Here is a 54880-nt window from a genome sequence, read left to right as displayed (position 1 = left end):
ATGTCTGTACTGCGCCTCATGCGCGCATTCACTGGCCGCGACAAGCTCATCAAATTCGAAGGCTGCTATCACGGCCACGCCGACATGTTTTTGGTGAAAGCTGGATCCGGGGTGGCAACTCTCGGTCTACCCGACTCACCAGGGGTGCCCCGCAGCACCACCAGTAACACCCTCACTGCGCCCTACAACGATCTCGAGGCAGTCAAAGAGCTGTTTGCCGAGAATCCTGACGCAATCAGCGGGGTGATCCTTGAGCCGGTCGTAGGAAATGCCGGATTCATTACTCCAGAGCCTGGTTTCCTGGAAGGTTTACGAGAACTCACCCGTGAACACGGAGCCTTGCTTGTGTTTGATGAAGTCATGAGCGGGTTCCGCATCAGCTACGGAGGTGCTCAGGCCCGCTTTGGCGTCACGCCTGATCTAACCACCATGGGGAAAGTGATCGGGGGTGGACTCCCCGTTGGTGCTTATGGCGGCAGAGCCGAGATCATGGAGATGGTGGCCCCCGCAGGCCCCATGTACCAAGCCGGCACGCTGAGTGGCAACCCGCTGGCCATGACTGCTGGCATCAAGACCCTTGGGCTACTCAAGCAAGAAGGCACCTATGAGCGCCTAGAAAGCACTACGGAGCGCTTAATTAACGGCATTCTCGAAGCAGCCAAAGCAGCAGAGGTTCCCATTACGGGCAACAGCATCGGTGCGATGTTCGGCTTCTTCCTTTGCGAAGGCCCAGTACGGAATTTCGAAGATGCCAAAGCAACCGATGCCGAACGCTTCGGCAAGCTGCATCGGGCCATGCTCGAAAGGGGCATCTACCTAGCCCCAAGTGCCTTCGAAGCAGGCTTCACGTCCCTTGCCCATTCCGAAGCAGACATCGAAACCACCCTGAAGGCATTCCGCGAGAGTTTTGCAGCAGTGGCGTAAACAGACAACGAGACTAGAGAGCTGTTCTTACAGCTCTCCTGCGCAAATACAAACGAGCCGAAGCCAAGGTGCTACATCTAGAACTAAAAGTTGAGAAGCGAGAGTTAATTCAATTCTCGTTTTTTAGCAAGCCCTAATTGTGCCTGTGTTCGCGGAGCAGAAGCCTCTCAAGAACAGGAAAAAGCTGGATAAGCAGAGCAGTTATTCACAAGCTTGGACAGACTGTTGATTTGCCTGAGCGAATTTTTGCGTTTGCTGCTCAAAAAACCTTTGGTAAGCAGCTGGCTCAATATTCTGACCATTAGCATCCTTTAGGAACTGCTTATAACTATGCCAACCAGCCTGAGTAATAAAGTAATTAATTCCTTGAACACAAATATCCTCGAAAGGAGAGTCATTATTACCTGCATTTAATTCAGGCAAAGGCCTGCCTGGAAGACCAGAAGAATAAGCCTGCGCAAGGCCGATTAGATCCCCCTCTCCATATTGAAAACCAATCAACTCAAAGCCGATCGGCATCGCTGGACTTGCCGATGTCCAACCAGCAATCAAAGCAATTGCCGGCAATCCGGAGTTTGACGCAACCGGCGATTCCGTTGTGGCTGTGCGATACATATCATCGTAATAGCTTGGGGGTTGCCAAGAACTAAGTGGCATTAGCAAAGCATCAATGCCATCTTCTCGCATCAATCCCTCTACATAGTTTCTATTCTTCTCAAAAGTCTTTAACGCAGAATCATATCGATCGCTGTACTTTGGCGCAATACTTTCCATATAGCCTATGCAGGCTTTCTCGCCTAGCCGTGTGCGACCAGACAAGCATATGTCCTGAAGGCTCCTTCTGGTCGACGCAAAAGAACCTAGGTATTGATCAATATCTTCCGCCTCGCCCGCCATATTATTGGCTCTGTTCGTGTCGAATAACGGCAGATTGATTTCAACAAGTGATGCACCCTTCCTCTCAAGCCTGGCTTTGACCTGATTGAATAGAGCCATTGAAGTCTTGTCGGTGGAGTCAAAGACCTCATTGCCTGCAACACTGCGAATCACGCCAATTCGCCTTCCATTAAGGGAAGCAGTTTTTAAATTATTTGCATAAGAATCTGTGCGCGGTACTTGTTTCGTAAAATGATCATCAGGATCAGATGTGCTTGCTATCGCAGCAAGGCCAAGAGCAAGATCAGGAATCGACCTTGCCATCACTCCTGCGACTCCATCCAGGTTGCCTCTCGGGAGAATTCCTGAATGACTAATCAGCCCCGTGCTTGGGCGAATGGCATAAACCCCGTTGAAGACTGCAGGCACTCTGACCGAGCCACTGTTGTCCGTGCCGATCCCCAACACAGCAAAGTTCGCACTCACCGCAACCGCAGAGCCTCCACTTGAGCCACCGGAATTTTGATTAGGGTCATAAGCATTGCCAATCCTTCCGCTACGACCACTAATTCCTTCCCCACCAGAAGCAAATTCATCCATAGCGGCTTTACCAATAATGATGCCGCCAGCGGCTCGTAATTGATTCACCAAAAAAGCATTACTGATTGGCTGAGAGCCAAGCAAAGCCAACGACCCAGAGGTAGAAGGAGTGTCAACGGTATCAATGTTATCTTTAACAGCAATCGGGATGCAATGCAAAGGGCCAATCAATTTATTGCTTTGTTTAAAATGCCTATCCAGAGCCTTTGCCTGCCTGACTGCATTCGGATTAAGTGCAACAAATGCATTAAGCGGAGCTCCTCTTTCGAGGCTAAAATTATACTTCTTGATTCGATATAGATACCTCTGAATTAATTGCTCACAATCAATCAATCTCTCTTTAAAAGCATCATGAATTGATTCAATTGTAGACTCCTTAATCCCAAATTTCTGACTGCCAAACTGGTTGGCCATAGACTTCTCAGCTATAAGACAAGTCATGCTAATAGCAAGCGCAAGACTTACGCCTTGGTTAAATATCTTCGGCCCCTTCGAATGATTCATGTCTAATACTTAAACAAAGAATTTTACTGCCACTACTATACACACAGCAACATTCACAAGAGCATTCCGTTATCGATAATTTTCAAACTGAAGCGGCACATCTAAATCATCTTCCTTGCTTTTGACTAACTGAATCGCTGCTTGCAGATCATCCTTATTTTTGCCGGTAATCCGCAAACTCTCTCCTTGAATCGCCACGGTCACCTTCTTGAGCTCATCGCGCACGGACTTACTCAACTTCTTGGCGATCTCCTGGCTTAAACCCTTGCGCAGCTTCACCGCCTGCTTCACCCGGCTGCCACCAACCGCCTCCGGCGTCTGAAAATCGAAGATTTTGAGCGAGAGGTTTCGTTTGGTGGCCTTAGCTCGCAGCACGTCCTCCACCGCCTTCAAAGTCATATCGCTGGCAGTGGTGATCAACACTTCGCTCTCTGTTAACTCGATCTCAGTATTTGAATCCTTAAGGTCGTAGCGCTGTCCAACATCCCGACGGACCTGATCCAACGCATTCACCAACTCCTGGCGATCAAAGTCCGAGACAACATCAAAGGAATAGGTCGCCATATCTAGAAACGGTTCTGAGCTCAACCTACCCAACATCTCAGCAAGAGCAGGTCCAACTCGGCCTGATCTTGCTCGTATGAGCGAAAGACTCAGGATTCTTTGCGGTTTGCCCCGATAGCGAAGCCTGCAACCAAGCCAATTCCAGCGCCACCCATCCCAGTCATCAACGCAAAACGATGCTGCGCGGTCATCTGGCCAACGAAGTGAACACCAGCTGCAATCACTCCAAGTCCGCATGCAATCACAAGAACCACATCCAAATTCGCGGGCTTCTTGATCACAGATGAGCCTCCTTCGCTGACCTTGCGGACCTTGGCCTGCGCTTCATCAATCTCCTGCTGGAATTTTTCCAGGTCTCTCTTTGGGTCGTCCATCTCAAATCAAGCGAAGGAGGCGTTGGCGGTGCGGAATTCCGATCGCCCCAGGGATTGCAAGAAGTGGATCAATCCCTTCACCACTGCCTGATACACGGTCCGCTTCTAAACAGAGAGGTCTCTACCATCAACCCACTAACGGTATTGACACAGCCTCGAGAACCTTTGTGTTGAGGAACTCAGCATTTTCAGGCCCCTACTTAGGGCAACTCCCTCCTCACCTTTCACCCGGTCGTTCTCGGTTCCTTGGCCAACATCCAGGCGAAGCGAATTACTGCTGAGAGCGATGTTTAAAACATCTGCCAGAGATAAGAAAACCTGAGAACTAAGCCCAACAAAACAGCTTTGCATCCTTCAGCCAACTCAATTGAAGCGCTAGAGAATCCCCCAGTGATCAGCCTGAGGTTTCCATTCCCATGGAACCGATTGATCCCCATCACCCGGCCACGCAAAGACAGTAGTGACTATTTAGGGATCTGTCATGCGCAAAAACACTGCTCATGGGGCTTCTTTTGCCACTAAGACGGGTAACAACTACTACATATGGAGATGGTGGGAACTCTCGAAAAGGGAGGCTTGAATGGCCCCTCACGATCCAATAAGGAGAAAAAGTCCCATCCCCAAGGCCCGGCTTCATCAGCAAGGTTTTTTTGTTGCTTCTCATGATTTAGATCCTGCAGCAAGGGATGGCTGCTCTGCTTAAAACTCAAGGCAACCAGCAAGCACGCTCACAAAAAACAACCCTGACCTAGCCGAGTGCTTGAGAGCTAAACCAGCTAGCTAACAGCCATCCCAAACTCAGCTATCTGATTTCTGAAAAGCCTTGAGTGCCGAAAGCAAAGCAGCTGGGCTTTGAGGATCAACCATCAAGACACTTCCTGCTGGTGCAGCCGCCATCTGCTCGCCCATAGCCATCCATTCTTTAGCCAATAAAAGCCTCAAAGCCTCCTCCGCTCTGGGGCTGGCCTCCAAAGCCCGAGCAATCTCCAGGGCGGCTTCCGCCTTGGCGCGAGCAAGGGTTGACTGCTGCTTTGCCTGGGCGTCAGCTTCTAGTAACAGGGCTTCCTGCTGGGCGCGAGCATCTAATACCAAGGCTTCAGCCTGACCACGAGCCTCATTGAGCTGAGCCTCTTTCTCGCCCTCGGAACGAAGGATGGCAGCACGTTTTTCCCGCTCTGCTGTCATCTGCTGTTCCATCGCTTGCTGCACCCCTCGCGATGGAACAATGTCTCGCATTTCCACTCGCGTGACTTTGACCCCCCAGGGATCTGTGGCCTCATCCAACTCCTTAAGAAGGCATTCGTTCACTTCTGAACGGGTGGTAAATGTCTGGTCAAGGTCAAGCTTGCCCATCTCGGCTCGGATCTGAGTGAGAACGAGATTCACCATCGCCGCCTGCAGATTATCCACCGAGTAATAAGCACGAGAGTGTTCAAGTAGCTGCCAATACACCACCGCATCCACCTCGATCGACACGTTGTCACGAGTGATGCATTGCTGAGGAGGAATATCCAAAACTCTCTCCTTCAACGACTCGTAACTGACCACCTTTTCAACCATGGGGAGAACAAAAGAAAGGCCAGGCTGCAGTTCACGATCGAACTTGCCGAGCCGCTCCACCAAGCGCGAGCGTCCACCACTCGTAATTTTGACACTGCCACTTCCCAACAAGGCAACGAGCAAAAGAGCTGGCAAACCAAGAAACGCTTCCACAATGTTCTTCCTATGTAGGCAAAACCTAGGTCCGTAAACGAACCACGGCAAAGCCCTTCCAAACAGCTTTCTCTTCTCCAAAGTAGATAGAGAAAGCCCTGCGCCCTATCCCTTGCCTTCTCCCACCTGGATTCCTCTGATCTGGCTCGCCGTAGCTGGCCTACTCCTAGCCATTGAGCTGGCTCAACCGAGCTTCGATGGCTTGATGTTCGCAGCGCTTGGGGCCTTAGTGGTATCGATTTTGACTGCAATCACTCCCATGCCACTGATTGTGCAGATGATCTTCTTCCTGCTGATCACGGTTTTAGGGACTCTCTGGCTAACTCGTTGGTCAGCCCGCCGCAACCCCAGTCCAGGTGGGCTTCGCCAACGCGAGGATATCGCCGAAGTTCTAACGCCAATCCAAGCTGGAGGAGATGGGCGTGTGCGTTGGCATGGGCAAAGCTGGGCCGCCAGTTCGATCGACCTGGAGACTCCCATAAACGCCGGCGATCAGGTCGTAGTGATGGGCCGTGAAGGCACACAACTACAGGTTCTGCCACTGCCGCGTCGCTGAACTCAATCAAAGAACAAAAGACTCACAACCTTGCCCATATCCTCAGCACTGCGACAACTGGTCAATAACGTCTCACTGTCATGGAAAGCAAAGCAGATCAATTGATCACAACGACTGATGATCTCCTGATTGCAAAGACTGCTAGCCATCGGTAACGACAGCTCATCGTGCTCAGGTTTTTCGATGAGATGAAGCACAGAGTCAAGCTGATCGCGAATCTCAGGGGCCTGACGATCAAGGCTCTGGGGAAGCAACACAGTGAGGCAAGAGGCATCCGCCTCCAATACCCCACGGATCACCGCGGCATTCACCCCCTGTGAACCGGAGGTGATCAGAGAATGACCCTCTTGAGCAAGGGAGCGCGCCATCAATTCAACAAGATGAATCGCTACCACCGGCACATGGCGACTGCCGAGCATGGCAATGCGGCGCTTGCCCTTGTCCTGCAAGAGGGCCAGCTCTTGGGCAAGGGTATCGACCCGATCAAGGTCAGGGAGATCCAGAGACTGACTCAAGGACATCCCCATGACGATGGATCGAAGCTAGCAGTGGTCATCGACCCTGCATAGCCAACCCCAGAACATCAAACAAACGGTCCAAGTCACAGTGTTCTTCCACCAATCGGAAGGAATAGGTTGCTTTAACGGCCTCATGCAGTCGCACATGACCAAAGGCCTGCTCAATCACTTCCACGGTAGACAGTGTGTCGTGATCCACCTTGAGTAAAGGAACCTCAAGTTCTTCTGCCCTACTAATCAACTGCGGCAAAGGTTGCCCTGCACCGGTGAGGATCAAGCACTGAGTCGAAGCCTCGAGGGCCGCCAACTGAATATCAGTGCGGTCAGCACCAGTCACCACAGCCATGTTGCGACGACGACGGAAAAATTCCATGGCGGAATTCACATTCATGGCGCCAATACTGAGAGTCTCAACCAGAAGCTCAAGTCGCTCAGAGCAACAGATCACCCGGGCTCCTAGGCGCCTAACCAACTCACCCACAGTCACGCTGCGCAAGAGTGGCGAATGGGGCATCACTCCGAACACCGCCAGTCCAAGTGCCTCCAGGGCAGGCACCACATTGGTTTGTAGATCATCAATTTCATCTGGTTTGACCGCATTCAAAACGATGCCCAGCAGATGATCTCCAAGCTGTTCCTTCGCCGCTAACAAAGCATCGACGCTGCGGCTGTCCTGCCAGAGATGCACCAGCACCACGCGGGCATCCAAGCCATGGGCCAGCTGACCAAGACTGAGACCGTAAAGAAGGCCTTCATGCAAGCTACCCGCTGCTTCAAGAATGGTGAGGCCCTGAGCATGAAGATCGAGCTGCTTGCATAGGTCCTCGAATCCTTTGCCAGCATCCATTTGAGACATAGCCAAACGGTGTTCAGCCGTTGCCTTTGCCAGGAGATGCAAAGAGGGAATCAGCTGATGCTCAGACAAACCCAGGGTTGCACCAACAAAACGAACATCATCATCAATTAAAGGTTCGGGCAGAGGGGCAACTGCGGGATCCCATTCCACACTCGTGGCAAGAGGCTTCCCAAAGCGAATTGGCTGACTCGCCGCTATCAACTGGCGAGCGAGACCAAGAACCAATGCCGATTTACCACTGAATGGCTCACAAGATCCAATCAGCAAGGTCTTGCCCATCAGTGGACTCCGTGTTCCTATAGCTGAGCAATTTAGGCGTCACCCACAGACTCTTCAGAACCCAACAGCAGCCACTTCCAGAATCGATTGGGCAGGTCTCCCTGACCACCAAACTCAGGCCAGTCCATCAACCAATCCACAAGTTGATGCGTAGACACATCAAAGGTGTAGGTCAAAGCTTGGATGTCTGGGAAACACAACTGACAAGAACACAGCTCCAGTGGCGACCTAGCTCCCTGCCAACGAAGAGTGAAGCGATGAACACGACCACCTTGAAGAGGTCGCTCTCCTTTCAATGACCTCTGAGCCAAGAGCCGCAGGGCTCGCTGCAAATCAGCCTGCCTGGAAAGACCACCGCAATAGGGTGCAAACAAGGCCAACTGGGCCGCTTCGGAGGGAATTGGCAACGTCAGTCAACTTGAAGCTCACACCAAAGGATGCCCCAAGCTGAAGAAATGGGACAGATCACAACTCTCAACAACCGCTGGTCAAACTGCCGCATCGGCATCACTGGAGCGAGTGGAAGTCTTGGCAGGGCCCTAACCCAAAAGCTGCGCTCCCGGGGGGCTGTTGTGATCGGATTGACCCATGGACCGATTCCCTCCGCAGAGCCATCAGACGATGCACCCCAGGAATGGGTGCAATGGAAATGCAGCCAAGAAGCATCCCTCAAAAGCACCCTTATGAGCCTTGACGTGCTCGTGATCAATCACGGCATCAACCCGCAGGGACGTCAGACACCGAAAGACATCAAAGCGGCCTTAGAGGTGAATGCTCTGAGCAGCTGGCGCTTAATGGAACTCTTTGAAAGCCTCGCCCTCAACGCAGAACCATCCATACGCCCCCGCGAGCTATGGGTGAACACATCAGAAGCTGAAATCCAACCAGCCCTCAGCCCCACCTATGAAATCAGCAAGCGGTTGATCGGTCAGCTGGTCAGCCTGCGCTGGAACAACCTCACCTCGAATCAACGCAAAGTCTTCAAAATCCGCAAGCTTGTACTTGGCCCCTTTCGCTCAGAGCTCAATCCAATCGGATTAATGTCTGCTGATCTAGTAGCCAGCCAAATTGTTAAACAAGCCGACCTTGGCCTCAATCTGATCATCGTCACCCCCAACCCTCTCACGTATCTGCTGATGCCCCTGACCGAACTAGGGCGAATGATTTACTCCCGATTGTTAGGTAGTGGATCCACAGACAATCAATAACAAGTCAACTCCAGCATTAGTCGCCGCGATCAGTGAGGATGTCGCAGCCATCAGAGGTGACCACGATGGTGTGCTCCCACTGAGCCGAAAGGCTGCCGTCTTGAGTCACAACAGTCCAGCGATCTTTAAGTGTGCGGCAGGCCTTACTACCAGCATTGAGTATCGGCTCCACGGCCAGAGTCATCCCTGAACGCAAAGTGATGTTGGGCAGGTCATCCGTGCGGAAGTTAAAAACGGAAGGCTCTTCATGCAAGTTGCGGCCCACACCGTGGCCGGTGTAATCCTCCACCACGCTGTAGCCATGAGCCTTGACATGATCCTCAACGGCTCCTGCGATATCAAGAAGAGTGTTGCCGGCTCGAATTTTAGAGAGCCCTGCCATCAAGGATTCTTGGGCCACGCGACTAAGTTTCCGCCCAGATTCAGGCACCTCCCCAACGCAGATGGTGATGCAACTGTCACCGTGATATCCCTCGTAGTAAGCCCCGGTGTCGACTTTGAGAAGATCACCGGACTTGATCACTCGCTTAGGACCTGGAATGCCATGCACAACTTCATTGTTGATGCTCGCGCAGATCGAGGCAGGGAAGCCGTGATAGCCCTTGAAACTAGGAGTTGCGCCCATCTCACGAATCCTGCGCTCGGCATAAACGTCAAGATCAGTAGTCGTCTGGCCAGGCTCGGCCATCTCCATGATCTCGCGCAGAACAGTGGCCACGATGTTGCTTGCCTTGCGCATGATCGCCAGCTCCCTTGAAGACTTGATTTCCACCCCTCGACGCTGTTGAATTCGAGGCCCTGTAGCCGTTGCGCGCGCCTCTGAAGTTGAGGCCAGCAGATCAGCGAAGAGGTTCATAGGGCTGAAGAAAAACTGATATGAAAAATCAAATGAACGGTTATCGGCTCTGCCCGACTTCCATCTTTCCATTAGTCACGCTATCAATCTTTGTACGAGGAACGGCGCGTATGAACCGCTTCAAGCAACCCTGCTAGCCGCATCGCTGGCTTGCTGGGTCCATGAGTGGTGATTTCTTTGCTGATCTCAAGATGACTTCATGAGGCAAATATCCCCTGTTGCGTCACTGGCAAGAGATGTCCGATAAACAAAGTCATTGGCTAAGAATGACCAGCTTGCACGAAGGTGAATGGCCTGCTCCCACGCTGAGCTAAAGGAGGTTCTACGCCATGCCCTTTGACTGCTATAGATGCTGATCACAGGCGCAAGAATGCTGCTGAAGGCTTCCTGACTAAGTGAAATTCCCAAAAAGATTGTGAGCCGTCGCAATGGCCAAGCATCGACTGAGGAGCTTTCAGCGCAAAGCAATGGCAAAACTACTCAAGGCAAGAATGATCAGCAGGTAGAGTTGTCGTTTGGCTAGTTAACCCGGAGCTGGGATGACGGCGGATTCGAAAGACACCTCCATGAGCGAAGACAACACTGAAACGGCAACAGCAATTGAGAACAGCTCAGCCATGGTGACTGATGTAACAAGCAAAAGTGCCACAAAAGTCAGGCTCAGCGCTGACGCCCTGATCCAAGAGTTCGAGGCCACACAGCAGAAAAGTGATTTAAATGACATCTACGTGGGAGACACCGTCCGAGTAGGAGTACGCATCAGTGAAGGCAATAAGGAACGGATCCAGCCCTATGAGGGTGTTGTTATTGCAAAGCGCCACGGCGGAATTCATGCAACCATCACCGTGCGCAGGATCTTCCAAGGCATCGGTGTCGAGCGTGTTTTCATGCTGCATAGCCCTCAGGTGGCCTCCATCAAGGTGGAGCGGCGAGGTAAAGTGAGAAGAGCGAAGCTTTTCTATCTGCGGGAACGGGTGGGTAAGGCCACCCGCGTGAAGCAGCGCTTCGACCGCTGAGGTTTCGGCCTCGTTCAATCCAAATGCCATCACCTCTGTGATGGCCGACGGGTCCATCGCCTTGCGCCGTTAGTTCAGTTGGTAGAACGCAGGTCTCCAAAACCTGATGTCGGGGGTTCAAGTCCTCCACGGCGCGTCCGATGGCCCATCCTGCAGTTTCCTCGTTCCGAGAATGGAGTTAGATCTTCAACCTGGTGATGTCGTCAAAGTGCTCGAGTCAGCCGCTCTTGGTTGGGTTCGTGCACGCGTCATTCGAGTCAAATCTGGTGGTCGTGTGGTCGTGCAAAGCGATCAGGGACGCGAATTCACAGCCCGCGGGAACCAAGTACGCCTAATCGAACCCGCAGGATTCCGTCCCTAATCAGAGGGACAGTGATTCCAACCTTTCGATTTGCTCTCTATCTGAGTTCCTTACCTTCAACGCCACTAGGGATGTCTTTATTTCGACATCGAAAACAAGCGTCCCAAAAAGCAGATCCGAAGTCTTCAATTTCATTCGAATCGATCCATCCTCAAATGGATCACAAGACAAACGCCAGCGAGTTGACGGCAGGCAGGGCAGAGGTTGATACTTTCTTGGTCGCATAAGCGACACAGGTCAGCTTCCATGCGGCGAGCTCCCGACTGGACCTGAACTCATCTGGGACCGTAGTTCAATTGGTTAGAGCACCGCCCTGTCACGGCGGAAGTTGCGGGTTCGAACCCCGTCGGTCCCGTTCTTATTCCTAATCCTGAGAGTCATTGTGAAGGTGCGCGTTCGGCTGGCCCCGAGTCCAACAGGCACACTTCACATCGGCACGGCAAGAACGGCAGTTTTCAACTGGCTCTTTGCACGTCATCAGGGGGGAGAATTCCTCTTGCGCATCGAGGACACCGACAAAGAACGATCCAAGCCTGAATTCACGACCAACATCCTCGAAGGTCTGAAGTGGCTTGGCCTCAACTGGGATGAACAGCCCATCATTCAAAGCCAGCATGTGGATGACCATCGCGCAGCAATCCAAAAGCTGCTCGATCTTGACTTGGCCTACCGCTGCTACGCCAGCGAGACTGAACTGGAGGCCATGCGAGAAACACAAAAGGCCCAGGGCCAGGCCCCTCGCTACGACAACCGTCACCGAGATCTCAATCCCGAGCAAGAAGCCGCCTTCCAATCTGAAGGTAGAAGTGCCGTGGTGCGCTTCCGTATCGATGATGATGCGGCCATCAGTTGGAAGGATCTGGTGCGCGGTCCAATGCACTGGAGGGGATCAGATTTGGGCGGCGATATGGTGATCTCACGTCGGGCTCCAGCCAAGGAAATTGGCGACCCGCTCTATAACCTTGTGGTGGTGGTTGATGACGCCGCCATGAGTATCTCGCATGTGATCCGCGGCGAAGATCACATCGCAAACACGGCCAAACAACTGCTGATCTATGAGGCCCTTGGATTACCAATACCTCAATTCGCCCATACCCCGCTCATTCTCAATTCTGAAGGACGAAAACTCTCCAAGCGGGATGGAGTGACCTCGATCAGTGACTTCCAAGCCATGGGATACACAGCCGAAGCTATGGCCAACTACATGACCCTGTTGGGCTGGTCAGTCCCCGAAGGGACTGACGAAAGGTTCACTCTTCAGCAAGCTGCAACCGTCTTCAGTTTTGACCGAGTCAATAAAGCAGGAGCAAAGTTTGACTGGGACAAACTCAACTGGCTCAACTCTCAAGTGCTACATGACTTGCCTAAAGATCAACTGTTGCATGAACTCAAACCCTTGTGGTCTGAGGCTGGCTGGGCTCTGCCAGAAGAAAACTGGTGTTTGGATCTAGCCGAGCTGCTTGGTCCATCGCTGACACTGCTCAAGGATGGTGTCGATCAAGCCCGCCCTTTTTTCGAAGAACCAACGCTGCAAGCTGATGGCCTGGAACAACTTGCCATGGAAGGAGCCAAGGCAGGCCTTAGCAATCTTCTCGATCAACTGGATAGCACTTCCTGGGACGGTTTTGATGTCAAGCAAGCACAACAACTGCTAACGAATGCTGCTCAGGCTGCCAACGTCAAAAAAGGTGTGATCATGAAAAGCCTCAGGGCTGCGCTTCTAGGCCGCCTGCAAGGGCCAGACCTAATCACAACATGGGGATTACTGGCCAGGATCGGGCAAGACTTGAACAGGCTGCGTCGTTGTCTCTGAGCAGTCGTCTTCGTTTGAATCTTCAGGAGCGATTAAACCCAGGGCCTTGGCCAGCGGCTGGGCCGTGAGGCCTTGAATGCCAACCGTCATCAGGATGGTGAGAAAGACCAAACCTTGCAACCGACCAGCTCCTAAAATCCCAGCCTGCTCAAGGCGAATCGCAAACAAAGAGGCCACTGCGGCCGTAACAATCCCACGTGGTGCAAGCCAACCAAGAAACAATCGCTGCCTGAAATCAAGAGGCAAGGCAATCGTCGCCAGGCTGACAGCAACAGGACGCACAACCAACATCAGTACGAGCACACAACTGACCCCCCCCCAGCCAAGCGGACTTAGCTCACCCCAAGAGACATCAGCAGCCAAAAGGGGAAATAACATTGTGATGGCAAGACGGGCCAGCTCCCGGATCAACTCATCGAGCTGATCGGATTGAGTAACAGGCCTGCGACCGACCACCACCCCCGCTGCTACAGAAGCCGGCAAGCCCGACTCCGGCAACAACCATTCACAAACTGCGTACAAGAGGAACAACACACCCAAGGTGAGCTGCAACCTCAGCCCTACCGAAGGGTCCGGTTTTAAACGTCGCAATCCCTCTGACAGAAGCCAACCAGCAGCAGCCCCCATCAACACTCCTCCACCCAGGCGGGCCAGCAGCCCGAAGGCAACCTCCCGCCAACCATGCAAATCGCCCAGCAATAACTCCAGCAAAAGCAAGGCCAGCACAGCACCCACTGGCTCAAGCACCAATCCCTCTGCCTCAAGGACATCCCCCAGAGGAGAAGCTAAACGGATCTGCTGCACCAACGGGGTCACAACAGTCGGACCAGTAGCCAGCACGATGGCGCTGTAAACCGCTGCCACTGACCAACCCAAACCAGCCAGCCAATGCGCCGCCAACAGACCCGCGGCCAGTGAAATCACTAGTCGGATCAGCAAGATTCGCAGCACAGTTGACTTGATGGTGTCGCCAGGGAGGCGCAGATTGAGACCCCCGTCAAAGAGCACAAGGCTCACCAGCAGACCAACGATCGTCTCAAGTCCTTGACCAAGATCCAGCGGTTCAACCAAACCAAGGCCCGATCGACCAATCAGCAGGCCAGATAGCAACAACAGCACCACACCAGGAAGGCCAGAGAGAGCAGACAAAAGCCGAGCTCCGGCACCTGCAAAGACGGTGATCCCCCAAAGCAGGCCTAACCGCTCAGGTGTCATCGAGGGCTGCGAACTGAGGTTCCACTCTCACACCGATCACAGCCTCTGGACGCACCACCAGATACTCGCCATCGAGCTCGCTAAGCGGTACGTTCACGAACCCCCCACTGCCTGAAGCGTTGACGATTCCCTGATACCACTGCTGAAACGTCTCAAGAGTAGGAAAATGAACCTCTTCGGTCTGCCCCCCGGAGAGATGGAGATACACCGCATAGCGGCGTGGGGTGCGTGTCATCAGTGAACCGTAATGCCAAGGTCCATCGACTCAGGATGGCCGATAGTTGCCCCAATTGCCCAATTGAATGGTCGAAGGACCTCTTTGCCAGGCATGTAAAGGGGATGGCAGGGTTGCCCCTCACGCGTCAAACCAAGCGAGAGAGGGCCGCGAGCATCAGGAATGTTCCTGATGCGGTTCTGGCGATGAGGCTCCAACAAAGCCTGGACGGCAAGATCACGTCGACGCCAAGCTCCACCGCACCCCCAACCAAACCAAAGGTCCCAATTAGGGCTCTCAGACCACTGGCATGCCCGAGTCAAAAGCTGATCATCATTTACATCACCAATCGGATCAGCACAGTGCCTAAGCAGCGCTGGGGATTGACTGATCCGCGCAAATAGATTCACAACAAGAAGGTGTCCATAACCCCAGGAGCGGCAAAACCCCAGCAACCGCCGCAAGGTTGGATCATCCTCTGACGCTGTAGCCGTGGAGGGATTCAAGCCAATGAAAAGCAACGTGCGCTCGCATTGCCCAAGGCTGCGCTTCAACCACCAGCGGTAGTGACCGCAAGAACTAAAGGCAGCCTCAGACGCCCAGGAATGCACAACTTGCCTCAAGAATGCGACCGCTGGCCTTGCCGTCGCCGAAGGGATTGACAGCACGTGCCATCGCCTCGTAGGCGCTTGAATCATCAAGCAAGGAAGCTGTCTCAGTCACGATCATCTCCGGATCGGTACCAACCAGCTTGGCCGTACCCGCTTCAACGGCCTCTGGTCGTTCGGTGGTCCGTCTCAAAACCAAAACTGGCTTACCCAGCGCAGGAGCTTCTTCTTGGAGCCCACCAGAATCTGTGAGCAGAAGCGTGCAGGCCCTCATCGCAGCAACCAAACTGTCGTAATCGAGAGGCTCGGTGAGTACCACCCTCGGATGGTTCCCCAAAAGTACCTGCATTGGTTCTCGCACGGTTGGATTGCGATGCAAAGGCAGAAGTAAAGCCGTGTCGGGATGAAGGTCAAGAACCCTTCTCATGCCCTCGGCAATGTCTTGAAGCCGATCTCCCCAATTCTCCCGTCGATGCACGGTGGCCAAAATGACGCGCTGATGCGCCCAATCGAGACCATCAAATTCGATAGGCGGCGCCTGCTCAGCCATCAACAAAAGAGCATCAATCACTGTGTTGCCCGTAACAAAGATCTGACCAACAACCCCTGAACTGGTCAAATTGGCCTGAGAGCGAGGCGTTGGAGCGAAGTGAAGCTGGGAGATCTGAGAAATCAGGCGCCGGTTTGCCTCTTCAGGGAACGGATCCAACAAGTTGTCTGTGCGCAAACCAGCCTCAACATGACCAACCGGAATCTGCTCATAAAAAGCAGCAAGGGCAGCTGCAAATGCTGTGGTGGTATCTCCCTGGACAAGCACCAGCTGGGGAGGGTAGGCCTTGAATTCATCCTTGAGGCCTTGCAATGCTGCACAGGTGACGTGAGTGAGGGTCTGCAGAGGGGCCATCAGATCGAGATCATGATTGGCTGAAAGACCAAATAGATCCATGACCTGAGCAACCATCTCGCGGTGCTGGCCAGTAAGCACAACTCGAGTCGTCAAAGCGTCACAGGCCTGAAACGCCTGGATAACCGGTGCCAACTTGATCGCCTCTGGACGGGTGCCCAGCACGATCGTGACGCGGGGCAAGCCAGCCATAACAGAAGCAATCTTGAACGGATCCTAAGAGTGCTTGCTGATCACCAAAAGTGCGCACGGACTTGCCAAGAGCTTCGCCGCGACGAAGCTGAAGAGAGCGGCCACCATCCCCCCTCGTGAGTCAACCGGTCTTTCCGCCCAACTTCCCCCCTCAAGCACCAAAGTCAGCCTCTCAGTCGGCGGCACCGATACCAACATCATCTACAAAGGGATTAACTCCATTCGCTGAAGCCAATCCTGGGGTCTCTCCCAACTTGGAGGAGATCGTACGGATCGCCTATCAAAAAGGTCATTCCGATGTACACCTAGGCGTTGGAGAAGTGCCTCGTTTCCGAGACCGCGGCGAAATGCAAAGCACAGATTGGCCTGTAACCGATCCAGAAAGATTTCAGGGTTGGTTGCAAGAGATCCTCTGCGCAAATCAGATCGATGAGTTCTTTAGAAGCAAAGAATTCGACGGCTCCCATGCCTTTCCCTTCGCAAGAGTCCGGATCAACCTGCTGGATTCCCTCACAGGGCCAGCGATGGTGCTTCGCATCATTCCCCAAACAATTCTCACCCTTGAGCAACTGCAACTCCCTGATGTCCTGAAGGGTCTCTCATCCAAGCCGAAAGGACTTGTCTTGGTGACCGGCTCAACCGGGTCAGGGAAAAGCACCACCCTGGCGGCCATGATCGACTGGATCAATAGAAATCAACCCCGCCACATCCTCACCATCGAGGATCCTGTGGAGTTTGTACACAAGAGCAAGCAATCCCTCGTCAAACATCGAGAACTGGGGAAACACACCCTGAAGTTCCACAACGCCCTGAAAGCAGCCCTACGAGAAGACCCAGATGTGATCCTGATCGGTGAGATCCGTAATCAAGAAACTCTGGCCACTGCGATTGAGGCCTCCCAAACGGGGCACCTGGTGTTCGGCACTCTGCATACCAACTCGGCAGTCAAGACAATTGAGCGAGTCCTGGGCATGTATGCCCCAGAAGATCAAGAGAGCATGCGTCGCTCCCTTTCAGAATCACTGCTGGGGGTTATTGCCCAAGGATTGATCCGCACCACCGACAACAAGCGAGCTGCCTACCACGACATCCTGATTAATACCGATGCTTGCAAGGACTACATCCAAAGAGGAGCACTTGAGGATGTTGAGGAGATCATGGAACGCAGCAGCTTTGATGGCATGATCACAGCCAATCAATCATTGCTGAAGCTTGTGGATACTGGCCGAGTAGAGCCTGAGATGGCAGTCGCCGCAAGCTTTAAGCCCAACGAACTAGCCCAAAGCATTCGTGGGCGGAATTGAACAACACCTAATTCAGCCAGGCTCTGCAGTCAGCAGGTATCACTAAACGGAACAACAACAACACGCTGATCCCAATAATCAATCCCGCCATTGCCATACGACCATTCCAGATCTCGGCCTGGGGCGTGAAGCCTCGTCGCCAAGCGTTTAGCTCTTCACTACTGACAGGTTCCGCAGAGGTGTTGGAATCAAGTGGAGATTCAGAAGCCATCGCTGCATAGCAGACAAGGTCAAGATAATTCGCTTCTTCAAAATGGGGGAGGTGAAAGGTACAAATCCTCGGTTTTGTCCAATGGCCATCGAGCTGCCACTCCCAACTCAAGAGAGCTGCCACTAACCCCAGACACCAAGCGCTGCAGGGCCGCTGCTCCAATCATCGCGGCATTATCCGTGCAGTATCGAAGCGGTGCCGAGTGCACTTCAATCCCCTGTTCTTGTCCACATTTCCTCATCAGTTCTCTTAGGCGGCGGTTAGCAGCGACTCCTCCAACCATCACCACAGTTTTTAGGCCCTGATCATTGGCGCAGAGCAAGCTGCGCTCGACCAAAACATCTGCAACCACTTGCTCAAAACTTGCAGCAAGATCTGCGCGGGGCAGATCTTCACCAGCCTCTGAAAGATCCTGAACCAGGCGCAGCATGGCGGTCTTCAATCCGCTGAACGAGAAATCGTAGGGATGAAATCCACCACCAGGCTTAGAGACCCGTCCTTTTGGCAAAGAAAATCTGCCAGAGTCGCCAGTCGCCGCAAGCGCCTGAATAGCGGGGCCACCTGGATAGGCCAAGCCAAGCAGACGACCAACTTTATCAAAGGCCTCTCCAGCAGCATCATCATGGCTACGTCCAAGACGCACCATCTCACTCTCTGCCCCAACCCGAATCAACTCAGTGTGTCCCCCGCTCACAAGCAGCACCAGATAAGGAGGGCGTGGAGGATGCTCCGCCAAGCGCACTGAAGCCAAATGCCCCTCCAGGTGATGAATGCCAAAAAAAGGCAGCGCATGGAGAGCAGCCAAAGATCGACCTGTCACCGATCCCACCATCAGTGCTCCTGCCAACCCAGGGGTCACCGTTGCCGCCACAGCATCAAAGCGAGCCATCGACTGTCCCGCCTCCTGCAAAACCTCCTCCACAAGATGAGGCAGAGCCTCCACATGCAAACGAGAGGCCACTTCCGGCACCACGCCTCCCCACTGGGCATGTTTCTCAACCTGAGAAGCAATTCGGCTAGCGATAACCTGCAAACACCCGTTAGTTAGATGTAGGACTGCGGCAGCCGACTCGTCACAACTTGTTTCGAGGGCAAGCACCGTCGGCATGGTTGTGGGAAGCCTCATTTACATTTTACTTGTGACATCCTGCCGTTCCGGAGCAGGTCTTACAGGAATCGAAACCGATGCGTCGTCTCTTCGCCGTTGTGCTCTCGGCTCTGCTGGTTCTCGGCTTTGCACCCGTTGCTAAAGCTGACATAGCTGGCCTAACCCCTTGCGCTGAGAATGCCCGTTTTCAGCAGCGAGCCAGTGCTGCAGACACTCCACAGGCCATTGCCCGCTTTGACCGCTACAGCAAATCCTTGTGCGGTGATGACGGACTCCCACACGCTCTAATCCCAGCGCCAGTTGAGCCGTTTGCGATGTCCTTTATTCGCGGCCATGAAGGCGAAATCATGATCCCAGGGGTGATTTTCATCTACATCGCTGGAATCATCGGTTGGGCTGGTCGTTCTTATCTCCAGGCCATCAAAGCCAAAGGCCACAAAGCAGCCTTAGACAATGAGATCCATCTTGATATAACCCTGGCTTTCAATTGCATGCTGAGAGCTTCCGCCTGGCCGTGGCTCGCTCATATTGAAGGCCAAAATGGCAGCCTCCGTGAGAGCGACGACAAGATCACAGTTTCACCACGCTGAGCAATATTCTCCTCTTAACAACCACCCCATCTCCCCTTTATCAAGATGAGAAAATTCTTCGAAAGCTGGCCAATGGCTGCCGTTCTCTGGGTATGGCTCACAGCGGGAATCATCGTTGAATTCAACCGCTTCTACCCAGATCTTCTCTTCCACCCAATGGGTCTTTGAAGAGCTGAAGAGCATCAACAACTACAGCCAAGGAACAAATTAGCTTCTTGGCTAAACCCCTTCAAAAAGCCCTCTAAAGGGGCTTTTTTTATTGGCCTATGTTGTCAAATAACGCTTTAAGGTCAGGGAAAAGTCTTCGCATCAACAGCTCAGACCCATCAAAGACTCCAGCTCATTCACAGCAACCTGCAGGTTGTCATTAATCACCACTGCATCAAACTCCTGCTGAGCCATCAGTTCCTCCCTCGCCCTAGCTAAACGTCGCTGAATTGCCTCTTCAGGATCAGTGGCGCGTCCGCGAATGCGTCGTTCAAGCTCCTCAAAACTGGGCGGTGCCAAAAAAATCTGAAAAGCTTCAGGGAAACTGCTCCGCACCTGTCGGGCCCCTTCCAGTTCAATCTCAAGCAAAACCGGACGGCCTAATGAAAGCTGCTGCTCAACAGGTTGGCGTGGGGTGCCATAGAGATTGCCTGCAAATTCAGCCCATTCAAGACAACCGCCAGCTTGAACCAGTTCTGCAAAGCGATCACGGTTCAAGAAGAAGTAATGATCACCCTCAATCTCGCCTTGCCTCGCTTCACGCGTTGTCGCCGAAATAGACAGCCAGATCTCTGGATGGAGCTCTAGGAGTTGCTTCACCAACGAACCCTTACCAACGCCACTGGGCCCAGTAATCACCGTGAGCTTTCCTTCAGCGGCGGATGGAGCCATTGATTGCATTGCATTGAATCGGATCGCAGAGTAGGAAGGCTGCGTGCAATCCAGGTCCCGACTGAATCGATGGCCCCTGCTGCCCTCCAGGTCATGGACCTCTCAAGCTTGCGCGCTGTACTTAGCGAGCTCCGCAAGGAGGTGCTGCCAAGCCGCTTCGAAAAGGTCCAACAACCAGAACCTCATACCCTCCAACTCGGGCTGCGCACACTCAAAGGTCTTGTGTGGCTTGAACTCAGCTGGCGTGCTGATTGTCCCCGATTGGTCAAGATCACCCCTCCCCCCCGCCTAGGCAGCGGCAGCACTTTGTCCCAGCAGATTCAACATGGCCTTCGACAGATGGCGCTCATTGAACTGAAACAGAAAGGATTTGATCGCGTGGTGGAGTGCGGCCTCGCCCACCGCCCTGGCGAACCTATCGAGCGCACTCTGGTGCTGGAACTGATGGGACGCCACAGCAACCTGCTTCTGCTTGATCGTCAACGCCAGGTGATCACCCTTGGACGCCAGGTACGCAACCATCAATCAAGAGTGAGACCAATCGGAACTGCAGACATCTATGTCGCTCCACCGCCGATGCAAGGCAGAGAACCAAGCTCAAAGGAATCCCTAAAACGCTGGAAAGACATTCTCTGCCTTGTGCCAACCAAGCTGCGTAGCGCTCTGCAGCAGTGTTACCAAGGCATCAGTCCTGCACTCGCTTTGCAGCTGGTTGACGACGATGCAAAAAAAGCACATGCCCTGCTGGAGCTTTCAGTACTTGAGATCACCGACGAGCAATGGCAACACCTTTACCACCGCTGGAGTCGATGGCTGGACTGCCTTGAGAAAGAGCGCTTCACGATGAGGTTTGACGGTCCAAGCAGTTACCGCGTCTGGGCCTGTGACAACTCAACCTCCTCCTCCTCCTTCACCGATGGGCTCAGCCTCACTCTCGGGAGTTATTACCGAAGGCATCTTGAAACCCAGTCACTCAATCAACTAGCCGAAGACCTCCAGAAAAGACTGTGTCAGTGGCGACAACGAGAGGAGCAGGCCCTTGGCGAACAACAGGGTCGACTCAACGAAACCAGTCAAAGCAATTCTCTTCAACAACAAGCCGACGCCATGCTTTGCCTGCCTTCGCCGAGCAAGGATCTGATCAACCAAACCCAAAAGCTCTACCGAAAAGCTCAAAAATTCCGCCGCTCAGTGCCCGTGCTGAAAACACGCATTGAACATCACCAGCAAAGGCTGCAGCTGATCCAAGGCAGTGAAATGTTTCTGGAAGATCTGCTTGGAACCAGCTGGGAAGGACGGCGAGAACGGTCGATAAGGCTGCAGGAGTTGCGGCAGGAGCTGGACGAGTTGCTGATCTCTCAATCCCGCAATCGCCAGAAGCGGGGCCGTCGCAATCAACAACCCCCAAGCCCCCTCGAACTGACCAGTCCTGGTGGACTCGTCGTTCAGGTTGGTCGCAACCACCGCCAAAACGATTGGATCAGCCTTCGCCAAGCTCGCCCTGGTGATCTTTGGTTTCATGCCCAGGAATGTCCAGGCAGCCATGTCGTTCTCAAGGCCTCCAATGGCCAGGCTGAGGAGGCCGACCTGCAACTAGCTGCAGACCTGGCCGCTCACTTCAGTCGTGCAAGAGGCAATCAACGTGTACCCGTGGTGATGGTGCCCACAAGCAGCCTGCAGCGAATCCCAGGAGCAGGCCCAGGGACCGTGCGCTACCGGGACGGAAACCTTTGCTGGGCTGAACCAGATCGAGGGCTTCAACACCTCTCTGCCTCAGAACTCTTAGTCTGATGAAAACCAAGCGGCGCCTGTTCTGACCAGTCCCGATCAGCCCACAGGTTCGGTTCTTCCACCCCCTGCCCCGATTCACGTCGAGCAGGGAATCAAGCACACCGAACCACCCCACGACGTGGAAATGCCTCTGGTTGATCACCTGGAGGAATTACGGCAACGGGTGCTGCGCAGTCTGCTTGCTGTTGTTTTAGCGGCAGGTGCCTGCCTGCTCATGGTGAAGCCGCTCGTACGGCTGTTGGAAGCTCCGGCTGGATCCATTCACTTTCTTCAGCTGGCCCCAGGAGAGTTTCTATTCGTCTCAATCAAGGTGGCAGGCTACGCAGGCTTAACACTTGCACTGCCCTATGTGCTCTATCAAGGGCTTGGATTTGTATTGCCTGGCCTCACTCAACGGGAACGACGTCTGATCGCTCCAGCAGTCGCTGGATCAGCGATCTTGTTTCTAGCCGGCCTTGCCTTCGCCTGGTGGGCCCTAGCACCAGCAGCTCTGAAGTTTCTGGTGAGTTATGGCGCCGATGTAGTCGAACCACTGTGGTCAATTGAGAGGTATCTCGATTTTGTGCTTCTGCTGATGCTGGCTACCGGCCTAGCCTTTCAGCTACCTGTGCTCCAGTTGATATTAGGAATTCTGGGGTTATTGCACTGGCAACCAATGTTGAGTGCCTGGCGATGGGTCGTGCTTGGTGCCGCCTTGGCTGGAGCTGTATTGACCCCATCCACTGATCCAATCACCATGCTGCTGCTGGCTGGAGCCATTACAGCCCTTTTCCTGATTGGAGTAGGCCTAGTGGCGCTAACTGATCAATTCAGGCCAGACATGCCTGCAAGCGAAAGCGACCAGCCTCCTACAGCCACAAATTGAGAAGCTTGATCTTTCGGTTGTGCGAGCCAGCAATTCCCAGACGACATCTACCAAGCCCAGTCGAATGACCGCCTAAAGCGCCTCGCCGAGATGATTGCGATAAGCCTGTTGATCCAGAACATAAAGATTGCTGCTCAAATACGCCCAGATCACCTGCAAGTACAGACTCTGGCGGCACACCAGCAAGTGCATGGATTAGGAAGCTTGCCGACAATTCCTTAAGCAAGCAATTCCCTATCCGAGCTCTAGAGGCAACAGAGCATCGTCAAGGATTAGCCAAAGCACAGAATGATGCGACGATTGCACTGAAAAGCCCAGTCTTTGCAAAGCGTGACGGGCCCTTCACAGTCCATAATGGTCTCCATTCTGCGCAGATCGAACATCCGTCATGACACAAATGACCTCGAGTGATGTGCCCGGGATGGGTCGTCGGCAGTTCATGAACCTGCTCACTTTCGGGTCAGTGACTGGCGTTGCGCTTGGATCCCTCTATCCAGTTGTGAAGTACTTCATTCCACCTCGTGCCTCCGGGAGCGGAGGTGGCACGAGCGCCAAGGATGAACTTGGCAATTCGGTCACAGCAAGCGGCTGGCTTGCGAACCATTCAGATGGTGACCGCAGCCTTGTCCAAGGGCTGAAAGGTGATCCCACCTACCTGATTGTTGAAGGCGATGATGCCATTGGCAGTTACGGAATCAACGCGATCTGCACCCACCTCGGCTGCGTGGTGCCTTGGAACAGCGGGGTCAATAAATTCGTCTGCCCGTGTCACGGCAGCCAATACAACTCCACTGGAAAGGTCGTAAGGGGGCCGGCACCCCTCTCTCTCGCATTGGCCAACATCGCTGTCGAGAACGACAACGTCTTTGTAAGCCAATGGACCGAGACAGACTTCCGCACGGGCGAGAAGCCCTGGTGGACCTGAATCTGACAACCAAACGCACCATCGTCGTTCCAGCTCTCCTATCCCCTCGCATCATGCGTCGCCTCATCCCCATCCTTCTCGGCTCACTGGTTCTTAGTTTGTCGATTCTTGTTGCTCCAGCTGCTAGCTGGGCCTATCCCTTCTGGGCTCAACAGAACTACGACAACCCCCGAGAAGCTACTGGCAAGATCGTCTGTGCGAACTGTCATCTGGCCCAAAAAACCACTCAGGCAGAAGTACCTCAATCAGTACTACCCGACAGCGTCTTCAAAGCAGTGGTGAAAATCCCCTACAAGAAAGACACAACAGAGATCAGCTCCGATGGCAGTGATGTGCCCCTCCAGGTGGGTGCCGTTGTCATGCTTCCTGATGGATTCAAGCTGGCCCCACAGGATCGCTGGAGCGAAGAGATAAAAGAAGAAACCAAAGGAGTCTTCTTCACTCAATACAGCGAAGAGAAGGAGAACATCCTCCTTGTTGGCCCGCTTCCTGGTGACAACAACAAAGAGATTGTTTTCCCAATACTTTCACCTGATCCTGCGACTGACAGCAGTATTCAATTCGGCAAATACTCCATCCACGTTGGAGGCAACCGTGGGCGAGGCCAAATATTGCCTACTGGTGAAAAAACCAATAACAACGCTTTCACAGCAACTGAAGCTGGCACGATTACATCTATTAAGGCTGGTAAAAATGGGGAAAGCGACATCAAGCTCAAAACTGACAGCGGAAAAGTCATCAGTGAAACCATTCCAGCTGGTCCAAGCCTGCTAGTAAAAGTAGATGACAAAGTAGAGGCTGGTGCCCCCTTAACTAGCGACCCAAATAGTGGTGGCTTCGGACAACTCGATACCGAGGTTGTGCTCCAGAATCCAGTGCGAATCTATGGACTCTTGGCATTCTTTGTAGCAGTTTCTCTCGCTCAAATCTTACTTGTATTGAAGAAGAAGCAAGTCGAAAAAGTTCAGGCAGCTGAGGGGATCTGATCCCCATTCATCTCAACTCAATGGACGCATTCATCGCGACCTTTACCTCTCCAGGGCCCGAGCTCTTTCAGCTCGGGCCCTTTGCCTTGCGGTGGTATGGATTGCTGATTGCCATCGCCGTACTGATCGGCCTCAATCTGTCCAGCAGCCTGGCCCGTAAACGAGGCCTTGAACAGGGCTTGATCAGTGATCTGCTGCCCATTCTCGTATTAACTTCCGTTGTTGGAGCACGCATCTACTACGTCGCATTTGAGTGGAGGAACTACAGCGGAGACAATTTTTGGAGCTCGATCAATATCTTTGGACTCGCCATACCAATCCCAAGTGCCGTGGAAATTTGGGGTGGAGGAATCGCTATTCATGGGGCACTGCTTGCTGGCACCCTTGCAGTGTTGATCTTCTGCCGTTGGCGTCGCCAAGCCTTCTGGGATGTTCTTGATGTGCTTGTCCCATCCATTGCCCTTGGCCAGGCAATTGGACGCTGGGGAAATTTTTTCAATAACGAAGCTTTCGGTGTTCCAATCAAGGGCGACCTTGCTTGGAAATTGTTCATCCCATTCGTGAATCGTCCACTTAATTATGCCAATAACGAGTTTTTCCATCCCACATTCCTCTACGAATCAATTTGGAATCTTCTAGTCTTCACACTGCTAATTGTTCTTTTTCAACGCAGCAACAAAGGGCTACTTAAACTCCCCGCCGGTGCGTTGAGCTGCATCTACCTGATCACTTACAGCCTAGGCAGAGTTTGGATCGAAGCACTTCGAACTGATCCCCTCTGCCTAGGCGCTTTACCACCTTCCTGTGAAGGAGGCCTGCGTATTGCCCAGCTGATGAGTTTGGCGATGATGGCAGTTGGAGGTTTTGGCCTCTGGTGGCTCTATGGTCGCAAACGAAAGCTACCGGACCCTGGTAGGCCTAGGTCATTCGCTTGATGAGCAGAATCTCCATCGTTGGTGCAGGTCCAGGCGCGACTGATCTGCTAACCCTGCGTGCCGCAGAACATCTCAAGCAGGCTGAGGTCCTTGTATGGACCGATTCACTGGTTTCACCAGATATTGCAGCATTGGCACCTGAGTCCTGTGAACGAATCCGCACCAGCTCAATGACCCTCGAGGAAGTTCTTCCGCTGCTGGTGAACAGGGCGCAAGCAGGCAAGCGGGTGGTCCGTCTTCACGACGGAGACCCCTGCCTTTATGGAGCCCTTTCGGAACAGATCTGTGGCCTTGCTGACGCAGGCATTGAAGTAGAAGTTGTGCCGGGTCTGAGTGCTTACCAAGCGACGGCCGCAGCCCTAAAAGCTGAACTCACCATCCCAGGCCTTGTCCAAACCATTGTTCTCAGCAGAGCAGGGGGACGCACCGGTGTTCCCGAGCGCGAAAACCTCCAACACCTGGCATCAATTGGAGCCTCTTTATGCCTCTACCTCAGTGCACGCCATGTGGAGGAAGTACAAGCCACACTGCTGCAGCACTATTCAGCTGAAACACCAGTAGCTATCGGCTACAGGGTGAGCTGGCCCGATCAATGGTTAAGCGTGGTGCCTTTGAAGCAAATGGCTACGACCTCCCGTGAACACGAGCTGATTCGCACCACCCTTTATGTCGTCAGTCCGGCCCTAGCTGCAGGACGCCAACGTTCGAAGCTGTATTCTCCAGACCACAAGCATCTCTTTCGCCAAAAGGGCTAAAGAGAGTGTTTTAAAATCCAGTAGTGCGGGCGATTAGCACAGTGGTAGCGCACTTCCTTCACACGGAAGGGGTCGTGGGTTCGAATCCCGCATCGCCCATAAGTTTTAATGCCAAGCATTTGCTTGATCTGCTCATCATCAAAACCAGGTGATCCCATATACATGGGAACAAATGATGCCTGACAAGCTCAGTGCTTCCAACTAAGGTCAAATGCATGCAGGTCAACACTCCTCTTCCTTAATGCCGGAGCACCCTCAGGACTTCTTGAGTGACCAATCCCACTCAGAGCAACTCTCCACACCATTGATTCAAGTTGGCGCGTTGCTTAGAGAAGCCCGCGAAAAACGGGGGTTTTCAATAGCAGAAATTGCGGGAAGTCTTCGAATAGGCAAAGAGCAACTAATAGCCCTGGAGAATGGAAACAAAGACCTACTACCTGAGCCGGTTTTTATTAGAGCCATGGTGCGCCGGGTCGCCGAGCGACTCAACCTCGATGCGACTGCCCTTGTGCAGCAAATTCAGGTCATCATTCCATCAAGCTCCGAAGCCCTACGCCAATCAAAGAGCAAAGCTTCTCGTCCAAACCTAAAAGTGATACCTGCATTGGCCTTTTTGGGAGGGTTGATTGGATTGACTGCAGCAGGACTAGCCATCACCTATTACAGCAATCCCAACACCTTTAGCCACATCCAAAGAAGCATCAACAACGCAATCATTTCAATCAACAACACTGCTGAAGGCATGATCTTTGGGTCTTCAACTCGTTCAAATGATGTGAAGGAAGATGAGCCTAAGGACACGGAGCCAACCTCTCTGCCTGCATATGCAACACCTACCCAAAATCTGCCATCAACATCTCCATCAGGGCTAAAAAAACCAAATAATAATAATCAACCAGCTTCAACTGAACAGCAAAAGACGCAGCCAGGTCCCAACCCCAACCCCCAACAGTGAAACTGAGATTATTTTTGGAGGCACCCTTTGCGAGCCCTTATCTATCCACTAGAGGAAGACCTAGAAATCTATACAGGGCATCCTGATCTGATTCATGTAACTCATAATCGAAAACCACCTACTGCTCTGGGCACAATAGAAAGATCCGCTGGCATCAATTAACCAACAACAACCTAATGCTGAACCAAGTTCATTCCTCAACGACAACTTTCATGGTTACGCCACTTGCTTCTTTCACAACCGAAGCACAGCTCTTCAAGCTCCATTGTTCAAGGCTGAGGTTCTGATTCAATCCTTCCGGCACGAGTTCAAAGACGACCTGATCATCTTCAGCGGACTCCACTCTGATTGCAGCCACCACTGGCTCAGGACGGCGATCAATGGCTGCTGCTAATCGCAGCAACAAAGCCATCTCGGCAACGAGACGACGATGCTCCCGGGTGGCTAAAGCCTGCCATTCCAGATGACGCTTCTTGGGAAGACTGCGGCGGTGATAGCGCGCAATAGCCGCAACCATCAAATGCTCCGCTTCCGAATAGCCGAGCAACTCGCCATGACGAATCAGATACCAGGAATGCTTGTGATAAGCACTGAGATTGATGTGCTGACCACAGGCATGCAACATTGCCGATGCCCAAAGCAGATCCCGTCCACCTCCATCATCGTGATGAAGAACACCATGTGTGTGGTCGTAAAGGCTGAGTGCATGGCTGGCTACACGCTCTGCACGGCGGTGATTCACTGCAAAACGCTGCACCTGATGAATCACGGTGCGCTGACGAATACTGCTCTGAAAACTAAAGCGATCCTCCAGTAGGCCATGTCGCAGCATCCAGTCAACGATCAAACCCTCCCTCAGAGCCCTTTCACTCAGCACCAGTTCATCAGCAGCGAGCATCTGCATGGCGGTTTGAAGAATCAGCGCACCCGGAACGATGATTTCGGAACGGCGATCATTAATCGGCGTCTGGATGCGACGCTGCTCAGGCGTCATCGCTATCAGCTTCTCAACCAGGCCATCAAGCCGCTGCCGTGAGAATCGATAGCCATGCAATCTCAACGGAGGGCGATCGTCTTCGCTAGCCAACAAAGCACCGATGGCCATGGCGGTTCCACTGGTGGCAACCATCACAGGGCTCTCCCCAGGCTTGATGCGACGGCAGACCTTATCAACAGCTGGCTCTAAAGAACCCTGGATAAATGTCTGCAAAAAGGAACGCCGTTGAGGGGGGATTGGTTCATGCTTAACAAAATCCCTCTGTAGCCGCACTGCACCAACCCGCGTGCTTGTCAGAGCCCGAGCATCGCGACCATCCGCGAGGATGAGCTCTGTGGAACCGCCACCGATATCGAGCAAAAGATGGGGACACTCCCCAAAAGGCATGCCAGACAAAACACCCAAATAGATCAGTCGTGCTTCCTCAGCACCGCTCAACAGATCCACCTCAAGGCCGAGCTGATCCTGAATCCGTTGCAAAAAATCCCGCCCATTTGAAGCTTCACGTACTGCGCTAGTCGCCGACGCAACCACCTGCTCCACCTGATGGCTGGCGGCTAGCTCCTTAAAACGTTTGAGTGTTTCAAATACCCGCTCCATAGCAGGCCCCGTGAGCTCTCCAGAGTCAGGGTCTCGCTCACCCAGTCTTGTGGTTGATTTCTCTGCAAGATCAACGCTGAAGGTGTGCAGAAAAGGATCAACCGACGCCACCAAGAGATGGGTGGAATTGGTTCCAATATCAATCGCGGCAACGTTGCGGAGCTCTCGCTCAGAACGGAGCTGACCAGCACTGGAGTACCTGGCCTCCTCCTGCTCGACATCAACCACACCGAAAGGCAATGGCTCGACACCTGGCATGAAGTACAGGAGCCTGGAACGAGACCACTTTGCCATCAGCCAACGATGTCTGGAGGTCCCTCCCTAGGGTTCTTCAAACCCAGAAACCCGTGACCAGCAGATCCGTCTCCAATGGCTTAAGGCAATGGCTAGAGCTGCTGCGATGGCACAAACCCAGTGGTCGGCTCATCCTTCTCGTGCCAGCAGGTTGGAGCCTTTGGCTCACTCCGGATGCACCTCCTTTCGCAGGGCTTGTGAGTCTGATCGTCGTTGGAGGTCTGATGGTGAGCGGCGCCGGTTGCATTGCCAATGATCTCTGGGATCGACGCATTGATCGCCAGGTGGAGCGCACGAGGGAACGGCCACTAGCGCGGGGCAGCATTCGAATTTCCACTGCTGTGGGCTTATTGATTGTGTTGTTGCTGCTCAGTCTTTTGGTCGTGGTCTCCCTGCCAACGCCAAGCCAGGGCCTATGCCTTGCTCTAGCCATCCTGGCCTTGCCACCAATCCTGCTCTACCCCTCGGCCAAGCGCTGGTTTGCCTATCCACAAGCGGTGCTTGCCCTCTGCTGGGGGTTTGCCGTACTGATCCCCTGGGCAGCAAGCCAGGCCAATCTCAACGGAGGCTGGCCACTGCTGGGCTGCTGGTTGGCCACTCTGATGTGGACGTTCGGCTTTGACACGGTTTACGCCATGGCGGATCGTCGTGACGACGCCAACCTGGCCTTAAAAAGCAGTGCTTTGAGCTTGGGGAGCCATGCACTTAAAACTGTCGCGTTTAGTTATGCACTGGCCTGCACCTTTCTGGCTAGTGCAGCAATGAGCGCAGGAGTGGGCTGGGCCTTTTGGCCCTTCTGGCTCATCGCCAGCATCGGCATGCAAAAGGAAACGTGGGCCCTGCGAGGTTCCAATCAACCAATGACGACCTACGGGCAACACTTTCAACATCAAGTTCTACTAGGCGCGATGTTGCTGCTCGGCTTGATCCTGGGACGTATCAGCTGAATCATGGTGCAGCTCCGATCTGACCTACTCACACCAGCGCTTCAACGTGGCGACGAGGTGATCACAGTGGCTACGAGTTCAGCGCTGGAGGATGAGCAATCACTGCTCGAAGGCCTCAAAGTCCTTGAAGAGTGGGGATTAGTCTGCCGGTCTCAGCAAGTGAGTGAACGCCGCTGGGGCTACCTAGCGGGAAATGATGCCAGCCGCCAGCGCGATCTAAATCCTGAGTCCCCTGCTGCTCTGCTGGCTTGTGCTCGTGGCGGCTGGGGAGCTGCACGTTTACTGGAACACAAGCAAACCTGGCAACCAGGCTGGCTCATGGGGTTTTCAGATGTCACCGCCCTGCTCTGGGCACGCTTGGCGGCCGGGTTCGACGGCTGCGTGCATGGCCCCTTACTCACCACACTTGCCAAGGAACCAGCCTGGAGCCAAGCCCGGCTGCATGATCTTCTCTTCGGCGAACACATCCCAGACCTTGAAGGGCAGCCCTGGATGGGTGGAGTGGCAAGCGGGCCATTGTTGGTCGCCAATCTCACTGTGGCCTCCCATTTGCTAGGGAGTAGCCATGTCCCCGATCTCAATGGTGCAATCTTGATTCTGGAAGATGTTGAAGAAGCGCCCTATCGCATCGACCGCATGCTGACCCACTGGCGCCTCGCAGGCCTACTACAAAGACTGGCCGGCCTCGGATTCGGCAGCTTTGAGGGGTGTGAAGCACCAGAACAGAAGCCTGGGCATCAAACCTTCCATCTTGAGGAAGTATTAAAAGAACGCAGTGTTGACCTCGGAATTCCTGTGGTCGGCCAACTCCCAGTTGGTCATTGCTGCGGCAATGCTGCATTACCGCTTGGACGACAAGCCCAGCTTGACGGCAGCCATGGCCGGCTCAGTTTGCTGAGCTAAACAAAGCTATTTCAGCGAAATAATCAAGACAATAAACATCTGCAATTAGTCGAATGCCATTAATACTCAAGCCTAAAAAATAAGAACATCGGCATTAAACTTTTAATTAAAAGAAGAGGAGGCCTAACGGATATCACCAACCAAATTATCAACCGCTAATCATAAAGCGCTATCCCAATTGAGCTTTCAATGAATCACACAAGGGCATCATTCTCTACTCCCCAAATTGCCTGAAGAGCAGCAATATCGGTATCAGAAAACCAGTAGTCCCACCCATCAGGGCTAATGTTGTATGACATCACGGTGTCATCTGTATTCCAGTTCCCATTAAATGGATCGTTATTAGGATGAGAAAGACCAAGGGCATGCCCAATCTCATGAACTATAGTATTTGCATCCATCTCACTCAATGAAGAGAGCCCATCGGTATCCCTCCAGAGAACATCCCACCACGCTCCACCACCACCGGCCAATCTTCCACCCCTAGGGACAACCTGCCCTAACATCGGCTGATCTCCCCAAGCGCTAACGTAGTTAACTGAATAAAAATCTATCTCTGTACCGTAATTTGTATATCGCCTTCTAAAGTCTAGATCGATTAGAGGGTCAAGCCTATTGAAGACATACTGAATGAAAGCTATATCTGTAGTCGAATGACCAACACTGTGAATTGCAGTATCAATCCAACCATCAGCATTCCCTAGATAGTCCCAGCCGAATGACTTATCTATATAGTAATCTAGGGTTTCATCACCATCATTTAAAAGTGCATCAATTGTGTGATCATATAAATGAAATCCAGGCAGTCCAGGGATTTCAGACAGAAGCCCATCAGCAGAAAGCCTCCTTGCTAGAGGCATGCAAGTAGTGCAACTACAACTTCCCTCGGGAAGTCCATCCACCTCAGCCAGAAGCGAATCTACTAGAAGAGTCATTTTTTCTTTCCAACAACTTAGGTCATTGGCTAACCCTAGACATTAGCTCATTTCTTATAATGATATCGCCAGCAGCAGGCCAGCCCCGAAGCTACATGAATGTGCACAATCTCTTTCGCCTGGTAATTATTACCTACAGGAATATCTCGAGAGGGTTGGCCAGATCAAACTATAAAAGGAATTAATTCCCCTAGAGCGGTGGCGACTTTTGCTTTCATCCTTCACCGCTATCCAGAGATTCACTCAACCTCTTTAAAAACGCAGTGACCTTTTTCAATGCCAGCAATGAGTTTGAGCACAAGAATCAAGAACATATCCATTTTCTCTGCAAGTAGAACAAACAACTGTCACAAAGAAGGACACCCGCGTTGGATATCCTCAAGTCCAGGACAGATTTTCAGGGTTGCAACCTCCTCGAACTCCTGATCTAGATCTAACCAAACAAAAACAAGGCCTCAACAAACAAAATCAATGTTCCTTTTGTTCACGCAGCTCCTAAGAGAACCAACCTCTTGCCTATGCTGCTGGAAGGTTCATCCTACGCAGTTTTTGCTTTTTCTTTGTTTGACCCAAACTAATGGCCCCCTGCTCCCACCACTAGCCCGCCCCCCACGATTTTTACTAATTCGACAAGTGTCAATTATTCGTTTGTCATTGGATTGAAGTGTCTTTGTACGACAAAAAACCCTTCTCTCGAATCAATGGCTAATGCGATGACCTCTTTCAGGCGCCTCAGTGAGGTTGATCACTCCGAAATAACAGTGCTTTCAGACGGATCTCCATCACACCGAGATCTGCTGCACTTGAATTGAATGCTTACAAGGCCACTCATGTTCTGGGATATTTTGGTTGCATCCACTAGGTCGAATCAACTACAAATATTGATCTCTCCAGGCCAACAAAAACTTCCTTGGGATTAGGATGTAAGACTCAATCAAATACCAGAAGAGTGGCATAAAGTTGCCATCAAATCCCTTAGAGCCAATGGCGTTAGAAATGGTAATCTTCAGTTCAGATTTTGTTGGTTAACGAAAGAGATATAGACATTTGTTAGAGGTGAGAAATTGATTGCTTTTACAATGACAAGGAGCTTAGATCAAGTGATAAACCAACCCATTGAACAGCTAGCTGAGCAATTAAAAGTTTTTGCAGTTTTAATCTGTCTCAAGGCAATAAAAGCAAAATCATTGACAGCAAATCCAATATTGCAGCCATCGGCTATTGATCACAAACAGATTCCTATTTTGCTCTTAGTGCAATCACTGCCTCGGCCACCGTGAGGTCAAACGGTGTAGTCACCTTGATATTGGCAGGGCTGGCCTCCAACACCTGCACCGGCCATCCCAGACGTTCATAAAGCGAGGCATCGTCAGTCACTGTCCAACCCTTGGCCTGAGCCTCAGCATGACCTTGCTTGAGCTGCTCCACAGCAAAGCCCTGCGGAGTCTGGGCTGCCCAAAGTTCCGCACGATCCGGTGTGCCCGTAATGATCCCTTGACCATCAACGCGCTTGATCGTGTCTGTAACAGGAGTTGCCGCAATCACAGCTTCGCCAGCCACCACCGCCTCAGCGCAGCGATTGATCAAAGCCGCTTCAGCTAAACATCGAGCCCCATCATGAATAAGAACATGCTGCGCAACTGAAGGCAACGCCTGTAATCCACGCTCTACGGATTCCTGCCTTGTGCTGCCCCCCTCAATCCAAACAACGGGTTTGGCTGCCTCAGCCAACAACTCCATGATCATTGCTCGGTCCACAGGTTGGCCAACAATGCCAACCCAAGTGATCGAATCGGCTTCCATCACCGCATCAATCGTCCAGGCAAGAACAGGGCGTCCTGCCAGAGGCAAAAGCAATTTGTTGCGATCCGCTCCCATACGGCTTCCGCTTCCTGCAGCGACAATCAACAGATGCATATGCGCCTCCTGCCGCAAGCAGGCTGAAACCTCCTCCATACAATCAGCTCGCAACGCCTCTGCCTCTGGATCGATGCGTGTTCTCGCCCTCAGTCCGGGTCCTTTAATCCAACAGCTTCAGAGGCTTCCAGCCCTAGCAGCCGCAGCCAACCAGCTGCAAGGCAAACTGCAGCTGGCCTGCGATCCCACCCATCAAGCTTTGTGGAGTCTGTTGCCAGCGATAGAAAAGGTAATCCCAATCGCCTTTGACTCCAGCCCATCCCTCGCCGACTGGACCAATCTGCTCGGATCTGTAAGAGAAGGCGATTTTCAAGTTTGCTTCAACTTCGCCCAAGGGCAACAAGTGAATTTGATGCTCTCAATGAGCCACATCCCCATCAGGATTGCGGAACAAGGCTTTGCACGCACAGCCCTCGTTGAGCCCAGCAAAGGTTGGCCTGCCCAACAATTGGACTGCTACCTCCAAGCGATTGGCCTCACTCTTGACGCCGACAGCTTCCGGCTGTTCCTGCCAGACGACAGCCTTCAGAAGGTTCGTGATCAACACCCCACTGGAGAGGGCCCCCTCCTACTGCTGGCTCCAAATGGCAACGATGAAGACTGGCCAACACAGCAATGGTTAGCCCTTCCAAATGCAATCAAAGGCAAATTACCCAATCTCAGAAGCATCACGCTGCCTTTAAAAGCACCCCTAATCCATCGCGCTGCCGAAGTGGCCTGCGCTGATGTCGTACTCAGCAGCTGTCCAATCACCCAACTGCTTGCCGTTTATACAGGCGTTCCTTTGGTTGCCCTAGGCACTCCAGCCAACGCCTTACCGAAACGAGATGAAATCCGTTGCCTGGGTGCCAGTCATGCAGACATCAACTCAATCAACCAGCAGAAGGTTCTCAACGCACTGGGCTTCCAATGAAAAGTTGGTGGTACCCATTCAGACGAGGTCCGCTTGCAAGCCTGCCGTTGCGAGTGCTCGCCAAACCCTGGCTAGGGCCAATCCTGGCCCTGGCCGTGGTGATCTTGGTAGGAGCCTTGGGCTATCGCCTCACCGAAGGATGGGACTGGGGAGATTGTCTCTGGATGGTGCTCATCACCATCAGCACCATCGGTTATGGAGAGGTGGAGCCGCTCTCGCAAGCTGGGCGACTGGTCACTGTGCTGATCATTGCCGGAGGGGTGGTCGTGGTTCAGCTCACGATTCAACGGGCACTACGGCTGACAGAATCCGGCTACTTCCGCCAGCTGCGGGAGCTGAGGTTTCGCAGGGTCTTGCGGCGTATGCGTGATCACGTCATCGTCTGCGGTTACGGCCGCATCGGCCAAGAAATCGCCTCAAAACTGCAACTCGAGCAGGTCCCAGTGCTTGTCGTGGAAATAGATCCAGCCAACAAACAAGCAGCAGAAGAACAAGGCCTAAACGTTTTACAAGCTGATGCCACCTTGGATGAAACGTTGCTTGAAGCTGGCTTAGACCATTGCCGCAGCCTGGTAGCTGCTTTACCCAGCAATGCAGCAAACCTCTATGTGGTCTTAAGTGCCAAAAGCATGCGACCCCACTGTCGACTGATCTCACGGGCCGATAGTGAAGAAGCTGCCGTCAAGCTGAAACTGGCAGGTGCCAGCGTGGTGGTGAGCCCCTATGTCGCCGCAGGCCGCACCATGGCTGCCACAGCTCTGCGCCCCCTAGCTGTGGACTTCATGGATCTGTTGGCTGGATCGGATTATGAAATCGAAGAATTCCAACTCAGCCAAGACCCACTCAAGTTCAACAAACTGAGCCAGCGCAGCCTGGCAAAACTTCAACTGGGCCGACGCAGTGGCGCAATGGTGCTGGCCATCCGAGACGGCTCATCCTTGATGGCCAACCCCAGTAGCGAAGTCGAACTGGCCCCAGGTCAATTACTTGTCGTCCTAGGCAGCAAAGCTCAACTCATCCGCTTACGTGAATTACTCGGCGAAGCATTGGACACCATCGAAAGAATGGCTAGTTGAGAAGAACTGCAATGGGTCCGTACGATCCTGCGAGAACGAATCACGCCATGACCTCTAATCTTCCCCTAACTGGCCAAACTGCCCTGATCACAGGAGCCAGTCGCGGGATCGGGCGTGCTGTAGCCCTTGCCCTCGCAGAGGCAGGCGCAGAAGTGGTCGTGAACTACTCAAGCTCAGCTGATGCAGCAGAAGAAGTGGTTAAAGCGATCACCAGCAACGGTGGCTCTGCCTATGCCATCAAAGCCAACGTGGCAGAAGAAGACGCCGTAGACCAACTGATCAAAACCGTGCTTGAGCGCAGCAGCAGCCTGGATATTTTGATCAACAATGCAGGCATAACTCTCGATGGCCTGTTGATGCGAATGAAAACAGAAGACTGGCAAGCCGTGGTCAATCTCAACCTCACAGGAGTTTTTCTATGCACGCGGGCTGTTGCTCGCACGATGCTTAAGCAAAAAAGCGGCAGAATTATCAATATCACCTCCGTGGTGGGCCTGATGGGCAATGCAGGCCAAGCCAATTACGCAGCAGCCAAAGCTGGAGTGGTGGGCCTCACGAAAAGTACAGCCAAAGAATTTGCCAGCCGAGGAATCACTGTCAATGCAGTAGCCCCAGGTTTCATCACAACAGACATGACAAAAGAGTTGGATTCAGAACCGATTCTTGCCGCTATCCCCTTGGGATCCTTTGGCACCCCAGAGCAAGTCGCTGGAGCTGTGCGCTTCTTGGCAGCCGACCCTGCAGCGGCTTACATCACTGGACAAGTGCTGCAAGTTGATGGCGGCATGCTGATGGGCTGAACAGCTACTGCTGGTTCAGACGTTCAGGATTCCAGCGGTTGTCCCAGTTCATCTCGCAAGCGCCGGATGCGCTGAAGAAGTCTTAAACGTCTGCTCCTTGCAGTGGCTGTCAGGAAGAGACGCAAGGGCACATACACCAAAGCCATGATTCCGGCCAGGCCGGCCATGATCACGAAAAACAGCGCCCCAGTGTCATTCATAGCTGGACCATACCCAGCCAATCCCCTGCAAGCACACCCATAACCGCAAGGATTCGGCTTTCCCCACTTATGCCCCCTCGCCCGCAGTGAACGTCCTATGGGACATTGACGGACGGGTACCAGCAGACCATGGCCAAACTCCTCAGTTTTTCGGATGACTCCCGCAGTGCGCTTGAGCGCGGTGTCAATTCCCTAGCCGATGCCGTGCGAGTCACCATCGGCCCCCGTGGCCGCAACGTGGTGCTTGAGAAAAAATTTGGCGCCCCAGACATCGTTAATGACGGCGTCACCATCGCCAAAGAGATCGAACTTGACGATCCATTTGAAAACCTTGGTGCCAAGCTGATTCGACAGGTCGCATCCAAGACAAAAGACAAGGCAGGGGATGGCACCACAACCGCCACCGTGCTTGCCCAAGCGATGGTGCATGAAGGCTTACGCAATGTGGCCGCTGGCGCGAGTCCAATCGAACTGCGTCGTGGCATGGAAAAGGCCGTGGCCCAATTGGTAGAAGAGCTTGCCCAGCTCAGTCAAGCTGTTGGAGATAATGCCATCCATCAGGTCGCCACTGTTAGCTCAGGGGGAGACCAGGAAGTGGGCCGGATGGTGTCTGAAGCCATGGACAAAGTAAGCGCCGATGGTGTGATCACCGTTGAGGAATCCAAATCTCTCGCCACTGAACTAGAAGTCACTGAAGGCATGGCCTTCGACCGCGGTTACAGCTCCCCTTACTTTGTTACCGATGCAGACCGTCAGATCTGCGAATTTGAGAATGCCCTGCTGTTGCTCACAGACCGCAAGATCAGTTCAGTTTCCGATCTTGTGCCCATCTTGGAAAGCCTGCAGAAAAGTGGCTCCCCTCTCGTCATCATTGCTGAGGAGGTAGAGGGTGAAGCCCTTGCCACCCTGGTCGTCAACAAAAACCGAGGTGTCTTGCAGGTAGCAGCTGTTCGTGCACCATCCTTCGGAGATCGCCGCAAAGCTGCCCTGGCCGACATCGCAGTTCTAACTGGGGGAACTGTCATTAGTGAAGACCGCGCCATGACCCTTGAGAAAGTCAGCCAAGACGATCTAGGGAAGGTCCGACGAATCACAATCAGCAAAGACAACACAACCATTGTCGCCAAGGATGAGAACCGCGATGCCGTCAACGCCCGCGTGGCCTCTATCAAAAGAGAATTAGATGAAACTGACTCCGAATACGACCGCGAGAAACTCAATGAACGCATTGCCAAGCTGGCCGGTGGTGTAGCCGTCATCAAGGTTGGGGCCCCTACCGAAACGGAACTCAAAAACCGCAAGCTGCGAATTGAGGATGCGCTCAACGCCACCCGTGCTGCAGTTGAAGAGGGGATTGTGGCAGGTGGTGGCACCACTCTCCTGCGATTAAGCAAAGGGCTGAGCAAACTGGCCGAACAGCTCCACGGCGATCAACGCACCGGCGTAGAAATTGTGCAGCGAGCACTCTCCGCACCTGCACGCCAGATTGCCATCAATGCTGGCGAGAATGGTGATGTAGTGATCTCTGAGATGCAACGCCTTAACAAGGGCTTTAACGCCATCTCCAGCACCTACGAAGACCTTTTGGAAGCAGGCATTCTCGATGCCACCAAGGTGGTGCGCCTGGCACTTCAGGACGCAGTCTCAATCGCTTCGATGATGGTGACCACAGAGCTCGTGATTGCAGACAAACCCGAGCCCCCTGCTCCCGCCGGCGATGGCGGTGGAGACCCGATGGGTGGAATGGGTGGAATGGGTGGAATGGGTGGAATGGGTGGAATGGGTGGAATGGGTGGAATGGGTGGAATGGGTGGAATGGGTGGAATGGGTGGAATGGGAATGCCAGGCATGATGTAATCCGGCCCCAAAGCTTTCCCTAGGGCTAGAAAAAGAACGCCGCCACAACGCATGGACAAGTCTCATGCGTTGTGCATCTGCATCTGCCTGGACAAGTCACGACCCAAATCAAGTCCCATAGTTCGGTTGATACCAAAAAGCTTTGGAAGTTAAGTCGCCAATGTTCGGCAATAGTTTTCCACCTGCAGGTCGACACCGGTAATCGCTGTACCGACTACCACCATGTCTGCACCTGAAGAAAGTGCTTCTAGTGCTATCTGAGGAGAATCAAGCCCCCCTTCGCAGATGAGCTTGACATCTGAATCAAGCTGCTGCCGCAACGGCCCCAACAAACACAAACCTGGAGGCCGCTTAACAGCAGTTACTTCGGTATAGCCATAAAGAGTGGTGCCCACAAAGCTGCAACCAAGCTCTGCTGCACGTAAACCATTCTCGATCGTATCGACATCTGCCATCAGAGGGGCTCCCAAATCTTCCCGAACCCGACTCACAAGCTGCTCAAGAGTGATCCCCCCTGGCCGATGACGCTGCGTAGCATCGAGAGCCACGACATCTGCTCCCGCCGACCAGACAGCCTGAACCTCCTCCCATCCTGGCGTGATGTAGACAGCACTATCAGGGAAGGAACGCTTCCAAAGCCCAATAATCAAGGCATCCGGACAACGGCGTCGAACGGCACCAATGTGTTCCGGACTTTCCAAACGCACCCCAACCGCGCCATTGCAAAGACTGGCTTCAGCCATGGCCGCAATCACCTGAGGGTGACGCATCGGTGAACCCTCGGGCGCCTGAACAGAGACAATCAACCCCCCTCTGAGAGTTTCAAAAGCAGGCAAAGACATGCTCAGGAGGCCTTCGACAGCTCTGCCTTCGTGATTGGCGAGCAATGATGCGGCAAATGGTTTAGAGCAAAAGCAGGGGAAGGTAGGACTGACAAAGAGTTCAGGACCGTCGGGACTTGCTCCGAAAGAGGCTCCTGCCCTTGAACGAAAACCTCTAAACAGTCCTGAAAATCAAAGAACCCTTGCATCTGCAAAAGGCTCAGCAATGTCGTGACGCAATAGCCATACACCTGCTGGACGTCAAGCATGGCAAGCAGTGGAGTGGTGCACTAAATCAGGCGAGTTTACGGTTCAACAAAGGACGAATCATCAGGAACAAGCCAACGGTGACCACCATCAACACGGTCAAACATCCATAACCACTCACAGTCCCGTAAGGAGCATCAAGCAGAACGGCACCAAGATCAAGCGGACCGGCATAGGCAGCTCGTATGGGCTCAATCGCAAAAGTAAGAGGATTTAGGGCCGCAAGCCAGCCAAGCCAATCAGGCATAAAAGAAAGCGGCGCCAGAGCCGTGCTCGCAAACAACAAAGGCAAATTGGCCACAAAGATCACCGCAATCAATTCAATGTGACCTGGCAGAGCAAAAGCCAGGCCAAGGCTCAAGGCAGTGAACGCAAAAACCAGCAACAACAAGGTGAACAACACCAAGACCAGTCCAGAAACACCTGGCCAGCCGTAACCCAGCAAGGCAGCCGTTGCCATGATCGCCAGACTCTGCAGAAGACTTAGAGATGTGATGTAGATCACAGAAGCAAGCACGATCGAGCTGCGACTTCGCAGCGGAGCCACCAGAAGACGGTTTAAAAAACCAAATTCACGATCAAACATCACTGGCAATCCAGCATTGAGTGCACCACTGAACGCGGTGAACACAATCACACCAGCCCCTAAGAACCTCCCGTAGCTCATGCCTCCTGGCAACAAACCATCCGGAGCATTAGAGAACAAAGCACCAAACAACACCAACCAGATCAAGGGCTGAAGGATGCCAGCAATCAAGGTCGAAGGGCGTCGCAACAGCTGCAAAAAAAGTCTGCGAGTGAGGGCCAAAGTTTCCTGCACAAGATCAACCAATGGCCCCTGCTCTGCAACACGGGTAGTAACAGCGGCAACAGGGCTAGTCATGGAGTGACTGTCAACAGAAGGAATGAGAAAAGGGTGGATTAAGGCAGATCCAACTCAATAAAACGAACGAAAGGGATCAACGCATCGCTTTTTTGCGCTCCAGCTTTGAGTCTCGTTGACCAGCTACAGCTAATTCTGCGTCCATCAGGGTTCGGCCAGTGGCCTGCAAATAAACATCATCCAAGCTCGGGCGACTGTGAGCGAGGGCAAAGACAGGCAACTGAGCCCCATCCAGTTGTTCACGCAAACGAGGCACAACCTCTTCATTCTCCACAACAAGGTTGAGGGAAAAACCCTGTACCCGATTGACCACCACCTGGCGCACACCATCCACACCTTGGAGAAGCTGCCTGACCTGCTCGGCCTCACGATCATCGCTGAATTCCTTCACACGCAGAGTCACCCGATCACCTCCAAGTTGCTGCTTGAGCTGGTCAGGAGTTCCCTCTGCGATCACTCGCCCGTCATCAATGATCGCCATCCGATCAGCAAGGGCCTCAACCTCCTCAAGGTAATGACTACTAAGGAGCACGGTGGTGCCTTGGGCCCTCAACTCACGCAACAATTGCCAAATCGCTGAACGACTCTCGATGTCCAAACCAACGGTGGGCTCATCCAACACCAGCAACTTTGGTTGATGCAACAAACCTGAGGCCAGATCTATCCGGCGACGCATGCCGCCCGAATAGGTGCCGCAGCGTCGATCAATCCAATCCTGCATGCCAAGGCAATCAATCAATTCAGCAATGCGTCCATCCCTATCGCTAGAGCGCAAGTGATACAAATCCCCCTGCAACTGCAACAACTCCCGACCTGTGAGGATCTTGTCGATAGCAACCTCCTGTGCCACATAGCCCAATTCGAGCCGCACAGCACGAGGGTCACTTAAAGCATTGAGGCCAGCCACGCTGACCGTGCCTGAATCAGGAGCCAGAAGGGTGCAAAGAATCCTGAGAGTGGTTGTTTTGCCTGCACCATTTGGACCAAGCAAACCATAAAGACATCCCCGAGGCACCTTGAGGCTGAGACCTTTTAGGGCTTGAACCGTTCCATAGGACTTCTCAAGCTGCTTCAGTTCAATCATCGGCATCAAGAGGGAACGTAGTACAAGTCGTAAAAATCTAGGCAGCTCTATAGAGCTACCAGACCCTCCTGGGGGTCTCTAGTGACTTCTGTTTAGATGAACTGCCCGCCGCTCGCCATCTGCTGAAGCAAAGACCAGCCCTGAAGATCAAAATTAGCCGCCATGGGCAAACGACTAACCACCAGAAGAAGGCAGATACCAAACATATAGAAGATCGACCAACGGAAAAGCCCCTTGGCTCGATCAACATTCTCCGGAGCAGCACCTAGCTGATGAACCATTTGCAGCAGACGAGCATTGAAAGGGATCAACAAAAGTCCGTAAAGCAAGCCACCCTCCGGCAAGGCCCAGACACCAAAACCGCTGAGTAGAACCGTGGCCCAGCCATAACGAGAGATGGCTCTGACGGTGACCACAGGGCCCTTAACAACAGGAAGCATGGGTATCCCAACAGCCCTGTAGTCGTCTCGCAACAACAAGGCCAGTGCCCAAAAATGCGCTGGGGTCCAAAGCATGACCAGGGCGAACAACCACCATCCACTAAGGCCCACATGCCCGCTGGCCGCAGCCGCACCCACGAGAGGGGGGATCGCTCCAGCAACCCCTCCGATGACAATGTTTTGGGGCGTGCGGGGCTTCAAGATTGCCGTGTAAAGCAGCACGTAACTGCACAGACCGAGCAAAGACAGGCCCGCCGCAAGACAGTTCACACCACTCACCAACAGAGCCGCTGCCGCCAAGGTGCAAGAGATGGCACCGATGAACGCCGCAGTTGGAGACAAGCGTCCTGAAGGCAAAGCCCTACCACTTGTGCGTTGCATGCGCCCATCAAGATCCTGTTCCCAAATGCAGTTGAGAACACCAGCAGCAGCAGCAGCCAGAGCCCCTCCTCCTAGGGTGCAGGCCAGCCTGAGAGAAGGTAAGGGCCAACCTTCGGATAGCGCCATCCCACCAAGGGTTGTTGCCAAAAGCAGTGGAATTAAACGTGGCTTGGCAATCTCCAACCAAGCTGGCAGCTTGATCCGCTTGCGAGAAGGCACGATCTGCTCCCGGGTCACCCCCCCATGGAGCATCTCTGGCGTTGAACTAACCATGACAATGGTCTATCGAGGATGAATCACCAACGGCAGACACCGCCAAAGGTGATCCTTCCGGATTACGGAAGGTAAGGGCGGCAAGCAAGGCCACAAGCAGAGTTGCAACCAGCTGATGGCAAACCGTCACTGCAGGCTGGGATAGTCCAAGCTGCAAGGTAAGAAATCCCAGGCCTACCTGGGTCACAACAAGTCCTAAAGCAGATATCAAAAAAGGCCACTGGCGTCGAGGCCAGCCACCGACCAAGAGAGCAGTGCCAACAAAGATCACTACGCATGCTGCAACGGGTGTGGCAGAAATACGGTGCCAATCCAGCCATTGACAGGCCTGTCCGCCATTCAGGCAACGCTGGGCCGCCCAGGCCGTGGCCATACGACCACCAAGAAGACACTGACCTGTCACTGCCAACAAGGAGGCTCCACCCATCAGGCGCCACCACAAAGGCGGTGACTCAACAGAAGAAGACAACAAGCCCTGAGCTAGAGCACTCACCGCCGCCACAAGTGTGAGAGCAAATGCCAGATGCGCCGTCACCACACCAGAAGGCAAAAGCTGCAAGACAGTCAGGGCTCCAAGAGCTCCCTGGACTAAAACTAAAACCACCAAGCCGCCGCAGACCCAGGGAAGCCAAGCGGGCAACTGAGAACGCCAAAAAATAGCAGCCCCTAATTGCGCTAACAGGGCAAGGCCCACCACAAAGGCATCAAGGCGATGAAACCACTCAAGAAAAACCTGGACATTCATCTGACGCCCAGGCAGAAGAGAGCCATAACAGAGAGGCCAATCCGGACAAGCCAACCCTGCCTCCATCACACGCGTTGCGCCTCCGATCACAACCAACGCAATCAGGGCAACAACAAGATGAACAGCCAACTGCGCAAGACGCCAGCGAACCCGAGGCAGAGACGACATCATGCTACTATGCTACAATGAAATGCTGTAAGTCGATGGAGAGCTTTAGTCCCAAAGATCAAGCTTGTTAGCTCTGAGAATGCAGTGATTGAATCATTAGATTCACCTTGTCTAGACGACTGCAACATCACCACTGGTCGCCAAATCACCCATCCCTGACAGAAGCGCTCAGGCAAAAAAAACTAACCTCATCAGACACCTTGCAAAATAAGGATTTCTTGCAAAATTTGCGACGACTTAATAATCACTGCATGTTGCTTTGGAGCGATCTCCATAGCCTTAAAAGATCCAAATAGATTCTGTGCGGACTCCCTTTGCCATCCTGACGCTGGCGTTGGTCATTGCCCTTGTACTTGGAGGTCTATGGATTGGCCAGAACGTCAATCTGCTCCCTGTTGATGCAAGTGCGAATGCACCCGTATACGACGAACTCTTCCGAGTCCTTTTCAGCATCGGAGCAATCCTTTTTCTTGGCATTGTCGGGTTGGTTGTATTCAGCCTGATTAAGTTCCGCAGACGTCCTGGTCAATTGGAGGACGGCCTCGCCATTGAAGGCAATCTCCCTCTTGAAATCTTTTGGACAGCTGTACCTGCTGTGGTCGTGCTGTTTGTTGGGCTTTACAGCTTCGACATCTACGACCGCATGGGCGGAATGGTTCCATTAGCCCATGACGCCCATGACCATCAGATGATGGACATGAAGGAACAAATCTGGGGAGGGATCGGTTCTGTCGCCGATGCCTCCAGTGCTGACAACAGCCTTGCCGCATTAGCGGTTGAAGTCACCGCAATGCAGTATGCCTTCCTGTTCCACTATCCCCAAGGCGACATCATTTCAGGCGAGTTGCACGTGCCTCTAGGCCAACCTGTGACACTGCGCATGGAATCCAAGGATGTCATCCATGCCTTCTGGGTTCCCGAATTCCGCATCAAGCAAGACATCATTCCTGGTCAGCCCACTCTCTTGAACTTCACAGCAACCAAGCCAGGCCGGTATCCAATCATCTGCGCCGAACTCTGCGGTCCTTACCACGGGAACATGCATACGAAAGTGATTGTCGAAGCGCCCGGTGACTACGACACCTGGTTCAACAACAACTCCAAAACAACGGTTTCAGAAGCATGACGGTTGCTATCTCTCCTCCTAGCAAAAAGCAATCAGATGGTCTTCAACCAACTGGCTGGTTGCGTTACTTCAGCTTCAGCCTTGACCACAAGGTCATCGGTCTGCAGTACTTGGTTTGCGGATTCATCTTCTACCTAATCGGTGGAGTGCTTGGTGGCGCCATCCGCATCGAACTAGCCAGCCCCATCGCCGACTTCATGGCCAGGGATGTCTACAACCAGGTGCTAACTCTGCACGGCACAGTGATGATCTTCCTGTGGATCGTGCCGGTCGTGAACGGTGCCTTCGGCAACTATCTCATTCCGTTTTATGTGGGAGCCCGTGATATGGCCTTCCCTCGACTCAATGCCGTGGCGTTCTGGATGATCCCTCCAGCTGGCCTGCTGCTGATCAGTAGCTACTTCATTACCGGTGCTGCTCAATCCGGCTGGACGGCCTATCCACCGCTAAGTATCACCACCCCCGCCGCAGGACAGATCTTATGGATTCTCAGTGTTCTCTTGCTTGGCGGTAGCTCAATCTTTGGTGGCATCAACTTCATCGCCACCATCCTCAAGCTGCGGCAGCCCAGGCTCAAGCTGATGCAACTACCCATGTACTGCTGGGCGATGCTCGGCACAAGCATCCTGGTGGTGCTCTCCACGCCAGTACTGGCTGGAACACTGGTTCTTTTAAGTTTCGACATCGTTGCCCATACAGGATTCTTCAACCCCAGCCTGGGCGGAAACGCAGTCGTCTACCAACATCTTTTCTGGTTTTATTCCCACCCAGCTGTATACATCATGGTGCTGCCAGCCTTCGGATTGGTCAGCGAAATCCTTCCTGTTCACTGCCGCAAACCACTTTTTGGCTACACCTCAATGGTGTATTCAATCATGACCATCGTGATCCTTGGCCTCGTGGTTTGGGCACATCACATGTTCACCAGTGGAACACCTCCTTGGATGCGCCTCTTTTTCACCATTGCCACATCCTTCATTGCCGTACCAACAGGAATTAAGTTCTTCAACTGGCTAGCAACACTCTGGGGAGGGCGCATCTCTCTAAACAGTGCTGTGCTTTTCTCCTGTGGCTTCATTGTCAACTTTGTGCTTGGCGGCATTACTGGCGTAGCGCTTGCACAAGTTCCATTCGATATTCACGTGCATGATACCTACTTTGTTGTTGCCCATTTTCACTACATCGTCTATGGAGGTTCGGTGTTTGTGATCTTTGCCTCTATTTATCACTGGTATCCAAAATTCACTGGGCGCATGCTCAATGAGTCTCTGGGGCGGTTTCATTTTTTAATCACTTTCATCGGCTTCAATCTCTGCTTTGCCCCACAGCATTGGCTAGGCCTCAACGGCATGCCCCGCCGTGTGGCGGAATACGACCCGCAATTCACCGTAATCAATCAAATCAGCAGTGTTGGGGCCTTGCTGATGGCCATCAGCACGCTGCCCTTTCTCTGGAACGTCGTGCAGAGTGCATTGAGCGGCCCCATTGCCGGAGACAACCCCTGGAGGGCGCTTACTCCTGAATGGCTCACCAGCTCCCCACCACCAGTGGAAAACTGGAGCGGCAAAGCCCCTCTGGTAACAGAGCCCTATGGCTATGGCGTACCTGAGGAGCAGCTCAACCTAGAAAAAACCAACAACATTGATAGTGATCTAGGGAGCAAAAGCCAATGACATCCCTTCCAACGATCGACCATGACTATGAGGAGCAGGCTGATCTAGCAGATGAACATGCTGAGCTTGGCGAGGAACATGCTGATCACCGCATGTTCGGCCTAGCCACCTTCCTAGTGGCTGATGGCATGACCTTCGCGGGCTTTTTTGTCGCCTATCTCACATTTCGGGCTGTCAATCCCCTGCTGCCTGATGCGGTTTATGAATTAGAGCTGCCCCTCCCCACCTTGAATACGGTGTTACTCCTCGTGAGCAGCGCCACTTTCCATCGAGCTGGACAAGCTCTGAAGCGCAACCAATCAGGCCAGTGTCAACGTTGGCTGTTGATCACTGCTGGCCTTGGGCTGGCCTTTCTAGCCAGCCAAATGGTCGAGTACTTCACACTGCCATTTGGCCTCACAGACAACCTTTACGCCAGCACCTTCTATACCGTTACAGGCTTTCACGGGCTACACGTCACCCTAGGGACGATCATGATATTGATCGTGTGGTGGCAAGCGCGTTCACCAGGCGGTCGTGTCACCAGTGAAAACCATTTTCCCCTCGAAGCCGCTGAGCTCTATTGGCACTTCGTAGACGGCATCTGGGTGATCTTATTCATCATCTTCTACCTTCTCTAAAGCCAAGGCCCTACATCTCAATCAAGAGAAGTTCGAGCAATAACTTGCCACGGTCGGAAGAATTCGTCAGAATCAACACGAATAAACCTGGCGAAATGCTCGTCGGAAAAGAACTTCTAGACAAGGCCAGGTCACTCAGCAACCGTCCTGAGGATGAGATTGCTCGTGGCTGCGGATACGTGGGGCCAAGTGGACGTGTCTTGCGCAAGAGTTTCTATCGAGCTCTCGTGGAAGCCAAGGGTTACAAGCTTCCCTCCAGCAGTGGAGGGCCAGCGGCTTCCCGCGGTCGTCAGGCCGAGTTTCGCACTCGGGTCCACGGAAATGGCAACCTGCTTATTGGGCACGCCTATACACGCAGACTCGGCCTAGAACCTGGCCAAGAGTTCCGCATCGAAATCCACCGAGAATCAGGTGCTATCTGGTTGCTCCCACTAGAAAATGAGGGTGACAAGAAGTAATTTGCCCCCTCCTTAATGCTTTGGTCTCTCCATCATCAACATCGCCTTAGAAACACCCGAAAATTAGCAATTGGCACAACTGAATAGATCTTTTTTAGCCATTTCAGGTGAGTGCAGGGGGCTGGTTGTCGTCGTGCAGGGTTGAGCTAAAGGCAATCAAGTCAATGCCACTAAACAGAAAGCTGATTCCCACCAATACTCCGAGTACCCACGACAGCTGCCAAAACTTCATTGTCACAATCAACAAGCCAAGAATAAAAGTGATCACCCCATTGGCAATTGCCCAGCCAGACCCTGAGCGTTTTGCGTGCTCCAGTCCAGTAAAGAAAGCCACGACACCCTCTGCCAAAAACACGATGCCAATCGCCAAGGCAAATGTCGCCACCTGAACAGCTGCTTCAGCAGGGTTCTTCATATTTGAGATCATCGATGCGCCTGCTACCAAGAACAGTGTTGATACCACTAGACGCCAAAAACAAACCCAACGGGCCATACGGGAAGAGCGAGCAAGGTTGCTAATCCAGCCAACGATGCCGCCCACCAGAAACAACACAGCAATCAACCCGGTCGTCCAACTTGCAGCGACCACCGGAAAGATCAAAGCCAACACACCAAGCACGATCAACACAATGCCTTCAGCAATCGCAAAGGCCTTGAAAGTGACCAAAGAATCCTGACGTTCATCAACGGTCATGAAATGTTCAAAATGAACAACATCTGAACGCTATTGAGGGTCTCCTGATCCGGCCATGCTTTGTAAGATGCATGTGCAAAAGACGTAGCGACTCAGCTCCACCCATGGCTGGCAAGCCACTCCGTTGAGATCTCTTGAGTGTTCCGGTTGCTTGCCATTGGTAAATGAGGCGCCCCTGCCAAAAGACGCTCGGTGTATTTGGCCAACAGATCGGCCTCCAGATTCACCACAGCTCCAACCTCCAACTGTTGTAAAGACGTGCTCGTCCAGGTATGAGCTATCACCGCTATCCAGAACCGACTGCCGTCTTCAACGCATCCCGCAACAGTGAGACTGATGCCATCTAAAGCAATGCTGGCTTTTTCGCAGACATAGCGTCCGAAGGCAGGATCTTGCCAGCAGACCTCCAGATACCAGGACGTTGAGCGAGCATCCAGAGCCACCACCTCTCCAGATCCATCAACATGGCCACTGACCAGATGGCCTCCGAGACGGTCGCAGAGGCGAAGGGCTGGTTCAAGGTTCACAACCCCACCGCGATCCGCCTTGGCCCCAAGGCTGGTTCGACAAAGCGTCTCCTCACTGACATCAGCACGAAAACCATCCGCGATCAATTCAGCCACCGTCAGGCAGACCCCATCAACAGCAACACTGTCTCCCTCTGCCAGAGGTGCTAATGGGGAACAGCCTTGCACCAACAAGCCCGTCGCTCGACGCTGCACCCGTCCCACCGCCTGAACTAGCCCCGTAAACATGGCAGGCCGTATGTGGCAACATCACTGGCCATAATCGGACAAAAGGGGGATGGGGGGTCAGTGGTCGAGATGAGCGTTGCCGGTCTCGCACTCGACGCGTCCAGCCGCAGCCCAATCGTGCTGCTCAGGGATCCATCCGGACGAAGACAGGTGCCGATCTGGATCGATCAAGCCCAGGCGCACAACATCATGGCCGGAATTCAGGACTCACCTATACCAAGACCACTGAGCCACGACCTCATGGTGGCCCTGCTCAAAGCAGGAAATCTTCAACTTGAGAGGGTCATCATCCACGCGATTGAAGACAACACATTCCAGGCTGTACTCAAACTTCGTCTTAAGGCATCAGAGGAAGAACCGGAGGAAGAGAAGACTCCTGAGGAATCAACACTGCTGCTTGAAATTGATGCTCGTCCTAGTGATGCCATCGCCCTTGCAGTCCGCACCAAAAGCAGCATCTGGATGCTCGAGGAGGTCGTAGCAGAAGCCTCAATTCCTGTAGATGCCGAGGCTGACGCAGAAGATCAGAACGAATTCCGCCGCTTCCTTGATGAAGTGAGTCCTGCGGCTCTGGTCCGTCACCTCCAAACCCGTGAAAGTGAAACAGACGAACCCTTCAATTCTCCAGATCCCGATCCCGATCCCGATCCCGACCACCAGAAATGATGCCAATACGACGCCCCTTTGGTCGGGGACCGGCAGTGAGCCTATTCACCCTTGGGACGATGAGGGCAATCGGCTCAGCCGAGCAAATGTATGGGGTTGTTAAAGCTGCCCAGGCCGCTGGCATTAACCACATCGAAACCTCCCCGGCCTATGGCCCGGCAGAAAGTTTTCTTGGCACTGCTCTGCGACAGCTGCAACAAAACCAAGCTGAACCTTCTGGAGGCTGGGTCATCACCAGCAAACTTCTGCCAGGGCTAAGCCTGAAAGAAGGGCAGTGCGAATTGCACAACCTTTTGGCGCGACTTGGACGACCAAAGCTTGAAAACCTTGCAGTTCATGGCCTCAATCGCCCTGAGCACCTGGAGTGGGCCCTAAGGGGAGACGGCGCAGCGCTACTGCGTTGGGCTGAGGAAGAGGATCTTGTTGTTCAAGTGGGATTCACTAGCCATGGCTCATTTCCCCTCATCAAGGAAGCCTTAGCAAGCGGTCGTTTTCAATTCTGCAGCCTGCATCTGCACCTACTAGATCCCGAACGTATTCCCCTGGCACAGGAGGCCCTTGCATCAGGCATGGGTGTGATGGCCATCTCCCCTGCTGATAAAGGAGGACGGCTTCAAGACCCAAGCCCAACCCTGGTTGAGGACTGCAGGCCACTCTCGCCTCTCCAACTTGCCTATCGCTTCCTGCTGGCTGCAAAGATCAGCACCCTCAGCCTTGGTGCTGCTCAGCCAGAGGACCTCACCCTTGCTGCGCAGTTGGCCAACGCCGATGGGCCACTCAATCAACGCGAGCAAAGAGCTCTCAACCAACTACGCCAACAAGGTGAGCGCCGCCTAGGTGAAAACCGATGCGGCCAGTGCAAAGCCTGCCTGCCCTGCCCAAATTCTGTACCCATACCAGATCTACTACGACTACGAAATCTGGCCGTAGGCCATAACCTTCAAGCTTTTACAGAAGAGCGTTACAACCTGATCGGACGAGCAGGACACTGGTGGGAAGGTATTGATGGCAGCGCCTGCGAGCGCTGTGGCGAATGCCTACCCCGCTGCCCCCATCACCTGCCGATCCCGGATCTCCTCGCTGACACGCACCAACGCCTAGCGGCAGCTCCCAGGCGCAGGCTATGGGGTTGATTGGCGCCAACGCTGATCCAGCTCAATCTGCTGAACAGCTGTAAGCACTGGTAAGGACCAACAACGCGACCAGACCTGCTTGGATGGCAACACAATGGAGCGATAGGCCTTAGGAATTGCTCTTAAGGCAAGACGCAACTCTGCACGTGGCAACGGAGGGATCCAGCCACCGGCAAGCAATTGTCCCAGCAGAGGCTCCTGCCAAGATTGCTCGACCCATTGCTGTGGCAATGGCTCCCGAGTCAAGGCAGACCGGACAAGAACAGTCCAGTTCAATGGGGCTCCACTGTTGGGGAGTACCACGCTGAGCCTTGGGTCACGACGCAAGCTCGGCAAGCAGCGCTGTAGCGGCAATACCGCGACCCGAGCTTTCCCTTGAATTAACCAGTTGAGGCCCTGGCGATCATCAAAGGTGTAGGCCTGAGCACGCAGCTGCCGCAATCCATCAGCAACCTGCATCCTCTCAGCCAGAGACATCAGAAGACGGGGGCTCTGGGGTAACACCACCCGCCCCTTAAGAGCCGGGTCTAACAAAACCTGCCAGCCAGACCTTGCCTGTAATGCCCAAGGATCACCCTGACGAAAGAGCAACACCCAGGGGCTGACCCCAACAGGCAGAACTCGAGACTGAAGGGCTGATCCCAGGCTGAATTGAAAGGCCCTCGCCTGACCATCGAGCCGGTCTTGAAGCCCAGGCGCTTCGATCCGCTGCAAGGTTTTTGCGGGCAAGCTCGTCAGCCAACCATCACCAAGAGCCAACAGGTCATTGCCCTGCTCGAGTGCGGCGATGAAAGGGTTTCTACCTGCATCAACTTCAATCGGTTGATAGCTCCAAGGCACGGGCAAACTGCGCCGCCATTTCTTTGGCAACGTTTCCGGAGTGGCTCTCAACAAAGGGGCTGCTGAGGCACGTCCACAGCTCGCTAAGCCCATCAGCCCAGCCATCAAGCCCAGTTTTAGCAGCTCTCTTCGTCCAAGCTGCCTTTGTTCAAGCATGGCGCCACTCATCGATCAGACCCTACGAAGCGGAGAAAATCTCATGAGCAAGACGTCCCCAACAATTGGTTCATAGCTTGATCACACGCCTCCAACAGCTGCTCACAAGAAGCCCCTTGAAGCTGAGCCAATAGCGCCAGGGCTCCAGCACCAACACCTTCTTTGACATATCCAAGCTCATAATCCTGAAGAGCACGATGCTGACTGTTATGAAAACGCAGCCCTGTGGCCAAGCCCAAAAGGCGAACACCGAAAGACTCCCCTACGCAATCGATCAGACACTCAAGTGCACCTGGCCTGCCATCTGAACGCTTAGCCTCCTCTGCCAGCCAAGACGTGGTACCCAGCACAATCCCATCAACCATGTCCTGGCGATGGGATGGTTCCATAGCTGCCAAGGCCAGAGCCAGCACGGCCACCATCTGACTGCCACCGCCAAGCATGACAGGCTGACCAGCCTCTCTTGCACCAAGTAGCAGCCCAACAGCTACGGGCTGAAACGGATCACCTAAGGCCGCAATCACTCGCTGAGGTGGAGGGTTAAACCCCAAGGCCGCTTTACTCAATCCACGATCAACCAACTCCTGTTTCAAGACCATTGGTGCCTGACGAGCACTACCACTGATCAGATCAGCAACCTGCAAGCCAAGCCCGGTGAGTACAGCCTGAGCCGTGGTCGTTCCTCCAGGGACACATTCGGCCAATACCAAAGGACGACGAAGACCTCGCCCAAGGCAAAAGCCACGCTGCCAGAGAGCATGCACACGCGATAGACCCATGGCCTCACCAGTACTCAAACAAGCAGCCGGGCCCATTCCCGGCGCCTCCAGGCGCAGATGGTGGAATGGTGGCGACAGGGTTAAGCCCACCGCCGCCACCAATGGGTTTACGCCAATCCAACGAGCGGCAACATAACTAATCAGGGCCGGTGAGATCCCTGCAGGAAGAGGTGGAAGCGAGCACAGCCTTGGCCTATCAGGGCCCTTAAGCAGCAGTTCCGCATCTGCCACAGCTGTGTAGCGACGGGCAGCTGAGGTAGCACCTGCCGCCGAAATGCCCTCCACCTCGGCAGTACGCGTGCCAGCCAACACCAACAGTAAAGAAAACCCCAGGCCCCCATCCCGCCAGGGCCTTAACCATCTCTCCTGCGCGGCTGGAGATGCACCTGCACCAAAGGCTTTACAACCTAAAGGTAGACCTCTAGGAGGCGAACCCGGCTTGAAATTAGAGGGGATCCAGGGCAACGAGGCCATGCAGAAGTCTGGGGGGCTCGGGAATTGGTCCCTGCAGCCGAGGAAAAATCCAGAAGGCCAGCGCATGAAGAACAAGCACGTAGACCAACTCTTGAAAAACCACCAAAGCAAAGGCCATCAGCTGCACATGACTGAGATCTGGGGCCAGAGGCAAATTGAGCAGGTCCACCAATCGATCAAGCAGACCTGATCCTGCTCGGGTGATCACCACCCAAAGGTTCTCACCCACCAAAAGCGACAGAACCACAACTCTTACCAGAAAACCCGCTGTTCCAATCACAACTCCACACCCCCAACTCACCCACCAGCTCAGCCCACGATGCCAACTCCAGCCAAGCCAGAAAGCTAGAAAGCCATAAGGGAACAGCACCAAGGGACCACGAACAGGCCCCATCAAGGCAATCAACAAAAGCACCGCCAGGGCAACACCCTCTAGCCCTGCCTTAGAACCGCGACGCACATGCAGCAGGGCTAAAGGCAATGGCAACGCCAGCCGAAACAGGGCTCCACCAACAGGGAGGTAATAGAGCGCCACCCAGATCAGAGCTGAAGCAGCCGCAAGGTAAGAAGTCTCCATCATTCTCAGGGCCTGGCGACGGCTTATCGGTTGAGAAGCTCTCGCACCCTTGCGCAAGCCACCAAACCAGATCAAGGCTGCGCTCCCATACCGGAAGGCGGCACTCTGATCAAAGACTGATCCTTGACCCGTTCAATCGTCTCAACCTCAAAAGTCACTCCAGCCATTCGTAATGCCTGAGTGACGGCTTCTGCGGGCGCCGAAGGATCGGCAGCGGACAACTTGATGGTGATGCGATAAGGCTGCGGAGTAACAGGGTTACTAGCCAACTCTGGCTTCTGCTCAACCTGTCTCGATGTCTGAGGATTAGCAGCTTCCGGTTTGCTCACGTCCTGATCAGGAGCTCTTGAGTCAGATGAAGAGTTCGTGGGTTCTGGATCACTGGAAACAGGTGCGACAGGCACAGGCTCCTGCGTGGGAGCATCAAAACTGTTCGCAAGTTCCTGGCCAAACGGCGTATTGGCGCAGGACTGCAACATCAACATAAGCAGCGGAACACACAGGCTTAACCCATCAGCAAGTAAGCCCCTTGCACTCACCTTGAGCATCAAACCTCACCAGGCTTTATGACCCGAACAGCACTGGCTCGCAACCGACCTGTCTTTGTAGTAGCAGGAGGTTTACGAGTTTTTGGTTTGCTTGCGGCGGGTTTTTTGCTGGTTGTTGAAGTGCTCTTTTTGCGTCGACTTGTCTTCTTACTTAAAGCCTTGGCAGCCAATAGCTCCACTGCTACATCAAGAGAAATGTCCTCGACGCCCTTCCCTTCAGGTAACGAGGCATTGAGCTTGCCCTGCTTGACATACAAGCCATAGGGACCGTCAAAAACCTGCACCGTCTCCTCACTCCCCTCCGGGATGCCAAGGTCTTTCAACGCAGTCCGGCCGCCCCTGCCCCGCTTGGGCATCGCCAAAAGCTCTAGTGCACGGCTCAGCCCCACCGCCAGCACGTCATCCTCCCCCTTAAGGGAGCGATA

General features: G+C 53.4%; 59 protein-coding genes and 3 tRNA genes (2 of these 62 cut by a window edge). 31 read left to right on the top strand and 31 right to left on the bottom strand.

Features of this window, described 5'->3' with window-relative positions; genetic code table 11:
* Positions 1-924, top strand: the 3' portion of a protein-coding gene (gene hemL, locus SIB74_RS02070) for a glutamate-1-semialdehyde 2,1-aminomutase (protein WP_231906109.1). The gene continues 378 nt to the left of window position 1, outside the view; the window shows 924 of its 1302 coding nt (coding positions 379-1302); its start codon lies beyond the left edge, outside the window; its stop codon occupies positions 922-924.
* A 201-nt stretch (positions 925-1125) separates the two neighbouring features.
* Here the strand turns inward: hemL and SIB74_RS02065 are convergent, their stop codons facing one another.
* The 4 genes from SIB74_RS02065 to SIB74_RS02050 all read right to left on the bottom strand — a co-directional run bounded on the left by SIB74_RS02065 (position 1126) and on the right by SIB74_RS02050 (position 5555).
* Entirely contained in the window at positions 1126-2904 is a 1779-nt protein-coding gene (locus tag SIB74_RS02065) for an amidase (RefSeq protein ID WP_063396184.1), read from the bottom strand.
* A 69-nt stretch (positions 2905-2973) separates the two neighbouring features.
* Positions 2974-3468 (bottom strand): YajQ family cyclic di-GMP-binding protein, encoded by a 495-nt coding sequence (locus SIB74_RS02060; protein WP_063396407.1) that lies wholly within the window; start codon positions 3466-3468, stop codon positions 2974-2976.
* 89 nt (positions 3469-3557) lie between these two features.
* Positions 3558-3842, bottom strand: coding sequence for a hypothetical protein (locus SIB74_RS02055; RefSeq protein WP_063396185.1), 285 nt, complete (start codon positions 3840-3842; stop codon positions 3558-3560).
* A 798-nt stretch (positions 3843-4640) separates the two neighbouring features.
* Positions 4641-5555 (bottom strand): SPFH domain-containing protein, encoded by a 915-nt coding sequence (locus tag SIB74_RS02050; RefSeq protein WP_063396186.1) that lies wholly within the window; start codon positions 5553-5555, stop codon positions 4641-4643.
* Positions 5556-5667: 112 nt separating this feature from the next.
* On the opposite strand from SIB74_RS02050, the gene SIB74_RS02045 reads away from it, so the two are divergent.
* Positions 5668-6111 carry an NfeD family protein gene (locus SIB74_RS02045; protein ID WP_063396187.1) on the top strand — a complete coding sequence of 148 codons (444 nt, stop codon included), beginning with the start codon at positions 5668-5670 and terminating at the stop codon, positions 6109-6111.
* Between the two features lie 2 nt (positions 6112-6113).
* Here the strand turns inward: SIB74_RS02045 and SIB74_RS02040 are convergent, their stop codons facing one another.
* Genes SIB74_RS02040 through ebsA form a run of 3 tightly spaced genes read right to left on the bottom strand, consistent with a single transcriptional unit; the run spans position 6114 to position 8171 of the window.
* Positions 6114-6632, bottom strand: a complete 519-nt coding sequence (locus SIB74_RS02040) for a DNA recombination-mediator protein A (protein WP_041374719.1) — start codon at positions 6630-6632, stop codon at positions 6114-6116.
* Positions 6633-6663: 31 nt separating this feature from the next.
* Positions 6664-7764, bottom strand: a complete 1101-nt coding sequence (locus SIB74_RS02035) for a phosphotransacetylase family protein (protein ID WP_063396188.1) — start codon at positions 7762-7764, stop codon at positions 6664-6666.
* Positions 7765-7796: 32 nt separating this feature from the next.
* Positions 7797-8171 (bottom strand): type IV pilus biogenesis protein EbsA, encoded by a 375-nt coding sequence (gene ebsA, locus SIB74_RS02030; protein WP_082818490.1) that lies wholly within the window; start codon positions 8169-8171, stop codon positions 7797-7799.
* Between the two features lie 30 nt (positions 8172-8201).
* On the opposite strand from ebsA, the gene SIB74_RS02025 reads away from it, so the two are divergent.
* Positions 8202-8972: an SDR family oxidoreductase gene (locus SIB74_RS02025; RefSeq protein ID WP_063396190.1), complete on the top strand. Its 771-nt coding sequence runs from the start codon at positions 8202-8204 to the stop codon at positions 8970-8972.
* Positions 8973-8988: 16 nt separating this feature from the next.
* On the opposite strand, the gene map is transcribed toward SIB74_RS02025, so the two are convergent.
* Entirely contained in the window at positions 8989-9828 is an 840-nt protein-coding gene (gene map / locus SIB74_RS02020; RefSeq protein WP_063396191.1) for a type I methionyl aminopeptidase, read from the bottom strand.
* A 539-nt stretch (positions 9829-10367) separates the two neighbouring features.
* Between map and rplS the strand changes: the two genes are divergently transcribed.
* The 5 genes from rplS (at position 10368) to gltX (ending at position 13018) form a co-directional block, all read left to right on the top strand.
* Complete coding sequence (rplS, locus tag SIB74_RS02015) at positions 10368-10844, top strand: 50S ribosomal protein L19 (RefSeq protein WP_063396193.1); 477 nt, start codon at positions 10368-10370, stop codon at positions 10842-10844.
* A 63-nt stretch (positions 10845-10907) separates the two neighbouring features.
* A tRNA-Trp gene (locus tag SIB74_RS02010) sits at positions 10908-10980 on the top strand.
* A 36-nt stretch (positions 10981-11016) separates the two neighbouring features.
* Positions 11017-11205, top strand: coding sequence for a hyperconserved protein Hcp (locus tag SIB74_RS02005; RefSeq protein ID WP_006043540.1), 189 nt, complete (start codon positions 11017-11019; stop codon positions 11203-11205).
* 281 nt (positions 11206-11486) lie between these two features.
* Positions 11487-11560 (top strand) — tRNA-Asp (locus SIB74_RS02000).
* Positions 11561-11587: 27 nt separating this feature from the next.
* Entirely contained in the window at positions 11588-13018 is a 1431-nt protein-coding gene (gene gltX, locus SIB74_RS01995) for a glutamate--tRNA ligase (protein ID WP_063396194.1), read from the top strand.
* Here the strand turns inward: gltX and SIB74_RS01990 are convergent.
* The 4 genes from SIB74_RS01990 to wecB are packed head-to-tail and all read right to left on the bottom strand — an operon-like array spanning position 12968 to position 16151.
* The gene (locus SIB74_RS01990; RefSeq protein WP_063396195.1) at positions 12968-14233 is read right to left on the bottom strand and encodes a cation:proton antiporter; all 1266 of its coding nucleotides are present in this window, start codon (positions 14231-14233) and stop codon (positions 12968-12970) included. The genes gltX and SIB74_RS01990 overlap by 51 nt on opposite strands.
* On the bottom strand, positions 14223-14468 hold the full coding sequence (locus SIB74_RS01985) for a hypothetical protein (RefSeq protein ID WP_011130678.1): 246 nt from the start codon (positions 14466-14468) through the stop codon (positions 14223-14225). The genes SIB74_RS01990 and SIB74_RS01985 overlap by 11 nt, the downstream gene beginning before the upstream one ends.
* Positions 14468-15115 carry a DUF1643 domain-containing protein gene (locus SIB74_RS01980; protein ID WP_063396196.1) on the bottom strand — a complete coding sequence of 216 codons (648 nt, stop codon included), beginning with the start codon at positions 15113-15115 and terminating at the stop codon, positions 14468-14470. The genes SIB74_RS01985 and SIB74_RS01980 overlap by 1 nt, the downstream gene beginning before the upstream one ends.
* Positions 15039-16151, bottom strand: a complete 1113-nt coding sequence (gene wecB, locus SIB74_RS01975) for a non-hydrolyzing UDP-N-acetylglucosamine 2-epimerase (RefSeq protein ID WP_063396197.1) — start codon at positions 16149-16151, stop codon at positions 15039-15041. The genes SIB74_RS01980 and wecB overlap by 77 nt, the downstream gene beginning before the upstream one ends.
* A 116-nt stretch (positions 16152-16267) precedes the next feature.
* On the opposite strand from wecB, the gene SIB74_RS01970 reads away from it, so the two are divergent.
* Positions 16268-17455 (top strand): type IV pilus twitching motility protein PilT, encoded by a 1188-nt coding sequence (locus SIB74_RS01970; RefSeq protein WP_063396198.1) that lies wholly within the window; start codon positions 16268-16270, stop codon positions 17453-17455.
* Positions 17456-17462: 7 nt separating this feature from the next.
* Here the strand turns inward: SIB74_RS01970 and SIB74_RS01965 are convergent, their stop codons facing one another.
* On the bottom strand, positions 17463-17666 hold the full coding sequence (locus SIB74_RS01965; RefSeq protein ID WP_036914977.1) for a high light inducible protein: 204 nt from the start codon (positions 17664-17666) through the stop codon (positions 17463-17465).
* A 37-nt stretch (positions 17667-17703) separates the two neighbouring features.
* Complete coding sequence (gene tsaD, locus SIB74_RS01960; RefSeq protein WP_063396408.1) at positions 17704-18774, bottom strand: tRNA (adenosine(37)-N6)-threonylcarbamoyltransferase complex transferase subunit TsaD; 1071 nt, start codon at positions 18772-18774, stop codon at positions 17704-17706.
* Between the two features lie 77 nt (positions 18775-18851).
* On the opposite strand from tsaD, the gene SIB74_RS01955 reads away from it, so the two are divergent.
* Together SIB74_RS01955 and psaJ are read left to right on the top strand one after the other, a co-directional pair.
* Positions 18852-19364 carry a photosystem I PsaF protein (subunit III) gene (locus SIB74_RS01955; RefSeq protein WP_011130684.1) on the top strand — a complete coding sequence of 171 codons (513 nt, stop codon included), beginning with the start codon at positions 18852-18854 and terminating at the stop codon, positions 19362-19364.
* 45 nt (positions 19365-19409) lie between these two features.
* Positions 19410-19532: a photosystem I reaction center subunit IX gene (gene psaJ, locus SIB74_RS01950; protein WP_011130685.1), complete on the top strand. Its 123-nt coding sequence runs from the start codon at positions 19410-19412 to the stop codon at positions 19530-19532.
* Between the two features lie 141 nt (positions 19533-19673).
* Here psaJ and gmk read toward each other — a convergent pair whose 3' ends face one another.
* The gene (gene gmk / locus SIB74_RS01945; RefSeq protein ID WP_063396409.1) at positions 19674-20243 is read right to left on the bottom strand and encodes a guanylate kinase; all 570 of its coding nucleotides are present in this window, start codon (positions 20241-20243) and stop codon (positions 19674-19676) included.
* Positions 20244-20312: 69 nt separating this feature from the next.
* Here gmk and SIB74_RS01940 point away from each other — a divergent pair, with 69 nt between their 5' ends.
* The 8 genes from SIB74_RS01940 (at position 20313) to SIB74_RS01905 (ending at position 27455) form a co-directional block, all read left to right on the top strand.
* The gene (locus SIB74_RS01940) at positions 20313-22034 is read left to right on the top strand and encodes an NFACT RNA binding domain-containing protein (RefSeq protein WP_063396410.1); all 1722 of its coding nucleotides are present in this window, start codon (positions 20313-20315) and stop codon (positions 22032-22034) included.
* A 124-nt stretch (positions 22035-22158) separates the two neighbouring features.
* A complete protein-coding gene (gene tatC, locus SIB74_RS01935; RefSeq protein WP_071818080.1) occupies positions 22159-22899 on the top strand; it encodes a twin-arginine translocase subunit TatC in 741 nt (246 codons plus the stop codon).
* A 388-nt stretch (positions 22900-23287) separates the two neighbouring features.
* A complete protein-coding gene (gene petC / locus SIB74_RS01930) occupies positions 23288-23824 on the top strand; it encodes a cytochrome b6-f complex iron-sulfur subunit (protein ID WP_011825335.1) in 537 nt (178 codons plus the stop codon).
* Between the two features lie 53 nt (positions 23825-23877).
* Positions 23878-24810: a cytochrome f gene (petA, locus tag SIB74_RS01925; RefSeq protein ID WP_063396411.1), complete on the top strand. Its 933-nt coding sequence runs from the start codon at positions 23878-23880 to the stop codon at positions 24808-24810.
* Positions 24811-24830: 20 nt separating this feature from the next.
* Complete coding sequence (gene lgt, locus SIB74_RS01920; protein WP_063396200.1) at positions 24831-25745, top strand: prolipoprotein diacylglyceryl transferase; 915 nt, start codon at positions 24831-24833, stop codon at positions 25743-25745.
* Positions 25745-26500 carry a precorrin-4 C(11)-methyltransferase gene (gene cobM, locus SIB74_RS01915; protein ID WP_063396201.1) on the top strand — a complete coding sequence of 252 codons (756 nt, stop codon included), beginning with the start codon at positions 25745-25747 and terminating at the stop codon, positions 26498-26500. The genes lgt and cobM overlap by 1 nt, the downstream gene beginning before the upstream one ends.
* A 27-nt stretch (positions 26501-26527) precedes the next feature.
* Positions 26528-26599: transfer RNA gene (locus SIB74_RS01910), tRNA-Val, on the top strand.
* Positions 26600-26741: 142 nt separating this feature from the next.
* The gene (locus SIB74_RS01905) at positions 26742-27455 is read left to right on the top strand and encodes a helix-turn-helix domain-containing protein (protein ID WP_063396202.1); all 714 of its coding nucleotides are present in this window, start codon (positions 26742-26744) and stop codon (positions 27453-27455) included.
* A gap of 190 nt (positions 27456-27645) precedes the next feature.
* Here the strand turns inward: SIB74_RS01905 and SIB74_RS01900 are convergent, their stop codons facing one another.
* Positions 27646-29346, bottom strand: a complete 1701-nt coding sequence (locus SIB74_RS01900) for a Ppx/GppA phosphatase family protein (RefSeq protein WP_082818492.1) — start codon at positions 29344-29346, stop codon at positions 27646-27648.
* A gap of 53 nt (positions 29347-29399) precedes the next feature.
* On the opposite strand from SIB74_RS01900, the gene SIB74_RS01895 reads away from it, so the two are divergent.
* Both SIB74_RS01895 and SIB74_RS01890 read left to right on the top strand, forming a co-directional pair.
* Positions 29400-30293, top strand: coding sequence for a 4-hydroxybenzoate polyprenyltransferase (locus tag SIB74_RS01895; RefSeq protein WP_063396204.1), 894 nt, complete (start codon positions 29400-29402; stop codon positions 30291-30293).
* A gap of 3 nt (positions 30294-30296) precedes the next feature.
* Positions 30297-31196: a S66 peptidase family protein gene (locus SIB74_RS01890; RefSeq protein ID WP_063396205.1), complete on the top strand. Its 900-nt coding sequence runs from the start codon at positions 30297-30299 to the stop codon at positions 31194-31196.
* A 194-nt stretch (positions 31197-31390) separates the two neighbouring features.
* Here the strand turns inward: SIB74_RS01890 and SIB74_RS01885 are convergent, their stop codons facing one another.
* The gene (locus SIB74_RS01885; RefSeq protein WP_156486132.1) at positions 31391-32056 is read right to left on the bottom strand and encodes a hypothetical protein; all 666 of its coding nucleotides are present in this window, start codon (positions 32054-32056) and stop codon (positions 31391-31393) included.
* A gap of 1314 nt (positions 32057-33370) precedes the next feature.
* Positions 33371-34048: a 2-C-methyl-D-erythritol 4-phosphate cytidylyltransferase gene (gene ispD / locus SIB74_RS01880; protein WP_063396412.1), complete on the bottom strand. Its 678-nt coding sequence runs from the start codon at positions 34046-34048 to the stop codon at positions 33371-33373.
* A gap of 73 nt (positions 34049-34121) precedes the next feature.
* Between ispD and SIB74_RS01875 the strand changes: the two genes are divergently transcribed.
* From SIB74_RS01875 to fabG, 3 genes are read left to right on the top strand one after another with little or no spacing between them, the layout of a single operon-like run.
* The gene (locus SIB74_RS01875) at positions 34122-34961 is read left to right on the top strand and encodes a glycosyltransferase family 9 protein (protein WP_063396207.1); all 840 of its coding nucleotides are present in this window, start codon (positions 34122-34124) and stop codon (positions 34959-34961) included.
* The gene (locus tag SIB74_RS01870) at positions 34958-36037 is read left to right on the top strand and encodes a potassium channel family protein (protein ID WP_063396208.1); all 1080 of its coding nucleotides are present in this window, start codon (positions 34958-34960) and stop codon (positions 36035-36037) included. Before SIB74_RS01875 ends, SIB74_RS01870 begins: the two co-directional genes overlap by 4 nt.
* Before the next feature lie 47 nt (positions 36038-36084).
* A complete protein-coding gene (gene fabG, locus SIB74_RS01865) occupies positions 36085-36837 on the top strand; it encodes a 3-oxoacyl-[acyl-carrier-protein] reductase (protein ID WP_063396209.1) in 753 nt (250 codons plus the stop codon).
* A gap of 23 nt (positions 36838-36860) precedes the next feature.
* Here the strand turns inward: fabG and SIB74_RS01860 are convergent, their stop codons facing one another.
* Positions 36861-37037 carry a hypothetical protein gene (locus SIB74_RS01860; RefSeq protein ID WP_011825322.1) on the bottom strand — a complete coding sequence of 59 codons (177 nt, stop codon included), beginning with the start codon at positions 37035-37037 and terminating at the stop codon, positions 36861-36863.
* 129 nt (positions 37038-37166) lie between these two features.
* Here SIB74_RS01860 and groL point away from each other — a divergent pair, with 129 nt between their 5' ends.
* Positions 37167-38894, top strand: a complete 1728-nt coding sequence (gene groL / locus SIB74_RS01855; protein ID WP_063396210.1) for a chaperonin GroEL — start codon at positions 37167-37169, stop codon at positions 38892-38894.
* A gap of 149 nt (positions 38895-39043) precedes the next feature.
* Here the strand turns inward: groL and SIB74_RS01850 are convergent, their stop codons facing one another.
* The 5 genes from SIB74_RS01850 to SIB74_RS01830 all read right to left on the bottom strand — a co-directional run bounded on the left by SIB74_RS01850 (position 39044) and on the right by SIB74_RS01830 (position 43959).
* Positions 39044-39736, bottom strand: a complete 693-nt coding sequence (locus tag SIB74_RS01850; protein ID WP_063396413.1) for an N-acetylmannosamine-6-phosphate 2-epimerase — start codon at positions 39734-39736, stop codon at positions 39044-39046.
* A gap of 274 nt (positions 39737-40010) precedes the next feature.
* Positions 40011-40865, bottom strand: coding sequence for an ABC transporter permease (locus tag SIB74_RS01845; protein ID WP_063396212.1), 855 nt, complete (start codon positions 40863-40865; stop codon positions 40011-40013).
* Between the two features lie 76 nt (positions 40866-40941).
* Complete coding sequence (locus SIB74_RS01840) at positions 40942-41955, bottom strand: ABC transporter ATP-binding protein (RefSeq protein ID WP_063396213.1); 1014 nt, start codon at positions 41953-41955, stop codon at positions 40942-40944.
* Positions 41956-42041: 86 nt separating this feature from the next.
* Positions 42042-43043 (bottom strand): heme o synthase, encoded by a 1002-nt coding sequence (locus SIB74_RS01835; protein WP_063396214.1) that lies wholly within the window; start codon positions 43041-43043, stop codon positions 42042-42044.
* Positions 43036-43959: a COX15/CtaA family protein gene (locus tag SIB74_RS01830; RefSeq protein ID WP_063396215.1), complete on the bottom strand. Its 924-nt coding sequence runs from the start codon at positions 43957-43959 to the stop codon at positions 43036-43038. The genes SIB74_RS01835 and SIB74_RS01830 overlap by 8 nt, the downstream gene beginning before the upstream one ends.
* A 298-nt stretch (positions 43960-44257) precedes the next feature.
* On the opposite strand from SIB74_RS01830, the gene SIB74_RS01825 reads away from it, so the two are divergent.
* The 4 genes from SIB74_RS01825 to SIB74_RS01810 all read left to right on the top strand — a co-directional run bounded on the left by SIB74_RS01825 (position 44258) and on the right by SIB74_RS01810 (position 47833).
* Entirely contained in the window at positions 44258-45082 is an 825-nt protein-coding gene (locus tag SIB74_RS01825) for a cytochrome c oxidase subunit II (protein ID WP_063396216.1), read from the top strand.
* Positions 45079-46755 (top strand): cytochrome c oxidase subunit I, encoded by a 1677-nt coding sequence (gene ctaD / locus SIB74_RS01820; protein WP_063396217.1) that lies wholly within the window; start codon positions 45079-45081, stop codon positions 46753-46755. Before SIB74_RS01825 ends, ctaD begins: the two co-directional genes overlap by 4 nt.
* Complete coding sequence (locus SIB74_RS01815) at positions 46752-47375, top strand: heme-copper oxidase subunit III (RefSeq protein WP_063396218.1); 624 nt, start codon at positions 46752-46754, stop codon at positions 47373-47375. The genes ctaD and SIB74_RS01815 overlap by 4 nt, the downstream gene beginning before the upstream one ends.
* 95 nt (positions 47376-47470) lie before the next feature.
* Complete coding sequence (locus tag SIB74_RS01810) at positions 47471-47833, top strand: AbrB family transcriptional regulator (RefSeq protein WP_011825310.1); 363 nt, start codon at positions 47471-47473, stop codon at positions 47831-47833.
* A gap of 103 nt (positions 47834-47936) precedes the next feature.
* Here SIB74_RS01810 and SIB74_RS01805 read toward each other — a convergent pair whose 3' ends face one another.
* Positions 47937-48527, bottom strand: coding sequence for an HdeD family acid-resistance protein (locus SIB74_RS01805; RefSeq protein WP_063396219.1), 591 nt, complete (start codon positions 48525-48527; stop codon positions 47937-47939).
* A gap of 92 nt (positions 48528-48619) precedes the next feature.
* On the bottom strand, positions 48620-49282 hold the full coding sequence (locus SIB74_RS01800) for a riboflavin synthase (RefSeq protein ID WP_063396220.1): 663 nt from the start codon (positions 49280-49282) through the stop codon (positions 48620-48622).
* Between the two features lie 69 nt (positions 49283-49351).
* On the opposite strand from SIB74_RS01800, the gene SIB74_RS01795 reads away from it, so the two are divergent.
* Positions 49352-49948 carry a bifunctional nuclease family protein gene (locus SIB74_RS01795; protein WP_231906089.1) on the top strand — a complete coding sequence of 199 codons (597 nt, stop codon included), beginning with the start codon at positions 49352-49354 and terminating at the stop codon, positions 49946-49948.
* Entirely contained in the window at positions 49945-51081 is a 1137-nt protein-coding gene (locus SIB74_RS01790; RefSeq protein ID WP_063396221.1) for an aldo/keto reductase, read from the top strand. Before SIB74_RS01795 ends, SIB74_RS01790 begins: the two co-directional genes overlap by 4 nt.
* On the opposite strand, the gene SIB74_RS01785 is transcribed toward SIB74_RS01790, so the two are convergent.
* From SIB74_RS01785 to topA, 5 genes are all read right to left on the bottom strand, one after another.
* Entirely contained in the window at positions 51070-52089 is a 1020-nt protein-coding gene (locus tag SIB74_RS01785; RefSeq protein WP_063396222.1) for an ABC transporter substrate-binding protein, read from the bottom strand. The two genes, SIB74_RS01790 and SIB74_RS01785, sit on opposite strands and share 12 nt — an antisense overlap.
* Before the next feature lie 29 nt (positions 52090-52118).
* Positions 52119-53330: a nicotinate-nucleotide--dimethylbenzimidazole phosphoribosyltransferase gene (locus SIB74_RS01780; protein WP_063396223.1), complete on the bottom strand. Its 1212-nt coding sequence runs from the start codon at positions 53328-53330 to the stop codon at positions 52119-52121.
* Positions 53302-53910, bottom strand: a complete 609-nt coding sequence (locus tag SIB74_RS01775; protein WP_063396415.1) for a DUF2232 domain-containing protein — start codon at positions 53908-53910, stop codon at positions 53302-53304. Before SIB74_RS01775 ends, SIB74_RS01780 begins: the two co-directional genes overlap by 29 nt.
* Before the next feature lie 68 nt (positions 53911-53978).
* A complete protein-coding gene (locus SIB74_RS01770; RefSeq protein WP_063396224.1) occupies positions 53979-54455 on the bottom strand; it encodes a hypothetical protein in 477 nt (158 codons plus the stop codon).
* Positions 54455-54880, bottom strand: partial view of a type I DNA topoisomerase gene (gene topA / locus SIB74_RS01765; protein ID WP_197463299.1) — the 3' portion only. It continues 2274 nt past the right edge of the window; 426 of the gene's 2700 nt are visible here — the last part of the coding sequence; the start codon falls outside the window, past its right edge; its stop codon occupies positions 54455-54457. The genes SIB74_RS01770 and topA overlap by 1 nt, the downstream gene beginning before the upstream one ends.

Source organism: Prochlorococcus sp. MIT 1306 (assembly GCF_047304515.1).
Taxonomy (GTDB): domain Bacteria; phylum Cyanobacteriota; class Cyanobacteriia; order PCC-6307; family Cyanobiaceae; genus Prochlorococcus; species Prochlorococcus marinus_D.
Note: the sequence above shows the minus strand (reverse complement) of the source record. Positions and strands in the feature narration are given on the sequence as shown.

What these genes read in the sequence shown, in the direction of transcription:
- SIB74_RS01790 (WP_063396221.1), top strand. Translation starts at nt 49,945, where the DNA reads ATGATGCCAATACGACGCCCCTTTGGTCGGGGACCGGCAGTGAGCCTA.
- petA (WP_063396411.1), top strand. Translation starts at nt 23,878, where the DNA reads ATGCGTCGCCTCATCCCCATCCTTCTCGGCTCACTGGTTCTTAGTTTG.
- ispD (WP_063396412.1), bottom strand. Translation starts at nt 34,048, where the DNA reads ATGCATCTGTTGATTGTCGCTGCAGGAAGCGGAAGCCGTATGGGAGCG.
- SIB74_RS02065 (WP_063396184.1), bottom strand. Translation starts at nt 2,904, where the DNA reads ATGAATCATTCGAAGGGGCCGAAGATATTTAACCAAGGCGTAAGTCTT.
- SIB74_RS01985 (WP_011130678.1), bottom strand. Translation starts at nt 14,468, where the DNA reads ATGACACGCACCCCACGCCGCTATGCGGTGTATCTCCATCTCTCCGGG.
- SIB74_RS02055 (WP_063396185.1), bottom strand. Translation starts at nt 3,842, where the DNA reads ATGGACGACCCAAAGAGAGACCTGGAAAAATTCCAGCAGGAGATTGAT.
- SIB74_RS02035 (WP_063396188.1), bottom strand. Translation starts at nt 7,764, where the DNA reads ATGGGCAAGACCTTGCTGATTGGATCTTGTGAGCCATTCAGTGGTAAA.
- SIB74_RS01940 (WP_063396410.1), top strand. Translation starts at nt 20,313, where the DNA reads ATGGCCCCTGCTGCCCTCCAGGTCATGGACCTCTCAAGCTTGCGCGCT.
- SIB74_RS01845 (WP_063396212.1), bottom strand. Translation starts at nt 40,865, where the DNA reads ATGACTAGCCCTGTTGCCGCTGTTACTACCCGTGTTGCAGAGCAGGGG.
- SIB74_RS01900 (WP_082818492.1), bottom strand. Translation starts at nt 29,346, where the DNA reads ATGGCAAAGTGGTCTCGTTCCAGGCTCCTGTACTTCATGCCAGGTGTC.
- SIB74_RS01815 (WP_063396218.1), top strand. Translation starts at nt 46,752, where the DNA reads ATGACATCCCTTCCAACGATCGACCATGACTATGAGGAGCAGGCTGAT.
- tatC (WP_071818080.1), top strand. Translation starts at nt 22,159, where the DNA reads ATGCCTCTGGTTGATCACCTGGAGGAATTACGGCAACGGGTGCTGCGC.
- lgt (WP_063396200.1), top strand. Translation starts at nt 24,831, where the DNA reads ATGGACGCATTCATCGCGACCTTTACCTCTCCAGGGCCCGAGCTCTTT.
- map (WP_063396191.1), bottom strand. Translation starts at nt 9,828, where the DNA reads ATGAACCTCTTCGCTGATCTGCTGGCCTCAACTTCAGAGGCGCGCGCA.
- SIB74_RS01870 (WP_063396208.1), top strand. Translation starts at nt 34,958, where the DNA reads ATGAAAAGTTGGTGGTACCCATTCAGACGAGGTCCGCTTGCAAGCCTG.
- SIB74_RS01795 (WP_231906089.1), top strand. Translation starts at nt 49,352, where the DNA reads ATGAGCGTTGCCGGTCTCGCACTCGACGCGTCCAGCCGCAGCCCAATC.
- SIB74_RS01955 (WP_011130684.1), top strand. Translation starts at nt 18,852, where the DNA reads ATGCGTCGTCTCTTCGCCGTTGTGCTCTCGGCTCTGCTGGTTCTCGGC.
- SIB74_RS01810 (WP_011825310.1), top strand. Translation starts at nt 47,471, where the DNA reads ATGCTCGTCGGAAAAGAACTTCTAGACAAGGCCAGGTCACTCAGCAAC.
- SIB74_RS01840 (WP_063396213.1), bottom strand. Translation starts at nt 41,955, where the DNA reads ATGCCGATGATTGAACTGAAGCAGCTTGAGAAGTCCTATGGAACGGTT.
- SIB74_RS01835 (WP_063396214.1), bottom strand. Translation starts at nt 43,043, where the DNA reads ATGGTTAGTTCAACGCCAGAGATGCTCCATGGGGGGGTGACCCGGGAG.
- SIB74_RS01775 (WP_063396415.1), bottom strand. Translation starts at nt 53,910, where the DNA reads ATGATGGAGACTTCTTACCTTGCGGCTGCTTCAGCTCTGATCTGGGTG.
- SIB74_RS01770 (WP_063396224.1), bottom strand. Translation starts at nt 54,455, where the DNA reads ATGCTCAAGGTGAGTGCAAGGGGCTTACTTGCTGATGGGTTAAGCCTG.
- gmk (WP_063396409.1), bottom strand. Translation starts at nt 20,243, where the DNA reads ATGGCTCCATCCGCCGCTGAAGGAAAGCTCACGGTGATTACTGGGCCC.
- SIB74_RS01785 (WP_063396222.1), bottom strand. Translation starts at nt 52,089, where the DNA reads ATGAGTGGCGCCATGCTTGAACAAAGGCAGCTTGGACGAAGAGAGCTG.
- SIB74_RS02005 (WP_006043540.1), top strand. Translation starts at nt 11,017, where the DNA reads ATGGAGTTAGATCTTCAACCTGGTGATGTCGTCAAAGTGCTCGAGTCA.
- tsaD (WP_063396408.1), bottom strand. Translation starts at nt 18,774, where the DNA reads ATGCCGACGGTGCTTGCCCTCGAAACAAGTTGTGACGAGTCGGCTGCC.
- SIB74_RS01890 (WP_063396205.1), top strand. Translation starts at nt 30,297, where the DNA reads ATGGTGCAGCTCCGATCTGACCTACTCACACCAGCGCTTCAACGTGGC.
- SIB74_RS01905 (WP_063396202.1), top strand. Translation starts at nt 26,742, where the DNA reads ATGCCGGAGCACCCTCAGGACTTCTTGAGTGACCAATCCCACTCAGAG.
- psaJ (WP_011130685.1), top strand. Translation starts at nt 19,410, where the DNA reads ATGAGAAAATTCTTCGAAAGCTGGCCAATGGCTGCCGTTCTCTGGGTA.
- SIB74_RS01965 (WP_036914977.1), bottom strand. Translation starts at nt 17,666, where the DNA reads ATGGCTTCTGAATCTCCACTTGATTCCAACACCTCTGCGGAACCTGTC.
- wecB (WP_063396197.1), bottom strand. Translation starts at nt 16,151, where the DNA reads ATGGCTGGCTTGCCCCGCGTCACGATCGTGCTGGGCACCCGTCCAGAG.
- fabG (WP_063396209.1), top strand. Translation starts at nt 36,085, where the DNA reads ATGACCTCTAATCTTCCCCTAACTGGCCAAACTGCCCTGATCACAGGA.
- SIB74_RS01850 (WP_063396413.1), bottom strand. Translation starts at nt 39,736, where the DNA reads ATGTCTTTGCCTGCTTTTGAAACTCTCAGAGGGGGGTTGATTGTCTCT.
- rplS (WP_063396193.1), top strand. Translation starts at nt 10,368, where the DNA reads ATGACGGCGGATTCGAAAGACACCTCCATGAGCGAAGACAACACTGAA.
- petC (WP_011825335.1), top strand. Translation starts at nt 23,288, where the DNA reads ATGACACAAATGACCTCGAGTGATGTGCCCGGGATGGGTCGTCGGCAG.
- SIB74_RS01885 (WP_156486132.1), bottom strand. Translation starts at nt 32,056, where the DNA reads ATGCCTCTAGCAAGGAGGCTTTCTGCTGATGGGCTTCTGTCTGAAATC.
- SIB74_RS02025 (WP_063396190.1), top strand. Translation starts at nt 8,202, where the DNA reads ATGCCCCAAGCTGAAGAAATGGGACAGATCACAACTCTCAACAACCGC.
- SIB74_RS01830 (WP_063396215.1), bottom strand. Translation starts at nt 43,959, where the DNA reads ATGATGTCGTCTCTGCCTCGGGTTCGCTGGCGTCTTGCGCAGTTGGCT.
- ctaD (WP_063396217.1), top strand. Translation starts at nt 45,079, where the DNA reads ATGACGGTTGCTATCTCTCCTCCTAGCAAAAAGCAATCAGATGGTCTT.
- SIB74_RS01860 (WP_011825322.1), bottom strand. Translation starts at nt 37,037, where the DNA reads ATGAATGACACTGGGGCGCTGTTTTTCGTGATCATGGCCGGCCTGGCC.
- SIB74_RS01780 (WP_063396223.1), bottom strand. Translation starts at nt 53,330, where the DNA reads ATGGCCTCGTTGCCCTGGATCCCCTCTAATTTCAAGCCGGGTTCGCCT.
- SIB74_RS02040 (WP_041374719.1), bottom strand. Translation starts at nt 6,632, where the DNA reads ATGTCCTTGAGTCAGTCTCTGGATCTCCCTGACCTTGATCGGGTCGAT.
- cobM (WP_063396201.1), top strand. Translation starts at nt 25,745, where the DNA reads ATGAGCAGAATCTCCATCGTTGGTGCAGGTCCAGGCGCGACTGATCTG.
- SIB74_RS01990 (WP_063396195.1), bottom strand. Translation starts at nt 14,233, where the DNA reads ATGACACCTGAGCGGTTAGGCCTGCTTTGGGGGATCACCGTCTTTGCA.
- groL (WP_063396210.1), top strand. Translation starts at nt 37,167, where the DNA reads ATGGCCAAACTCCTCAGTTTTTCGGATGACTCCCGCAGTGCGCTTGAG.
- SIB74_RS01800 (WP_063396220.1), bottom strand. Translation starts at nt 49,282, where the DNA reads ATGTTTACGGGGCTAGTTCAGGCGGTGGGACGGGTGCAGCGTCGAGCG.
- SIB74_RS01805 (WP_063396219.1), bottom strand. Translation starts at nt 48,527, where the DNA reads ATGACCGTTGATGAACGTCAGGATTCTTTGGTCACTTTCAAGGCCTTT.
- SIB74_RS01875 (WP_063396207.1), top strand. Translation starts at nt 34,122, where the DNA reads ATGCGTGTTCTCGCCCTCAGTCCGGGTCCTTTAATCCAACAGCTTCAG.
- SIB74_RS02060 (WP_063396407.1), bottom strand. Translation starts at nt 3,468, where the DNA reads ATGGCGACCTATTCCTTTGATGTTGTCTCGGACTTTGATCGCCAGGAG.